Origin of the sequence: Streptomyces sp. CB02980 (assembly GCF_014451325.2) — a bacterium.
Taxonomy (GTDB): Bacteria; Actinomycetota; Actinomycetes; order Streptomycetales; family Streptomycetaceae; genus Streptomyces.
The window spans coordinates 230,043-286,436 of the sequence record NZ_JACSCH020000013.1 but is presented as its reverse complement, the minus strand read 5'-3'; the positions used below and the strand labels follow the sequence as shown (position 1 = coordinate 286,436).

Here is a 56,394-nt window from a genome sequence, read left to right as displayed (position 1 = left end):
CTTAGAGTAGCGCAGGCGGTTGTCGCCGTAACCCCCTCGGAACGGCGGCCTGGAATACTGACCTGGTGATCGAGACCTCAGCCGCCGACGCCCCGAAGCTGACGGGCCGCGGCGCGGCGCGCCGCTCCGCCCTCTTCGAGGAGCTCGTAGCCCTCCTGGTCGGCGAGGGTTTCGCCCGGCTGACGCTCGACGATCTCGCCGCACGCCTCAGGTGCTCGAAGCGGACCCTGTACGGCCTGGCCGGCAGCAAGGAGCAGCTGGTCCGGGCGGCGGTCGTGCACTTCTTCCGGCGTGCCACGGCCCGGGTCGAGGCGGTCCTGGCAGCCGCGACCGACCCCGCCGAGCGGCTGGCCGCCTATCTGCGGGCGGTTTCGGCCGAGCTGGCGCCGGTCTCCCCGCAGTTCTTCGACGACGTGGCGGCGTTCGAACCGGCGGCGGAGGTGTACGAGCGCAACACGCGCGCGGCGGCCGGCCGGGTCCAGCAGCTCATCGAGGAGGGCGTCCGGGCCGGCGTCTTCCGCGAGGTCCACGTGACCTTCGCCGCGGACGTCATCTCCTCGGTGATGGTCCGCATCCAGCGCCGCCAGGTGGCCGCGGCGACCGGCCTCGCCGACGCCGAGGCGTACGAACAGCTGGCCGAGCTGCTCCTCAGCGGCCTCCGCAGGACCTGAGCCCGCGTTCAGGTCCTGAACGCCTGGGGGGCTTATTTCAGGATGTGAGTTAAACCTCAAGAGAAGAGCGCGCCAAGGGCCCCGACAGCGGTATGTTGCGGTCAGGACTACTTCACCTGGGGGCCCAAGTGACCATGCGGAACGGCCGCACCGTGCGTGACCTACGACGCGAGAACCGCACCGCCGTCCTTCAGCGCCTCTACTTCGACGGGCCGCTGAGCCGCTTCTCGCTCGGCCCGGCGACCGGTCTCAGCTCGGGCTCCATCAGCAACGTGGTCGCGGAGCTGGTCGCGGAGGGCCTCGTCGAGGAGGCGGGCAGCGTCGACTCGGCCGGCGGGCGCCCCCGTACGCTGCTCCGGATCTCCCCCGGCAGCGGCTGCATGATCGGCGTCGACGTCGGCGAGACCCGGATCAGGATCGAGCTGTTCGATCTCACCCTCACCGAACTCGCGCGCACCGAACGCCCGTTGGCCGTCGACAGCCCGAATCCCCACGACCGGTACGAGGTCGGGGTCGTCGTCGGGCATCTCCGGGAGGGCATCGCGGAGGTGCTGCGGACCGCGGACGTGCCCGCGGAGCGGCTCCTCGGAGTGGGCGTCGGCGTGCCCGGCATCGTCGCCCGCACCGCCGAGGACGGCGCGGTCGTGCACGGCCAGACCATCGGCTGGGACGCGGTCCCCCTGGAGCGGCTGCTGCGGGAGAGTGTGGAGCTGCCGGCCTCGGTGCCGTACTGGATCGACAACGGCGCCAAGACCCTGGGCCAGGCCGAGATGTGGTTCGGCGCCGGCCGGGGGGCGCGCAGCGCGGTGGTCGTCCTCTTCGGCTCGGGCGTCGGCGCGTGTGTGGTCACGGACCCGATGGGGCCGGGCCGGGCGATCGAGTGGGGACATCTGAAGGTACGCGTGCGGGGGCGCCGCTGCCGCTGCGGAGCCCAGGGCTGCCTGGAGGCGTACGCCGGGGCCGAAGCCCTCCTGGAGCGGTGGCGGGAGGCCGGTGGAGTGCCGCCGGCGGGCGCGGACGAGGAGACGGCGCTGACGGCGATGCTGGCGGCGGCGTACCCGGCGGAACCGGGGACGGATCCCGACGCCACGGAGCCCGACGCCACGGAGCCCGACGCCACGGCGCTCGCCGTCCTGGCGGAGACGGCCGAGTACCTGGGCGCCGGATTCGCCGACCTCATCAACCTCTTCCAGCCCGAGCGCATCCTGGTCGGCGGCTGGGCCGGCCTCCAGCTCGGCACCCGCTTCCTGGAGACCGTGTCCGGCTACGCGCGGGAGTACGCGCTCGCCTACCCGGCGGCCAGGGTCGTCATCGACATGGGCACCCTCGGCCCCGACGCGGTCACCGTCGGCGCGGCGATCCTGCCGCTCGCGGACTTCTTCGGCCGGGGCGGGCGGCGGGCCGAGGCGGAGACGGCCGAGGAGCAGCCAGCCTGGGCGTCGACCGTACGGGAACGGGAGGCGCACTGAGCGCGCCTCCCGTCGACGACCTTGTCGAGCCGGCCCGGATGCCCGGTCGCCGGGCCGCGGCGCTCCCTGACCCGGCCTGATCGGCAAGACACCCCCTAGGCCACGGAGCCTATGCGTCCCGTCGGCTCGCGGGGGCCGTCGTGGTGGATCGGGGTGTGGGCGCCCGTGAGGGAGAGGCCCGTGCCGCCCCGGCGGTTGGCGACGATCTCCGCGCCGATCGACAGGGCCGTCTCCTCGGGCGTACGGGCGCCGAGGTCGAGGCCGATCGGGGAGCGCAGGCGGGCGAGTTCGAGTTCGGTGACGCCGACCTCGCGGAGGCGCTTGTTGCGGTCCTCGTGGGTGCGGCGGGAGCCCATCGCGCCGACGTAGGCGACGGGAAGCTTGAGGGCGGCCTGGAGCAGCGGTACGTCGAACTTGGCGTCGTGGGTCAGGACGCAGAGCACCGTACGGCCGTCCACCTCCGTGGACTCCAGGTAGCGGTGGGGCCATTCGACGACGATCTCGTCGGCCTCGGGGAAGCGGGCCGGCGTCGCGAAGACGGGCCGCGCGTCGCACACGGTGACGTGGTAGCCGAGGAACTTGCCGACCCGGACCAGGGCGGCCGCGAAGTCGATGGCACCGAAGACGATCATGCGGGGGGCCGGGACCGAGGACTCGACCAGGAGGGTCAGCGGCTGTCCGCAGCGGCTGCCGTCCTCGCCGATCTCCACCGTGCCGGTGCGGCCCGCGTCGAGCATCGCGCGGGCCTCGCCCGCCGCCGTGCGGTCCAGTTCCGGGTGGCCGCCGAGCTTCCCCTCGTACGAGCCGTCGGGGCGGACCAGGACCGCCCGGCCCATCAGGTCCTCGGGGCCGGAGACGATCCGGGCCAGGGCCGCCGCCTCCCCCGTGGTGGCGGCGGCCAGCGCGGCGGGGTAGACCCCGCCGCGGACCGGGGTGACGAGGATGTCGATGATGCCGCCGCAGGTCAGACCGACCGCGAAGGCGTCCTCGTCGCTGTAGCCGAAGCGCTCGACGACGGTCTTCCCGTCTTCGAGGGCCTGCTGGCACAGGTCGTAGACCGCACCCTCCACACACCCGCCGGAGACCGAGCCGATCGCCGTGCCGTCGCTGTCGACGGCGAGCGCGGCGCCCGGCTGCCGGGGCGCGCTCCCGCCGACCGCCACGACCGTGGCGACGGCGAACTCGCGTCCCTGCTCGACCCACCGGTGCAGCTCTTCGGCGATGTCCAGCATCTCGAACTCCTCGATATGTGTGTGGAGGGCGACGGTACGGGCGTCAGCTGACGCCCAGCCAGCTCTCGATCGGATGGATCGCGAAGAACACGATGAAGATCGCGGTCAGGCCCCACATGAAGGCGCCCACTTCGCGTGCCTTGCCCTGCGCCGTCTTGATGACGGTGTAGGAGATGACGCCGGCCGCGACACCCGTGGTGATGGTGTACGTGAACGGCATCAGGACCACGGTGAGGAACACCGGGATCGCGACGGAGCGGTCGCTCCAGTCGACGTGCTTGGCGTTCTGCATCATCATCGCGCCGATGACGACCAGGGCCGCGGAGGCCACCTCGGCCGGCACGATCGCGGTGATCGGGGTGAAGAAGAGGCAGGCCGCGAAGAACGCGCCGGTGACGACGGAGGACAGACCCGTGCGGGCACCCTCGCCGACGCCGGTGGCCGACTCGACGAAGACCGTCTGGCCGGAGCCGCCGACGCCGCCGCCGATGACACCGCCGGCACCGTCGATGAACAGCGCCTTGGAGAGGCCGGGCATCCGGCCCTGGGAGTCGGCGAGCTTGGCCTCGGAGCCGACGCCGATGATCGTGGCCATGGCGTCGAAGAAGCCGGCGAGCACCAGGGTGAAGATGATCATGGTGACCGTGATGTAGCCGACGTCGCCCCAGCCGCTGAAGGACACCTCGCCGATGAGCGAGAAGTCCGGCGTGGAGACCGCGCTGCCGTTGAGCTCCGGCGGGCCGGAGAACCAGGCCTTGGCCGGCAGGTCGCCGACGGCGTTGACGATGGCGGCGATGATCGTGCCCGCCACGATGCCGATCAGGATGGCGCCGGGCACGTTGCGGGCCTGGAGCGCGAAGATCAGCAGCAGCGTGAAGGCGAAGATGAGGACCGGCCAGCCGGCCAGCTCACCGGCCGGGCCGAGGACGACCGGGCCACCGCCGGGAGAGGGGTTCTCGTGGACGAATCCCGCCTTGACGAAGCCGATCAGTGCGATGAAGAGACCGATGCCGATGGTGATCGCGTGCTTGATCGCCAGCGGGATCGCGTTCATGATCATCTCACGGAGGCCGGTGACCACCAGGAGACAGATCACCACACCGTAGGCCACACACATGGCCATGGCCTGCGGCCAGGTCATGACGGCGATGACCTGCGAGGACAGCACGCCGGAGACGCTGAGACCGGCTGCGAGGGCGAGCGGGACCTTGCCCCAGAAGCCCATCAGCAGGGTGGTCGCGGCGGCGGCGAGCGCGGTCGCGGTGATGAGGGCGGGCTGGCTGAGGACGTTGCCGTCCACATCCTTGCCGCCGAGGATCAGGGGGTTGAGCAGGAGAATGTACGCCATCGCCATGAAGGTGGTGACGCCGCCGCGGATCTCCGTCGCGACGGTGGATCCTCTCTCCGAGATGTGAAAGTACCGGTCGAGCCAAGAGCGGCCGGCGGGGACGTTCGAGCCGGAGCCCGCGTCCTCCGAAGCGGTCTTGGGCTCCACAGACGACTGGGTCATGGGGCCTACTCCCAAGGTTCAAAGGGGCACCCGCGTCAGACTTCGAAGGACTTCTGATCTGCTGAAGTTGCGGGATTTGGGATGCTGCGTGGGCTGCACGACCCGGGGGACGGCCCGAGACGAACGGAGTGAATCGGTACTGCGGGGTACTGCCGATGTTGCTGGTACTGCGGATGTTGCTGGTACTGCGGTTACCACGGGGTGCTGCTGGTACTGCGGGTACTGCTGGGGGTTACTCCGGGCGGTACGGGCTGGGGAAGTGTGACGTTCCCTGGGAGGCACGTACCGCCCGGAGAGTCCTAGAGGGTGCCGGTGAGCGCCTCGGGGCGGACCGGCGTCTTGTTGAGCTCCAGGCCCGTCGCGGCCCGGATCGCCGCGAGGACGGCCGGGGTGGACGACAGGGTCGGTGCCTCACCGATGCCCCGCACGCCGTACGGCGCGTTGGGGTCGGCCAGCTCGAGGTAGTCGACCGGGATGGTCGGCGTGTCGAGGATGGTCGGGATCAGGTAGTCCGTGAAGGAGGGGTTGCGCACCTTCGCGGTCTTCGGGTCGACGATGATCTCCTCCATCACCGCGACGCCCAGGCCCTGGGTGGTGCCACCCTGGATCTGGCCGACGACGGAGAGCGGGTTGACCGCCTTGCCGACGTCCTGGGCGCAGGCCAGTTCGATGACCTTGACCAGGCCGAGCTCGGTGTCGACCTCCACCACCGCGCGGTGCGCGGCGAAGGCGTACTGGACGTGACCGTCGCCCTGGCCGGTGACGAGGTCGAAGGCCTGGGTGGGGCGGTGCCGCCACTCCTCCTCGACCTCCACCGACTGGTCGCCGAGGACGTCCGCGATGGAGGCGAGCGCCTCGCCGCCGTCGGTGACGACCTTGCCGCCCTCCAGGAGGAGCTCGGCGTTGGCCCAGGCCGGGTGGTACGAGCCGAACTTGCGCCGGCCGATCTCCAGGACCTTCTCGCGGACGATCTCGCAGGAGTTCTTGATGGCACCGCCGGTCATGTACGTCTGACGGCCCGCGGAGGTCGAACCGGCCGAGCCCACCTGGGTGTCGGCAGGGTGGATGGTGACCTGCTGGACGCCGAGCTCGGTGCGGGCGATCTGCGCGTGGATGGTGACACCGCCCTGGCCGACCTCCGCCATCGCGGTGTGGACCGTGGCGACGGCCTCGCCGTTGATGACCTCCATCCGGATCTTGGCGGTCGAGTAGTCGTCGAAGCCCTCGGAGAAGCCGACGTTCTTGATGCCGACGGCGTAGCCGACGCCCCGCACGACGCTCTCGCCGTGCGTGGTGTTGGACAGGCCGCCCGGCAGCGCGCGGACGTCCGCGCCCTCGCCGGCGGTCTCCCACTGGCGCTCCGGCGGCATGGGGCGGGCCTTGACGATGCGGAGCAGCTCGGCGACCGGGGCCGGCGAGTCCACGACCTGGCCGGTCGGCATGATCGTGCCCTGCTCCATGGCATTGAGCTGGCGCAGTTCCACCGGGTCCATGCCCAGCTTCGCCGCGAGCTTGTCCATCTGGGCCTCGTACGCGAAGCAGGCCTGGACCGCGCCGAAGCCGCGCATCGCGCCGCAGGGCGGGTTGTTGGTGTAGAGGCCGATCGCCTCGATCTCGACGTCCTCGACGATGTACGGGCCGACCGAGAGGGACGAGGCGTTGCCGACGACCGATGCCGTGGACGAGGCGTAGGCGCCGCCGTCGAGCACGATCTTGCACTTCATGTGCGTGAGCTTGCCGTCCTTGGTGGCGCCGTGCTCGTACCAGAGCTTCGCCGGGTGCCGGTGGACGTGCCCGAAGAAGGACTCGTACCGGTTGTAGACCATCTTGACCGGCTTGCCGGTGCGCAGCGCGAGGATGGACGCGAGGATCTGCATGGAGATGTCCTCGCGGCCGCCGAACGCGCCGCCGACGCCGGCCATCGTCATGCGGACCTTCTCCTCGGGCAGGCCGAGGCAGGGGGCGATCTGCTTGAGGTCCGAGTGCAGCCACTGGGTGGCGACGTACAGGTCGACGCCGCCGTCCTCGGCCGGCACGGCGAGGCCGGACTCCGGGCCGAGGAAGGCCTGGTCCTGCATGCCGAAGGTGTACTCGCCGGTGACGATGACGTCGGCCCGCTTGGCGGCCTCGGCCGCGTTGCCGCGGATGATCGGCTGGCGGTGCACGATGTTCGGGTGCGGGACGTGACCGGAGTGGTGGTCGTCGCGGCCCTCGTGGACCAGGATCGCGTCCGGAGCGGTGGCCGAGGCCTCGTCCGTGATGACCGGGAGCTCCCGGTACTCGATCTTGATCTTCGCGGCGGCGCGGCGGGCGGTCTCCGGGTGGTCGGCGGCCACGAGGGCGACCGGCTCACCGTGGTGACGGACCTTGCCGTAGGCGAGGACCGGGGTGTCCTGGAACTCCATGCCGTAGTTCTTCGCGGCGGGCAGGTCCTCGTGGGTCAGGACGGCGTAGACGCCGTCCAGCGTGAGGGCCTCGGAGGTGTCGATGGACAGGATCTCGGCGTGCGCGACGGTGGAGCGCAGGATCTGGCCCCACAGCATGTCCTCGTGCCACATGTCCGAGGAGTACGCGAACTCGCCGGTGACCTTGAGGGTGCCGTCCGGGCGGAGCGTGGACTCGCCGATGCCGCCCTTGACGTGGTTCTGCGTGACGTCGGTGGGCGTGCCCACCGGAACGGTGCGTGTGTTCTGAGCCATCGTCAGACCGCCTCTCCCTGACGCTCCTGGCGAGCGGCCGCGAGGCGGACCGCGTCGAGGATCTTCTCGTAACCGGTGCAGCGGCAGAGGTTGCCGGACAGCGCCTCGCGGATGTCCGCGTCCGTCGGGGACGGGTTGCGCTCCAGCATCTCGTCGGCCGCGACCAGCAGGCCGGGGGTGCAGAAACCGCACTGGACGGCGCCGGCGTCGATGAACGCCTGCTGGATCGGGGACAGTTCGACACCCTCGCCGGTCTGCGAGTCCTGACCGGGCTTGGCTTCCCACTTCTTGGCGGCGTCGAGCGAGGTGCCGCAGGCGCCGGAGGCGCAACCGGCGTGCTCGGAACGCTCCTTGGCGAACTCGGCGAGGCCTTCGACGGTGACGACCTCGCGGCCCTCGACCTGACCGGCCGCGACGAGACAGGAACAGACCGGCACTCCGTCGAGGCGGACCGTGCAGGAACCGCACTCGCCCTGCTCGCAGGCGTTCTTGGAGCCGGGCAGGCCCATCCGCTCACGCAGGACGTAGAGGAGGGACTCGCCCTCCCAGACGTCGTCGGCTTCCTGCGGACGTCCGTTGACCGTGAAATTGACGCGCATGGTTATGCAGCTCCCTCAAGCGTGCGGCCGGTGCCGCGGTACTGCTCCCAGGTCCAGCCGAGCTGGCGGCGGGCCATGATGCCGACGGCGTGGCGGCGGTACTTGGCGGTGCCTCGGACATCGTCGATCGGGTTGGCGGCGCCCGAGCAGAGGTCGGCGAACTGCTTCGCGATCGACGGGGTGATGATCTTGCCGTTGTCCCAGAAGCCGCCCTCCTCCAGAGCCGCGTTCAGGAAGGCCTCGGCCTCCTTGGCGCGGATCGGGGTCGGCGCCGCGGAACCGATGCCGGTGCGCACGGTCCGGGTCTCCGGGTGCAGGGCCAGGCCGAAGGCGCAGACGGCGATGACCATCGCGTTGCGGGTGCCGACCTTGGAGTACTGCTGGGGGCCGTCCGCCTTCTTGATGTGGACGGTCTTGATGAGCTCGTCGGGCTGCAGCGCGTTGCGCTTCACGCCCGTGTAGAACTCGTCGATCGGGATGAACCGGCTGCCGCGCACCGACTCGACCTCGACCTCGGCGCCCGCGGCGAGCAGGGCCGGGTGGGCGTCTCCGGCGGGCGAGGCGGTGCCGAGGTTGCCCCCGACGCCGCCGCGGTTGCGGATCTGCGGGGAGGCGACCGTGTGCGAGGCGAGCGCCAGGCCCGGCAGCTCGGCCCGCAGGTTCTCCATGATCTGGGTGTACGGAACGGCGGCGCCGAGGCGGACGTTCTCCTCGCCGACCTCCCACTCACGCAGCAGCTCGATGCGGTTCAGGTCCAGGAGGTACTCGGGCCGCCGGTGGTCGAAATTGATCTCGACCATGACGTCCGTACCACCCGAAAGGGGCACGGCCGTGGGGTGCTCTGCCTTGGCGGCGAGCGCCTCCTCCCAGCTGGCGGGGCGAAGGAAGTCCATGGTGGCTCTCTTCTAGTGATTCTGGTGATCGGGGGTCGTGCGCAGGGTTCCGGGGGGACGGCCGGTCCTCGACTTCACGTTCATGTGCTGTTAACGCGGTGTGTGGCCTAGTACACAAGCCGACGATCGCCCGGGTGCAGTCACCGAAAACATGAAGGAGTTGGCTGGGTCCCGTCGTCGTCTTGTAGATTCGAACGAAAGGCGGGGAACAGTTACCTCGCCGTTTTCCCCTGGAAACGGTGGCCCCACGCCACCGTCGACAACGCGACAACCCCACCACCCACTGACGAAGGAACGGCGGCGACACGATGCGGCTGCGCGCACTGCTGGAGAACGACGCGCTCGGGCTGCGCCTGCTCGGCGGCGAGGACGAGCTGGACCGCACCGTCCGCGGCGTGATGACGACGGACCTCAAGGACCCCAGCCGGTACCTGTCCGGCGGCGAGCTGGTGCTGACCGGCCTCGCCTGGCTGCGGGAGCCGGCCGACGCCGAGCCCTTCGCCCGGCTCCTGGCCTCGGCCGGGGTCGCCGCCCTGGCGGCGGGCGAGGCGGAGCTCGGCGACATCCCCGACGATCTCGTAGAGGCGTGTTCACGCCATCGGCTGCCGCTTTTCGCGGTGAACGAGACCGTTGCGTTCGCGACGATCACCGAACACGTTGTTCGACAGGTCTCCGGCGAGCGGGCGGGTGACCTGGCTGCCGTCGTCGACCGGCACCGGCGGCTCATGACCTCGGGACCGGCGGGCGGCGGACCCGAGGTGGTCCTCGATCTGCTCGGCTCCGACCTGGACCTGCGGGCCTGGGTCCTCTCCCCCACCGGCCGCCAGATCGCGGGTGCGGGCGAGCCCCTCCCGGCCTCGCTCGCCGCCACCCTCGCCGGTGAGCACCTGGCCGCCACCCGGACCGGACGGCGCGGCCCGCACCGGCTGAGCACGGGCGGAACGGCGTACTCCCTCTTCCCGATCCGCAACACCGGCCGGGGCGCCGCCCCCGCCTCCCGCGATGTGCGCGAGACGGTCCTCTCGGACTGGCTGCTCGCCGTCGAGGCGGACGCCGGGGACTGGCCGGCCGCCCGTCTCGACCTGCTGCAGGGCGTCACGCAGCTGATCGCCGTCGAGCGGGACCGGCGCGACGCGGCCCGTACGGTGCGGCGCCGGCTCGCCCAGGAGGTCCTGGAGCTGGTGCAGACGGGCGCCGCGCCCGCCGAGATCGCGGCCAGGCTGCGGGTGGCCGCCCCGGTGCTGCTGCCGGGTCTCGGCACGGCCCCGCACTGGCAGGTGGTCGTCGCCAGGGTCGAGTGGGAGCAGGAGGCCGGTCAGAGCCCCGCCGTGGACGCCGGCCCGGTCGCCCAGGCGCTCCTGGAGGAGATCCTCGTCGACCCGGCGACCGTGGGGGCCGAGTCCGCCGACCGGATCGCCGTGGCGCACAGCGGCGACGAGGCCATCGCGCTGGTCCCGCTGGCCGCGGGTCCGCTGCCGGACAGCGAGGACGAGAGCCCGGCCACCGCGCTGGGCCTGCACGCGGACGCGCTGCTCGCGGCCGTACGCGCTCCGCTGTCGGCCGGCCTGGCCGACGACGGGCGGCTCACCCTCGGAGTCAGCGCCGCCGTGCACTCGGCGGAGGGCCTGCGCGGGGCCCTGGAGGAGGCCCGGCACGCCCGCCGGGTCGCCGCGGCCCGTCCGGGCCGGGTCTGCGCCGCGGGCCACCACGAGCTGGCCTCGCACGTGCTGCTGCTGCCGTTCGTCCCGGACGACGTCCGGCGCGCGTTCACGGCCCGGCTGCTCGACCCGCTGCGCGACTACGACCGCCGGCACCGCGCGGAGCTGATCCCCACGCTGGAGGCCTTCCTCGACTGCGACGGCTCCTGGACCCGCTGTGCGACCCGGCTCCACCTGCACGTGAACACGCTGCGGTACCGGGTGGGCCGGATCGAGCAGCTCACGGGCCGTGATCTGTCCCGTCTCGAGGACAAGCTCGACTTCTTCCTCGCCCTTCGGATGAGCTGATCGGATGAGCCGCGGGGTCCCACGCGGATTCACCCCTTCGGGCGAGTCCGACGGAGTGACGTCCGGGCCGGTGGGAGCCCGTAGGCCGGGACGGCCGACGGGCCCCGCCGGGGCCTGATCACGGGCCCGGCGGCCCTCCGACGCCGTTTCGGCCACGGTCCGGACAGCGGTACACCGATCCGCCGGACTCTTGTGAATTCTTTCACCTGACCCCTTGGCCAGGTACTGCCCTTCGTGCTGAGATGCGGGTCTCACTCAACAGCTCAATGGCGCGCTCGGGGAGGGCAATGTGGCGGATACCGCCATGTCTGGTTCCGAATCAGGGGGCGGCGGAGATCCGTCCCTCGCCTACGGCAAGGAGACTCCCGTGGAGACCGCCATATGGCGGCTCCGCTCCCGGGGTTGCTGGACGGACGCGGCCGCGCTGCTCGCGCCCCACGCGACCGAACCGGCCGCCGCACTCGAACGGGCCGCGCTGCTGATCGAGCGCTGCCTCTACACGGAACAGGGCTGGGCCGACGCGGAGGAGGCGCTCCGGGCGGCCGAGGCGGTGGCCGGCACCGACGAGGAACGCGGGGCCGCCGCCTGCGAACGCGGCTATCTGGCCTACGCGTCGACACTTCTGGGGGTACGCGACCGGGCCGACGAGGCACGGATGGCACTGGGCCGGGCGGCCGCCCTGATCGCCCCGTCCGCCGAGGGCCGGCCGCTGCTCGACCTGCGGCGCGGGCTCATCGCACAGAACCTCGGGGACTCCCCGCAGGCGGCCCGCGCCGCGTACCGCAGGGCGCATGCCGGGGCCACCGCGCAGGGCGACTCGCTGCTGCTGTCCTCCACTTGGCGGCACCTCGCCGGACTCGCCCTGCGAGAGGGCGAGTTGGCGGAGGCGCGGCACGGCTTCGCCGAATCGCTGCGCATCCGGGAGGAGTTGGGCTACCTGGTCGGTACGGCCCCGGCCCTCACCGCCCTCGCCACCGCGGAGACGGAACCGGAGGCGGGGCGGCTGCGCGCCGAGGCCCGCCGCCTCTTCCGTCTCCTGGGTGGCGTGCCGACCTGGCTCGCGAGCCAGCTGACACCACAGCCCGCCACCTGAAGTCCCGCCGACCGAAAGGCTGGTGACGATCTCTCAGGAGTGATCCCTCAGGAGCGATCCCTCAGGACGTCGTGCGCTTCGGCGCGAGACACACCAGGCTCTCGTCGGTTCCGATGAGCAGGGAGCCGGCGCCGGTGACGGCGACCGCTCGGACCGGGGGGCCCGGGCGGAACGAGAGCGTCGGACCGCCCTCCGGGCGGTGGAGTTCGACGAGGCCGTCGCCCCAGGCGACGGCGATCAGCGGGCCGTGCGGGGTCTCCGTCGCATGCAGGGAGACCACCGGCGAGGGCCGTTCGGCGAGGGGTTCGGGGCGCGGATCACGGCCCGGGGTCCAGAGCCGGACGGTCCCGTCGACGCCGCCGGAGCAGACGAACGGGGTCTCGGAGTCCACCGCCGCGACCGCCGCGACCCGGCCGCTGTGCGAGGCGGCCTGGTGCAGGCCCCGCAGACCGAAGGCGTGCACCGAGCCGAGCCGGTCCCCCACCACGACCGAACCCGCGATCGCCGCGAGGGCCGTTCCCGGGTGACGGGCCAGGGTCGCCGAGACGGCCTCCGTGAGGCGCTCCAGATACGGGGCCCGCGGCGTCGTCCCCCGTACGGTGTGCAGCCGGCCCCGGTCGTCCAGGAGCAGCACGGTGCCGTCGGGCGCGGGCGCGAGCGCGGTGACCCGGCCGGGCACGGTGTGGGCCAGACGGCCCGCCGGGCTCGCGTCGGCCTCGTGGAGCAGCCGTACGGTGCCCGTGCGGTCACCGACGAGCAACGTCCCCTCCAACGGCCCGCCCGCCGCGCCGAGGACGGTGACGGGACCCGGCCAGGGCGGGGTGAGATCACCGCGGTGCCGGGCCCAGCGGAGCCGCCAGGGCGAGCCCTCCGCGAGCTCGGCGAGCGCCGGACGCAGCCGGGGGTCGGCACCGTCGCCGAGAGCGGAGAGCAGAACCAACGCCCGTTCGGCGGAGGCCTGTTCGCGGCAGAGGGACTGGCCGGCCCGCATCCAGGCGGCCCGTAGCCCGCCGTGGTCCTCGGCGGCGTTCTCGCCGGGGCGGTCGGGCACCTCGGGGCCGTCGAGCGTGCCCGGGAGTCCGGCGGCGGCCGCCCCCGTGACGTACGCCGTGGTGACGAGCAGCGGGTCGGCCGTACAGACGGCCACCGGGTCGGAGAGGTCAGGCAGCGGCCGGGCCTGCTCGGGGGCGCCGCGGCCGGGGGCGTCGGCGTCGCCGTCGAGGTCCACGACGGCGACCCGCCGGTCGGTGCGCAGGGCGGCGGGGGCCGGGGTGCCGCTGCGGGCCTCGACCACGAGCCGGACCCGGCCGACGCCCGCGAGCTCGGCGATCAGATCGGTGAGCGCGGCGGGTTCGGCGGCGGCGTGCAGATCGGTGAGGAGGAGGACGGCGCGGCCGGCGGGCCGGGCCTCGCTGGTGGCGAGGGCGTGCACGAGGTCGCCGGGCGACCGCGCCACCACGCCGAGACGGTCGGCGATCGTCCAGGTCGCGCCGAGGGCGCTCTGTCCGGCCAGCGGGACGAGTACCCGGGCCGTGCGGCGGCGCGGCCGGCCGGCCCGCGGGCCGTGCTTGGCGAACCAGCCGAGCAGAGCCGTCTTGCCGCTGCCGGGGGCGCCGGTGACGAGACAGAGCCGCGGCGCCTCGGGATCGGTGAGCCAGCCGAGCAGGGCGGTGGCCTCGGTCTCCGTACCGGTGACGGGTCGGCCTCCGTCCGCCGGGGACGGGGTCGCGGACGGCATGGGGCACCTCACGGGCGACGCGGTACGGGCGGCTGTCGCCCTTGACCTTAATGGGCGCGGGCCCCGGCGAGGGCCCCGTCGCGGGGACGGTCTTCGGGGAGCTTCCGCGGGTTCTTCGGGGCGGTCAGGCGTCGGGGTCGCCGCCCCCCGCGACGACCTTGAGCCGGCCGAGCTGGACCTGGGCGGCGCCTTCGGCCTGCTCCGGTCCGAACCGGTAGGTGCTCACGTAGGACACCACGGTGCCGACGCGCATGTAGACACCGACGTAGTCGTCCCGCTCGAAGGCGAACGTCTCGTCGGCCCCGGTCTCGGCCTTCACCGGTGTGAAGATGCCGGCCTCGCCCTTCGACGACTTCCTCGCCTTCTCCACCGCCTTCAGCACGGCGGTCGCCTCCGCCTCCGAACCGAAGGTGTAGAGAGTGAAGGTGGCCCCCTCGTCCGAGGAGGAGCCGGCCAGGACCAGGTCCTTGATGCTCGCGGCCTTCACTCCGGCGCAGTCCACGTCCTCCAGCTTGTCGGCACAGAACTTCGCGGCCTCGGCCTCCGGGACCAGCTCGGGGTCGCCGCCGGTGAACGTGCCGTTGCTGAAGTCGGACGACACCGGGAGGGCGTTGATGAGCCCGGTCGCGTCCAGCGTGGTCGGCTGGACCTTCTCCTTGCCGCCCACGGCCCCCGTGACCGGGTCGGTTCCCTCGCCGTCCCCGCATCCCGTGAGTGCGACGACCATGGCCGCCGCGACGGCGATCCCCCGTACGCCCGTCCTCATCCTGATTCCCCCTGTGGCCTTGCCGGTTGACATGATCATCAACCTTAGCGGGCCGCGGACGGTCAGGCGTTCGAGCCGGTGAAGTGTTCGCGGACGAGGGATTCGACGACCGTGAGGTCATGGGCGATCAGGGCGTCGAGCAGGGCGGTGTGCTCGGCGGCGTCGGCGACGAGCACACCGTGGCGGACGACGGGCGCGCTGATCAGGGGCCACTGGGAGCGGCGGTGGAGGTCGTCGGCGACGGCGAGCAGCTGCTCGTTCCCCGCGAGGGAGAGGACGGCCCGGTGGAAGGCCCGGTCGGCCTCGGCGTAGTGGGCGCGGTCGCCCCGGGCCGCGGCGGTCGAGGTCGCCTCGGCGAGCGGGCGGAGCTCGGCCCAGCGGGCGGCGGGGACCGTGCGGGCGAGCCGCAGCATGACGGGGACCTCGATGAGCGCGCGGACCTCGGCGAGTTCGGCGAGCTCGCGGGGGGTCCGCTCGGTGACGCGGAAGCCGCGGTTCGGCACGACCTCGACGGCGCCCTCGACGGCGAGGCGTTGCATGGCCTCGCGGACCGGGGTGGCCGAGACGCCGAACCGCTCGCCGAGGGCGGGAGCGGAGTACACCTCGCCGGGGACGAGCTCGCCACCGACGAGGGCGGTGCGGAGCGCGTCGAGGATCTGGCCGCGGACGGAGTGCCGTACGACACGGGTGGCGGGGACGGAAGCACGCGCGGGAACGCGAGCCGGGGCGACGCCGGGTGCGGGGGCGATGCCGGGGATGCCCGGCTCGCAGTGGGTGTGCTCACCCCGGGCGGACTCGCCACGGGCAGCTTCGGCACGGGCGGCCTCACCCCGGGCGGCCTCACCCCGGGCGGACTCGGAACGCGTGGACTCGGCACGCGCGGACTCGGCACGCGCGGACTCGGCGCCGCCGGGCCGCCCCGTGTCGAGGGCCCGCTCGGTGCCCTCCGGGGGCCGGCCGGTGCCACGAGCCTGCTCCGGCACCCGTACGGCCTCCTCCGGGTCCCGGGCGGCGTCGCCGAAGGGCGGGGACGGCCTCTCCGTCGCCCGCTCGCGCGCTGCGCCCTGCTCCACCCGGGTCCTCCTGCGGCCTCGTGCCGGGCCCGGCTCGCGTCGCGCGGGTCCTCTGTGCACCATAGGCGAACGGACCGACATCAAGGGTGTGAGGGCTGCCTCGCTGGTCGGGGGGCTCTTGGCCGGTGGTGAGAGGCGACCCCGAATCGGGTAAGGTAAGGCTAACCTGCCAACGCTCGCGATTCGGTGGTCCGCATGACCGTCCCCGCCCTGTTGCCCGCCTCTCCGACCTCGCCCGTCGCGGCCGCCTACGCCCGGCTCGCCGAGGTCTTCCCCCATCTCCGGATAGAGGAACACGTCCGCGGCGAGCGGCTGCCGCGCGGCGCGGGCTGGGTCGGCGCGGAAGAGCTCGCGGCCGGCGGCCCCGACCTCGACGCCTTCCTCGCCTGGGACAACGCGCAGGTGCTGCGCGACTACGGCACCCAGGCCCGCCCCGACGTCGTCGCCAGCTTCGGACTGCACCGATACGCCTGGCCCGCCTGTCTGCTCGTCACCGTCCCCTGGTTCCTGGACCGCAGGGTGCCCCGGCTCCCCGCACGGAACGTGTCGTTCCAGCGGGCGCTCGGGCGGATGGCCGTCCTGGTGGAGGAGTTCGCCTGCCTGCCCGGCGACCCGGCGGCGTCGCTCCCCGGCGCCCGGGTGGTCCCCGACGAGGACGCGCTGCGGGCCGAGGTGCGCGCCTCGCTCGCCGAGCACTTCGAGGCGATCCTCGACGGCTTCGGCTCCCGGATGCGGCGCGGTCGCCGGGCCCTGTGGGGGATGGCCACGGACGAGATCGTCGAGGGCCTCTGGTACGTCGGCGCCCTGTTCGGCGAGGAGCAACGGTCGATGGCCGAGCTCGACCTCCTGATGCCGGGCACCGTCAAGCCGTACAAGCCCTACGCGGGTGCGGCGGGCTTCCGCGAACTGCCCGGCACCGAGGGGCCGGACGGCGCCCCGCGCGCCACGCGCGACCGGGCGACCTGCTGCTTCTTCTACACGCTGCGCCCCGAGGACACCTGCCTCACCTGTCCCCGTACGTGCGACGCCGAGCGGGTCCGTCGCCTCACGGCGACCGCCTGAGGCTCCCGAGTGATTACGCCACCCGGACGGGTGGCGTAAATCGAACTCAACCCTCCCTCCCTGCATGGGTGTTCGACCAGATCGCACCTATTCGTATGTCCTGGCGCCCCGATGGCGTGCTCTTGCCCGGAAACCCCTTGAGCGCCCCACGGGGTCGGCCAGTATGGGCCGCCAAACGCCCTACTGCGATGCAAGGGACACCGCATGAGACTGACCGACATATCGCTGGACTGGCTGCTTCCGGGCGGCGTCATGGTGGCCGGAGTCCTGACGGCGGTGGCGGTGCTCGCGCGCGGGAAGCGCGCCGGTGACCAGGCCGCGGCCGAGGACTCCTGGGAACGCAGCGAGGAGCGCCGCAGACGCAAGGAAGCCGTGTACGGCACCGCTTCCTACGTCCTCCTCTTCTGCTGTGCCGCGGTCGCCGCGGCCCTGTCCTTCCACGGACTCGTCGGCTTCGGCCGGCAGAACCTCAACCTCACCGGGGGCTGGGAGTACCTCGTCCCGTTCGGCCTCGACGGCGCCGCCATGTTCTGCTCGGTGCTCGCGGTCCGCGAGGCCAGCCACGGCGACGCGGCCCTCGGCTCGCGGCTGCTCGTCTGGCTGTTCGCGGGCGCGGCGGCCTGGTTCAACTGGGTGCACGCACCGCGCGGCCTGGGCCACGACGGGGCGCCGCAGTTCTTCGCGGGCATGTCCCTCTCGGCGGCGGTCCTCTTCGACCGGGCGCTCAAGCAGACCCGCAGGGCCGCGCTGCGCGAGCAGGGCCTGGTGCCCCGCCCGCTGCCGCAGATCCGGATCGTGCGGTGGATGAGGGCACCCCGGGAGACGTTCGCCGCCTGGTCGCTGATGCTTCTGGAGGGCGTACGGACCCTGGACGAGGCCGTCGACGAGGTACGCGAGGACCGGCGGGAGAAGGAGCAGAACCGGATCCGCCGGCGCGACCAGGTCAAGCTCGACCGGGCACGGCTGAAGGCGATCAACCGCCAGCACCGCGCCTTCGGGCTCGGCCGGGGCGGCGGCCGTCAGGTGGAGATGGCGGCGCTCAACGCCACCTCGGGCTCAGGTACGGGCCCGGGTTCGGGGTCCGGCGCCGGCTCGGGTTCCGGTTCCGCGTCGGCGCCCGTGCAGGCCGCCGTCGCGGAACCGGCCATAGCGGATCCGGGACAACTGCCGCTTCGACCCCGGCCCTCCCTCCAAGCCGTCGGAGGACGTGACCCCCACACGGGCGACTCCCGGACGGTGGACCTCACCGCGGAGGACGACACCCAGACGCTGCCCCGTCTCGACTCCCTGGAGCGCAAGCTCAAGGACCTGGAGCAGCAGTTCGGCTGAGCACCACTCCGTCCACCGCACACCGGCGGGGCCGCCTCTCAGGCGGCCCCGCCGTTCAGTTCGAACCACACCACCTTGCCCACCCCGTGGTTCTCGACTCCCCAGGAGTCGGCCAGGGCCTCGACGAGGATCAGCCCCCTGCCGTGCGTACCGTCGCCGGCGGGCGGTACGTGCGGTGGCGCGAGACCGGGGACGAAGTCGCGGACCTCGACCCTCAGCTGCTCGGGCACGACCGTCGCCGTCACGACGGCCCCGTGCTCGGTGTGGATCAGGGCATTGGTCACCAGCTCGCTGGTGAGCAGTTCCGCCACGTCGGAGGCGCCCGGTCGGCCCCATTTCCGCAGCAGTTCACGCAGGGCGTGTCGCACCTCCGGCACCGCGGTGAGATCCGCGCATCCCACCTTTCTGAGCAGTTGAGTCGGCTGTCGTGCCTCCCCGGCCATATCCCCCACCCACAGATCGCGTCGAACAGGCTCACGGGGATGCATGCCCCACCAAATCGCCCGCATTCCCTCAGGGGCGGGGCACGTTGCGCAGGTTGGAGCGGGCCATCTGGACCATTCGGCCCACTCCCCCGTCCAGGACGATCTTGCTGGCGGAGAGGGCGAAGCCGGTCACCATGTCGGCACTGATCTTCGGCGGGATGGAGAGCGCGTTGGGGTCGGTGACGACGTCCACCAGGGCCGGGCCCTTGTGCTTGAAGGCGTCCTTGAGGGCGCTCGTCAGATGCCTGGGCTTCTCGACCCGTACGCCGTAGGCCCCGGCGGCGCGGGCGATGGCCGCGAAGTCCGGGTTCTTGTTCGTCGTTCCGTACGAGGGAAGTCCGGAGACCAGCATCTCCAGCTCGACCATGCCGAGCGAGGAGTTGTTGAAGACGATCACCTTCACCGGCAGGTCGTACTGCACGAGGGTGAGGAAGTCGCCCATCAGCATGGAGAATCCGCCGTCGCCGGAGAGCGAGACGACCTGCCGGTTCCGGTCGGTGAACTGAGCACCGATGGCCTGCGGCAGCGCGTTCGCCATCGAGCCGTGGCTGAACGAACCGATGATCCTGCGCCGCCCGTTGGGGCTGAGGTAACGGGCCGCCCAGACGTTGCACATCCCGGTGTCCACCGTGAACACGGCGTCGTCGTCGGCGAGTTCGTCGATCAGGGAGGCCACGTACTCGGGGTGGATCGGGACGTGTTTCTCGACCTTGCGGGTATAGGCCTTGACCACGCCTTCGAGCGCGTCGGCGTGCTTCTTGAGCATCTTGTCGAGGAAGCGCCGGTCGGTCTTCGCCCGGACCCGGGGGATCACACACCGCAGGGTCTCCCGGACGTCACCCCAGACGGCGAGGTCGAGCCGGGAGCGGCGGCCGAGGTGCTCGGGTCGGACGTCCACCTGCACGATCCTGACGTCGTCGGGCAGGAAGGCGCTGTACGGGAAGTCGGTGCCGAGCAGGATCAGCAGATCGCACTCGTGGGTGGCCTCGTACGCGGCGCCGTAGCCGAGCAGTCCGCTCATGCCGACGTCGTACGGATTGTCGTACTGGATCCATTCCTTGCCCCGCAGGGCGTGGCCGACGGGTGACTTGATCCGCTCGGCGAACTGCATCACCTCGGGGTGCGCCCCGGCCGTCCCGCTGCCGCAGAAGAGCGTCACCCGGTCCGCCGCGTCGATCATCCGGACCAGGGCGTCGAGCTCGGCGTCCCCCGGGCGGACGGTCGGCCGGGAGGTGACGAGCGCGGTCTCCACCGCCTTCTCCGGGGCCGGCTGGGAGGCGATGTCACCGGGCAGCGCGACCACGCTGACGCCGCCGCGGCCGACGGCGTGCTGGATCGCGGTGTGGAGCAGCCGGGGCATCTGCTTCGGGTTGGAGATGAGTTCGCTGTAGTGGCTGCACTCGCGGAACAGCTGGTCGGGGTGGGTCTCCTGGAAGTAGCCCAGGCCGATCTCGCTCGACGGGATGTGCGAGGCGAGGGCCAGGACCGGGGCCATCGAGCGGTGGGCGTCGTACAGGCCGTTGATGAGGTGCAGGTTCCCCGGGCCGCAGGAGCCGGCGCAGGCGGCGAGGCCACCGGTGATCTGGGCCTCGGCGCCGGCGGCGAAGGCCGCGGTCTCCTCGTGCCGCACCTGGATCCAGTCGAGCGAGGGGGTACGGCGGATCGCGTCGACGACCGGGTTCAGGCTGTCACCGACGACGCCGTACAGGCGCCGGACTCCCGCGCGGACGAGGATGTCGACGAACTGCTCCGCCACGTTCTGTTTGGCCATGGCTCCATCAACACACGGCCCGGCTGGTCGCGCCCGGTGGATTACGCCTCCCAGACACCCACCCCCGTACGGTCGTCGGCGTAACCGGTCACCCTCAGCTGGGTGTCGGCGAGGAACGCGGCCAGGCCGGGTGCCTCGGCGTCGGCCCAGCGGGCGGCGAGCTCGCGGGCGAGGGCGGGTTCGCCGCGCATCGGCTCCGCCAGGCCGGGTGAGGCGAGGAGCAGGGTGTCGCCGGGGCGGGCGACGGACGCGCGGAAGCGGAACGGCTCGGCGGGCGGCGGTACGGGCTCCTCGACGAGCGGTCCCGGCGCGGTCGTGATGCCGAGGTCCATGGTGAGCCGGTCGCCCTCCTCGGTCTCGGAGGCGGCGTCCTGCGGGGGCGGCGAGCCGAAGCCCACGACGGGGGCGCCGGTGACGGCGGCCGGCTCGGGCAGCAGCGGTTCGATGTCCTGCCAGGCGCCGTCGCGGAGCCGGAAGAGACCGCCGCCGCCGATGCCGAAGAAGACCCGGGTGCGGCAGTCGGGGTCGGCGGGGACGAGCAGACAGCGGAGGGTCGCGGTGTACTCGTCGGGGGCGAGGCCGCGCTCGGCGGCGCGGGTGCGGAGCTTGCCGTACGTACGGTCGGTGAGCCGGTGCAGTCCCGACTTGAGGTCGCCGCGGCGGCCGGACCTGATGTCCTCGGAGAGCCGGGCGTGGCTGCGGCAGACGGCCTCGGCGATCCACTGGCAGGCGTCGGCGGCGGCGAGATGGGCGTCCTCGGCGGCGCGGGCTCCCGCGGCGACGGCGACGAGGACGAGCGCGGTCTCGTCGTGGCCGAAGCGGGCGGTGAGCAGGGCGTCGCGGCGGGGCTCGCCCCGGTAGCGCGCGGAGTCACCGCGTACGGAGGCGGCCCGCACGGTGCAGGTGCCGTACCGGGCGCCGTCGAGCACGGTGTCGGACACCAGCTCGCCGAGCTCCCCGGGCCGGGCGACGGGCAGCGCGGTCGGCTCGGGCTCGTAGGTGGGCGGCCGGCTCCCGACGTATCCGGTACGGGGCCGGGGCACGGAGACCTCGACGGTGAGGCCGGAGCGGGAGTCGGGACCGCCGGTCGGGACCTCGTCCTCGGACCCGGACCCGGAACCGGACCCCGACTCGGCCCCGGACGCGGACGCGGACGCGGGCTCGTTCTCCTCGTGACTGCCGGTGCCCTCGGGCACCTGCACCTGGACGGTGGGCGTCTCGACGGGCGGGGCGGGCGGAGGCGGCGGCGGAGGCGCGGGAAAGGTCTGCGGGCCCTCCTGCCGGGCCTCCCAGGGCGCCCGCCCGGGCACGAGGGGTACGTCGGTGCCGGGCGGCGGAGGCGGCGCGGCGGCCACCGGCGGCGAAGGCGGGGCGGGTGGTGCGGGCGCCTTCTGCGGCGGCACCGGGATCGGGACGGCCGCCGTGGCCCACGGGTCCGGTGTCGGGCCCGGAGTCGCACCCGGCGGGCCCGTGGTGGCCCGGGTCGCCGTGGTGAAGTGGTCGTCGAGGGTGTCACCCGACGCCGTCGGTGCCGTGTCCGGCGCCGACTCGTCGTAGAGCTTGTCCCACCAGTTGTCGTCCCCCTGCTGAGTCATGCCCTTATTGTCCACCGCACGGGGCGCCCGAAAACGGGACATCAGGAAAACCGTTGCTGCAAATGGGTGGTCCGCCGGGCGGCCCCACCCCCCACGGGAAGGACGCCCGGCGGACCGGCGTGATCAGCGCACGTCGTAGGCGCGGACCACGGTCTGGGTGACGGAGTTGCCCTTGGCGTCCGTCAGTTCGGTCTTCAGGGTGACCTGCTTACCGGTCGCGCCCGTGTGGTTCACGGTCGCGGTCCAGTGGCCGCCCTGCTGAGAGACCTGCGCTTCGGTCCAGGTCGTGCCCCCGTCGTAGGAGTACGAGAGCTTGGCCGAGGTGAGCGCCGCGGGGGTGTAGCCCGCGTGACCCGTCACGGTGAGGCCGATGTGCTGGCCGTCGGTCGCGGCGAGGGTCTTGAGTCCGTCCTCCGGAAGGTCGTACCGGGGGAAGAGAATCGGGATGCCCTGAGAATAGACGCTCTCGTCAAGCTTGGAGGTGAATTTCCATACCGAATTGACGGAGTTCGAGCGGGCCCACACCTTGCTCCCGATCTTCATGACGTTCTGTTCGAGGGTGTACGTCCCCTCGTCGGCGGGCACCGGGAAGGCGCCGAACGGCCAGCCGCTCTCGCCGAGCACCTCGCCGTCACGGCTGAGGCGGAGGCCACCGATGTCACCGAAGGAACCGGCCTCGCCGTGGTGGGTGTTGTCGCCCCAGATCGCGGCGGAGAAGCCGATGTAGTCGCCCTGGCGCTCGGCGACGAGGGCCGGCTTGCCGGTGCTGTCGCGCGGGGCGGTGGGGGCGACGACCCCGTCGTACCAGCGCTCGGTGCGCCGCTCGCCGGCCTTGTACGTGTGCGGGGCGCCGATCATGTACTCGCCGAACGGGAAGCTGGAGGACAGCATCCGGTCCCAGCTCGTGTCACCGGCGGTGTAGTACTCGGTGCGGGTGCCCGGCGCGGAGACCGGCGCGAGGTCGCCGAAGGAGACGGAGACGCCGTTGGGCCGGGAGGCGCCGCTGAAGTCGATGAAGTCGTTGGCGAGGCCCATGGCGCGGTAGGTGGACTCGGTGCGGCCGAGCTGCGCGTCACGGACGCGGTAGTTCTTGTCGCCGCGGATCGACCCCTTCTCGGGGAAGGCGAGGTTGTAGAGGTACGGGCTCTTGGCCGTGGCCTTCCAGGAGAGGCCGACCTCACCGGCGGCGAGCTTGCCGAGCAGGGCCGCGCCCTCGGCGGATTCCACGGCGAGGACCGGGAAGCCGGCGCCGGCGAAGCCGCCCGTGGGGTACCAGCGGCCGGGGCCGGTGCGGTACGCGAGGACGGCCACCGCGCCCGCGGCCTTGGCGTTACGGGCCACCGTCAGCGCCGAGTCGGAAGTGTCGGGGAAGCGGACCAGGGCGATACGGCCCTGGACGCCGGCGGCCTTGAGCTCGTCGGGAGTGCCGGTGCCGGCGTCCACGAGACCGGCGGAGCCGGAGCCGTCGAGGTTGTCGGAGCCGGTGGAGGCGGTGACCGGGTGCAGGGTCAGGCCGTCGGCGGTCCTGAGCGAGGAGATCAGCGGGGCAGCGGTGCGCCAGTAGCTGCCGAACTCGAAGTCGCCCTCGGTGGTGGCGCCTTCGACGGAGGCGTAGTAGCCGCGGATGGTGCGCCCGCCGGCGGCGGTGCCGGCGTGCGTCCAGATGTCGTCCCACGACCGGGCGAACGCGAGGGTGGTGCCGCGGGCCTCGGAGGCCTTGTCGGTCGCGACCGACAGCTTGTGGGCCTTGCGGGCGTCGAGGACGACGGTGGTGTCCTTCTTGACCTCCAGCTGCGGGCGGCCGAGGTAGCTGAGCGAGTCGTTCAGCGTGGCGCCCTCACCCGCGTCGGGGGTGGTGACGAAGGAGGAGAGGAAGTAGCTGCCGGGGCGCACGCGGTAGACCTGGTCGGTGGCGCCGTCGTTGAAGCGGCGCTCACCACTGGCCACGTCGGTGCCGATGACGTCGACGGAGGAGGCTCCGGCGGCGGGCTTGCCCTGACGGTCGATCAACTTGACGCGCAGGGTGACCGTTTCGGGCTCGACGTAGAGGGAGAACGGGGTGGAGACGTGGATGCCGCCCTTGCCGGTGGCGATCACGCGGCCGGTGACGTCGCCGTACTGGGCGCGGTCGAGGCGGGCCGTGGGGTCGAGCTCCAGCGGGACCTGGACGGTGGCGCCGGCGGGGACGGTGACGGTGCGCCTGTCGAGGCGGGCGACCGAACTCCGCACCCGGGAGCCGTCGTTGCCGGTGACCTTCTCGACGGCCAGGTTCAGGGTGACCGGGGCGCCGGAGGTGTTGGTGTACGGGACGGAGACCGTGGTGCGGTCGGTCCTGTCCTGCGGCCAGTGGTAGGTACCGCCCTGGACGGCGGGCGAGCCGAGGACCGTCTGGTCGATCGCGGCCTTGACGTCGAGGCGGCCGCCGCCGACCTCGCGGACGTCGCCGGGGACGGTGCTCTCGGCGGAGGCGACGAGCGCGGCCTTGACCTGCTGGGCGGTCCAGTCGGGGTGGCGCTGCTTGACGATGGCGGCGGCGCCCGCGACGTGCGGGGTGGCCATCGACGTACCGGACATGGACTGGTAGGCGTAGACGCCCCGGCCGCCGGCCGCGGCGGCGGAGATGTCGACGCCGGGCGCCGCGATCTCGGGCTTGAGGGTGTGGTTGACGATCGTCGGGCCGCGGCTGGAGAAGTACGCGGTGGAGTCGTCGCGATCGGTGGCTCCGACGGTGAGCACGCTGGGCGCGCAGCCGGGCGAGGAGACCGTGTTGAGGGTGGGGCCCGAGTTGCCGGCGGCGATGACGAACAACGTGCCCTTGTTCTGGGCGAGTTCCTCGGCCGCAAGGCTCATCGGGTCGGTGCAGTCGGTGGGTACGGGGCTGCCGAGGCTCATCGAGACGACGTCGGCGCCCTGGGCGACGGCCCATTCCATGCCCGCGATGATCCAGGAGGCGGCGCCGGAGCCGGAGTCGTTGAGGACCTTGCCGTTGAGGAGGGCCGCGCCGGGCGCGACGCCCTTCTTCTTGCCGTCGCTCGCAGCGCCGGAGCCGCCGACGGTGGAGATGGTGTGGGTGCCGTGGCCCTGGCGGTCGTCGGTGCTGTCGGAGTCGGTGAAGTTCTCCGAGGCGGCGATCCGGCCCTTGAGGTCGGGGTGCTCGGCGTCGGCGCCGGTGTCGAGGACGGCGACCTTGGTGCCGGTGCCGTCGTAGCCGGCGGCCCAGGCCTCGGGGGCGTGGACCTGCTTCGTCGAGCGCTCCAGGGTGGCCTGGACCTTGCGGTCGAGCCAGAGCTTCGTGATTCCGGAGGCGGAGCGGGCCGTGGGGGTGTTCACCTCGGCCCAGAACGTGGCGGCCTGCTTCTTCTCCGCCTTGAGCGCGACGCCGTCGACGGTCCTGAGGACCTGGCCGCGCTTGGCGCCGCGCGGGGCGGCGGGGACGGAGCGGGCGAGGTCGGAGCCGTAGACCGCGATGAGGGGCAGCGTCGTGCTGGCGGCGTCGTCGTAGCCCTGCCGGACGAGGCCGGTGACGTTGAAGAGCTCCTGGTCGACGCGGCCCGCGGCGAGCGCGTCGGTGGCGCCCTCGGGGTAGACGTACAGGTCCTGGCCGGAGCGGCGGGTCTGGACCAGGGGGACGGTTCCGTCCTCGCGCGGCAGGGCGGTGGCGGAGGGGTTGCCGTCGGCGTCGCGGCTGACCACGACGCGGTCCCCGGTGACCAGGGTCACCGTGACGGGACGGTCCCCGGCGCGGGCCGCGGCCTCGCTCCCTACCAGCGGTCGCTTGCCGGCCGTGTCGTCCTGCGGCTCGTTCGCCACGGACGGCGCGACCGCGGTGACGGCCAGGACGACGGCGGTCGCCGCCCCCAGGGCCGTTCGCGAAATCGGGCGCATCGCTCTCCCCATCTGATTCCGGAAAAAGGGCACAAGACGCCCGTCTCCGGAGGCTGTTGGTGCTGCGGTGGCGCCACATTGGCAGAGGTGAGGGCGGTACAGGGATGATGGGCGAGGCGGGAATACGCCGTGGCCGCTTCCCGCCAGGTCACCAACGGAACGAATGCCTCCGGTGAATGTCCTGGGAAGATCCGGGGCGCGCCGCCGGAGGTAGGGCGAGGGGTGGGGCATCCATGCTGGGAGCGATAGGACTCGATGAGCGCCAGGAGTCCGCGTACCGGGCGCTGGTCGCGCTGGGCGCGGCCGAGGTGACCGACCTGGCGCACCGGCTCGCGCTGCCCGAACGGGACACCGAGCGGGCGCTGCGCCGCCTGGAGTCGCAGGGCCTCGCCGCGCAGTCCTCGGCCAGGACCGGACGGTGGGTGGCGGCGCCGCCGGGGGTGGCCCTGGGCGCCCTCCTCACCCAGCAGCGCCACGAGCTGGAGCAGGCGGAGCTGGCGGCGGCGCTGCTGGCCGAGGAGTACCGGGCGGAGGCGGCGGAGGTGGCCGTGCACGACCTGGTGGAGGTGGTGACCGGCGCGAGCGCCGTCACCCACCGCTTCCTCCAGCTCCAGCTGGGCGCGCAGGAGGAGGTCTGCGCCCTGGTGACGGGCAAGCCGATCGCGGTCTCCGGCATGGAGAACGACGCCGAGGAGCAGGCGGCCGGGCGGGGGGTGCGCTACCGGGTGGTGCTGGAGCGCGAGGTGCTCACCCTCCCGACCGGGCTGCTGGAACTCTCGGCGGCGCTCGGCCGCGAGGAGCGCGTCCGGGTCGCGGACCGGGTCCCCACCAAGCTGGTGGTCGCCGACCGGTCCCTGGCGATGGTGCCGCTGACCGGGCGGGGCGCGGAGCCGGCCGCGATCGTCGTGCACGCGAGCGGGCTCCTGGAATCGCTGATGGGCCTGTTCGAGTCGGTGTGGCGGGACGCGCTGCCGCTGAGACTCGGGGCGGGCGCGCAGATCACCGAGGAGGAGGCACCCGGTCCGGACGTCATGGACCTGGAGATCCTGTCGCTGCTGCTCGCCGGGATGACGGACGCGAGCGTGGCCAAGCAGCTGGACCTGGGGCTCCGGACGGTACAGCGCCGGGTGAAGGGCCTGATGGAGCTGACCGGGGTGACGACCCGGCTGCAGCTGGGCTGGCACGCGTACGAGAAGGGCTGGGTGGCGCGCGGCTGAGCGGCCGCGGCGGCGCACACGCGCCGTATCCCGCGTATCCCGCGCAGGCGCCGTACCCCGCGCAGGCGCCGTACCCCGCGCCCGCGCCGAACCGGGTACACGTGCCGAACCGGGTGCACGCGCCGTACCCCGCGCAGGCGCCTGCACGTGCCGTATCCCGCACACGCGCCGTATCCCGCCCGCGCCGAACCGGGTGCCGGAGTCCCTCGCCGTACCCGGATGCCCGCCGCGACCTGCGCGGACGCCGGTTGTGGGGGACCCTGGGCGCGTGGGTGTGTGGCAGCTCCTGATGGTCGCGACGGTGATGCTGCTCGGCGTGTTCGGGGTGCTGGCCCCCGGTGTGCCGGGGACGTGGCTGGTGTGGGCCGCGATGCTCTGGTGGTCCCTGCACGAGCGGACCGACCTCGCCTGGATCCTGCTCGCCTCCACGACCGGTCTGCTGCTGCTCACCCAGGTGGTCGTCTGGCAGCTGCCGCCCCGTCGCTTCCGGGGCGTGGGCATCACCCGGCGGATGGTGACGTACGCCGGCGCGGGCGCCCTCCTGGGCTTCGTCCTGGTGCCGGTGCTCGGCGCGATCCCCGGCTTCGTCGGCGGGATCTACCTCTCGGAACGCCTCCGGCTGGGCGGCCACGGCCAGGCCAGGGCGGCGACCCGGACGGTGATGCGGGCGGCCGGTACGAGCGTCCTCGTGGAGCTGTTCTCCTGCCTGCTCATCGTGGGGGCGTGGGCGGGCGCGGTGCTCTGGGGCTGAGTCCTAGGACGGAAGAGGGAGGCGGAGTGGGCCCGGCTGCCGATCCGCCCGGGGCGCGGTCGCACGATGCTGGTCCCATGAGGGATTTCGAGGGCTTCAGCGCGGCGGAACGCGCCTATCTCACGGGCGGCCGGCAGCTCGCCCGGATGGCCACGGTCGACCCGTCCGGTCAGCCGCAGGTCAATCCGGTGGGCTTCTTCCCGCAGGAGGACGGCACCGTCCTGGTGGGCGGCCTCGCGATGGGCCGTACGAAGAAGTGGCGCAATCTGCGGGCGAACCCGAAGGTGGCGCTGGTCGTGGACGATCTCGCGAGCGTCCGCCCCTGGCGGGTGCGGGGCGTCGAGATCCGGGGCGAGGCGGAGCTCCTGGTCGGCCCGCACGCACTGGGCCCGCACTTCAGCGAGGAGGTGATCCGGATCCGTCCGCGCCGGATCCACAGCTGGGGTCTCGAGGAGCCCCCGGGAGCGGATTCCTGAGGTAGCGGGCGGCGTACGAGCGCCAGGGCCGCCACTCCTCCGTGGCCGGGACACCCGCCGGGGGTACGTCGGGGTCGCCGAGGGCCCGCATCCGGATGAGGCCGGCCGCCTCGGCGGTCACTCCGGGGACGGCGCGCAGCGCGGCCTCGGCCTCGTCGCGGTCGGCGCCGGGGTCGAGGCGTACGGCTCCGTCGGCGAGCGCGCGGGCCAGCGGGCCCGCGACGGGGTGGCCGGTCAGCGCCCGGGGCTCCGGGAAGACATGGGTGAGGCTGCCGCAGCCGGTGGCCAGCGGGGTGCCGTGCGCCTCGACGACCCGGGCGGACTCCGCCGCGCCCAGCAGCGTCCGCAGCGCGAACTCCTCCGGATCGGCCGTCCCCGGGGACCGTACGCCTGGCCGGGCGGCCACCTCGGCGGCGAGCCCGGGCGCCGCGCCGAGACGCTCGGCGACCGCGTAGGGGTCGGCGTCCAGGTCGAAGAGGCGGCGCAGCCGGTGCACGGCGGTGGTCAGGTCGCGCAGCTCGGTGAGATGGATCCGGGCCTCCAGCCAGCGCCCCGCTGAGCGCTCGTCGACGGAGACGATCCCGGTGCCGTACGGGAGGCGGAGGGTGCGCCGGTAGGTGCGGGCACCGGGGGCGCCGACGACCTCCTCCACGCGGGGCACGGCCTCGGCCGCGAGCAGGTCGAAGACCTCGCCGGCCGCGTACGGCCCCCGGTGGGCGAGCCGCAGCGGCACCCCGGCGGCGAGCGCGGTACGGGCGGCGGTGCCGCTGCCCGCCTCGGCGCGCAGCGCGCTGGGGGTGCGGGCGTAGACGGCGCGGATCGTCTCGTTGAACTGGCGGACGCTGGCGAAGCCGGCCGCGAAGGCGATCTCGGTCACCGGCAGCCCGGTGGTCTGGAGGAGCAGCCGTGCGGTGTGCGCCCGCTGGGCGCGGGCGAGCGCGACGGGTCCGGCGCCGAGCTCGGCGGTGAGCTGGCGCTGCACCTGCCGGGTGCTGTAGCCGAGGCGTCCGGCCAGGCCGGGCACGCCTTCGCGGTCGACGACGCCGTCGCCGATCATCCGCATCGCGCGCCCGACGACATCGGCCCGTACGTCCCAGGCGGCGGAGCCGGGCACGGCGTCCGGACGGCAGCGGCGGCAGGCCCGGAAGCCGTGGCCCTGGGCGGCGGCGGCCGTCGGGAAGAACGCGACGTTCTGCCGTTTGGGGGTGACGGCGGGGCAGCTGGGACGGCAGTAGATGCCGGTGGTGCGGACGGCGAAGAAGAACTCTCCGTCGAACCGCGCGTCCCTGCTGCTGACCGCCTCGTAGCGGGTGTCGTCGTCCTTCACGTCTCCCAGTGTGCGGCGGCCGACGACCCCGGGCTCGCGGTTTTCGGACACGGCGTTGCGGGAGCGGGGAGGGGCGCCCGGCCGGCGCCCCTCCCCCGTCGCATCCGTACGCGCACCCGCTACCGGACGTGCCCGCGCTTCATCTCCATGGCGTGGCGGCCCTCGGCGCCCTTGCGCTTCCAGTCCTTGAGGATCTCGTTGCGCACGCGGGCGTCGGTCTTGGCCACGATCCGCTGGTTCTCCCGGATCAGCTTGCGATAGCTCTCCAGGCGGCGCACCGGCAGCGAGCCGTCCTCGATCGCGGCGGCCACGGCGCAGCCGGGCTCCGACTCGTGTGCGCAGTCGTGGAAGCGGCAGTCCGCGGCCAGCTCCTCGATCTCCGAGAAGACCTGGCCGACGCCGGCCTCCGCGTCCCAGAGGCCGACTCCGCGCAGTCCGGGGGTGTCGATGAGGACTCCCCCGGTCGGGAGGACGAAGAGGTTGCGGGTGGTGGTGGTGTGCCGGCCCTTGCCGTCGATGTCCCGGGCGGCCTGGACGTCCATGACGTCCTCGCCGACGAGGGCGTTGGCGAGGGTCGACTTCCCGGCGCCGGAGACGCCGAGCAGCACGGTCGTACCGCCCGCGACCACCGCGGACAGCACGTCGAGCCCCTCCCCGGTGGTCGAGCTCAGGGCCACGACCTGGACGCCGGGGGCGACCGTCTCGACGTCGTCGACGAGGTAGGAAAGACCGACGGGGTCGGGCACGAGGTCCGCCTTGCTGAGGACGACGGTCGGCTGGGCGCCGGACTCCCAGGCCAGGGCGAGGAAGCGCTCGATGCGGCCGAGGTCGAGCTCTACGGCGAGCGAGACGGTGATGACGGCGTGGTCGACGTTGGCGGCGAGGATCTGCCCCTCGGACCGCTTGGACGAGGTGGACCGCGCGAAGGCCGTACGACGCGGCAGGCACGCCCGTACGTAGCGGGGGTCGCCGGCGCCCTCGGGGTCGACGGCGGCCCAGTCGCCGGTGCAGATGACCCGGAGCGGGTCGTGCGGGGTCACGAACGCCGTGTCGGCGCGCACGATCCCCTCGGCGGTGGCGACGTCGCACTGACCGCGGTCGACCCGGATCACCCGGCCGGGGACGAGTCCCTGGGCGGCGTACGGAGCGAATACCCCGGCCCAGCCGGAGTCCCAGCCGTGGGCGTCGAGCGAGGAGGAGTGGGACGAAGAAGAGGTGACGCGGGAAAGCGGGAAAGACAAGGGGGACCCTTCACAGGGGTGGCCCCGGCGCTGTGTGTCAGAACGGTGAGGTCAGCCGGTGGCCACGGAGGTGGTGTGGATGAACTTCTGCGTGAGGGCAAGGCCCGTCGTGATGACAGCCATCGGTCACACCTCCTGTGCGTCTTCGCGCGTGTCTCGTCACGATCGCGCTGTCGCGATCTTGTACGGGAGACACCGTAACCGGACCGGACCGGCACGCGCCACAGGTTTTATTCAGGCCATGGCGGGCGCCTTTCAGGCCATTGCGAGCAGGGTCGGCAGGACGGCCGCAGCCGGTTCGGACGGCGCGTCCGATTCGTACAAGACCGGCCGGGAGCCCCGTGCCTACCGTGCTCCCATGAACACAGCACCCCGCCTCGACCTCATCGGCGTCGTCGTCTCCGACATGGCCGCCTCGCTCGCCTTCTACCGCCGCCTCGGCCTGGAGATCCCGGACGGGGCCGAGTCCGCCCCGCACGTGGAGGCCGCGCTGCCCGGCGGACTGCGGATCGCCTGGGACACGGAGGACGTCGTGCGGTCCTTCGACCCGGGCTGGCAGCGGCCCGAGGGCGGCAACCGGATCGAGCTCGCTTTCCGGTGCGCCGCGCCGGAGGCCGTGGACGCGGCGTACGAGGAGCTGGTGGCAGCCGGATACCGGGGGCATCTGAAGCCCTGGGACGCGGTCTGGGGGCAGCGCTACGCCGTGGTCCTCGACCCGGACGGTTCGGGCGTCTCGCTGTTCGCCGACTCCACCGAATCCACCGACTCCACGACGGACTCCACGGACGCCACGTAGGCACCGAGCGTCATCCCGGCCAGCGCCCTGGTCTCGCGTGCGAGATGGGCCTGGTCGACGCAGCCCGCGCGGACGGCCGCCTCGGCGTACGGCACACCGGCCAGGACCAGGGCGAGGGCCCGCTGGAGCCGGAGCACGCGCGCGAGGGTCTTGGGGCCGTAGCCGAAGGCGTCCAGGGACCGCCGGTGCAGCTGCCGGGCGCCGATCCCGACCGCGTCGGCCGTCTCGGCGACCGCGCGGCCGGCCGCGAGGCGCGCCACGACGGCCCGGAGCAGCGGATCGGGAGCGGGGGCCCCGGCGGCCCGGAGCCGGACGAGTTCGTCCAGGGCGGCGGCCGGGTCGGGGGCCCCGGTGATCCGCTCGCCGAGCCGCCGTGCCTCGGTCTCGCCCCACAGCGCGCCGAGGGCGACGCGCCGGTCGCGGAGCTCATGGGCCGGGACGCCGAAGAAGCCGGGCGCGTCACCGGGGGCGAAGCGGATTCCCGCGTACCGTGCGGCGAACTCCCCCGGTACGTACGCGCGTGTGTCGGGTCCGGCGACGAGGAGGTGTCCGTCGGCCCAGATCAGGTCCATGCAGCCGTCGGGCAGGACGGGCCGGACGGCGTCCGTGGCGGGGCCGGCGGTCCGGGTCCACAGAACGGCTCCGTCGAGCAGGGCGGGGCGCTCCTCGTACACACCTCAAAAATAGGCCCCGCCGGTCGGTCAGTCCTTCTCCCAGCCGGAGTGGAGGCGGGCCTTCACGTCGTCCGGGGGCAGGAACCGGGACCAGCGCTCGGGGAACTCGGAGGGCATGTCCGGGTCGTCCTCGTCGACGTCCTCCGCCTCCGCACGCACGCGTGCGACCAGTTCCGCCGCCTGGATGGCGCGGGCCCGCTCGTTGGCCTCGCGGGCCGCCGCGGTGGCGACGGAGGGCCAGACGCGGTCGATGGCCGCGTTGACGGCGGCGCCGACCAGGACGGCGAAGGCCGAGATGCCGATCCAGAGGAGGACGGCGATGGGGGCGGCGAGGGAGCCGTAGATCGTCGGTCCCTCGACCTGGCTGGTGAGGTAGATGCGCAGCAGGAAGCTGCCGAGGACCCACATGCCGAGGGCGACGAGGGCGCCCGGGATGTCCTCGATCCAAGGCGATCTGACGGGCACGGACACGTGGTAGAGCGTGGTGAGGAAGGCGATGGAGAGCAGGATGACGGCCGGCCAGTAGAGGACGGCGACGACCTCGGTGCCCCAGGGGACGAGTTCGACGACCCGGTCGGGGCCTACGACCGCGAGGGGCAGCACGACCGCTCCGATGATCAGGGCCACGATGTAGAGCAGGAAGGCCAGGAGCCGGGTCTTCACGATGCCGCGGTGGCCGTCGAGCCCGTACATGACGGTGATGGTGTCGATGAAGACGTTCACCGCGCGTGATCCGGACCAGAGGGCGATCGCGAAGCCGAGGGAGACCAGCTCGGGGCGTTTGCCCTGGGTCACGTCGTCCAGGAGCGGTTTCGCGATGTCGTGGACCCCGCGGTCGGAGAGGACCGTTCCGGCGGCGCGGAGGATGTTCTCCTCGATGCTCGCGACGGTGTCCGTGTTGGTCCAGTCGTCGGCGTAGCCGAGGAGGGCGATCAGGCCGAGGAGCAGCGGCGGCAGCGACAGCAGGGTGAAGAACGCCGCCTCGGCGGCGAGGCCGAGGATCCGGTACTCGATGCACGAGTTGACGGTGTCCTTGAGGAGCAGCCAGACCATCTTCCGCTTCGAGACGTTGCGGTAGAGGACGCGCGCGCGGTGGAGCCTGCTCCAGGGCCGCCGCTCGGGCCGTTCGGGTGTTTCGCTTGCTGCCTGCACCTGCTTACCGTATCGGCATGGCAGCGAGCACCCACACCGTGACCAACCAGGCTCCGCCCCTGGTCGGGTACGACGTCTTCATGACCGATCCCGTCCTGACGGAGGCCGTCGAACGACACCTCGCGCCGGAGCTCCTGGCGGAGGTCCGCGAGGACCTCGTCGTGCTCGGCCAGGCGGCCGGTTCGGCCCAGGTCCGGGAGTGGGGCGAGCGGGCGAACACCGACCCGCCGCGGCTGCGGACCCACGACCGGTACGGCCACCGGATCGACGAGGTGGACTTCGATCCGGCCTGGCACCGGCTCCTCGGCAAGTCGGTGGGGGCCGGGCTGACGGACGCGTGGGGCAGGCCGGGCGGTCACGTGCGCCGGGCCGCCGGGTTCCTGGTGATGTCACAGGCGGAGGCGGGGCACGGCTGCCCGCTGTCGATGACGCACGCCGCCGTGCCCGCGCTGCGCGCCGAACCGGAGCTCGCCGAGGTGTGGGAGCCGGCGGCGACCTCGCACGTGTACGAGCGGGAGCTCCGCCCGGTCGCGGAGAAGCCGGGTGTCCTGCTCGGGATGGCGATGACGGAGAAGCAGGGCGGCAGTGACGTCCGGGCGAACACGACGGAGGCGCGCCCGCTGACGGCCGACGGGGAGTACGTCCTGACGGGGCACAAGTGGTTCTGTTCGGCGCCGATGTCGGACGCCTTCCTGGTCCTCGCGCAGGCGCCGGCGGGGCTCACCTGCTTCCTGGTGCCGCGGGTGCTCGCGGACGGCTCGCGCAACGCGTTCGCGATCCAGCGCCTGAAGGACAAGCTGGGCAACCGTTCGAACGCCTCCGCCGAGGTGGAGTTCGACGGGACGACCTGGGCGCGCCGGGTCGGCGAGGAGGGACGCGGGCTCCGCACGATCATGGGCATGGTGGCGGCGACCCGGCTCGACTGCGTCCTCGGTTCGGCGGCGCTGATGCGGCAGGCGGTGGCGCAGGCCGTGCACCACTGCGCGTACCGCGAGGCCTTCGGCGGGCCGCTGATCGAGAAGCCGCTGATGCGGAACGTACTCGCGGATCTGGCCCTGGAGTCGGAGGCGGCGACGGTGCTCGGGATGCGTCTGGCGGCGGCCTACGACGCGGACACACCGCAGGAGCGGGCCCTGCTCCGCATCGCCCTTCCGGCGGCGAAGTACTGGGTCACGAAGCGGTGCACGCCGATGGTGGCGGAGGCGCTGGAGTGCCTGGGCGGCAACGGGTACGTCGAGGAGTCCGGGATGCCCCGGCTGCTGCGGGAGTCGCCGCTCAACTCGGTCTGGGAGGGCTCGGGGAACGTCCAGGCGCTCGACGTGGTCCGGGCGCTGCGGACGGAGCCCGCCGCGCTGGACGCGTTCCTGCGGGAGGTCGGGGCGGCGCGGGGCGCGGACCACCGGCTCGACCGGGCGATCCGGGGGCTGCTCGTCGAACTGGCGGACCTCGACGGGATCGAGGCGCGGGCGCGGCGGCTCGCGGAACGGCTCGCGCTGGTCCTCCAGGGGGCGCTCCTGGTGCGGTGGGCACCGCCGGAGGTCGCGGACGCGTTCTGTGCGGCGCGGCTGGGCGGGGACGGGGGCGCGGCGTTCGGGACGCTGCCGCACACGCTGGACCTGGGCGCGCTCGTGGAGCGGGCACGGGTGGAGGTCCGAGGCGACTGACGTACGCCCGGGGGAAGTTCGCCGCCGTACGCCCGGGGGAAGTTCGCCGCGCGTGCCAGGGGTGGACCGCAAGGGTCGGCACGCGCGGAAAAGCGGGGGTGGTGCTGCGCCGACACGGCACCACCCGCCGCTCGCACCAGCTTCACCCAGGGGGCGGGTCGGCGACCAGAGTTGCAAAGGGTTGCAGGATTACCCGAACCGGGCCTCGCCGGACGCTTCCGAACGGCACGATGGGCACCGACACTCCGGACATCTGCCCCGTGCAGAACCGATACAGCACCCCGGGTGGCTGGGAGAGACCGATGAATAACACGCAGCTCGACATGAAGCGCCTCGCCGCCATGGACGCCGCCCAGGCCACCCGGCTGCTCCACCGGGTCCGCGAGGAGACGCTCGCCGGCCGTACGCCGCCGATCGCGCCCCGTGCGGTGATCGACGCGTCCTGGCAGCGGATGGCCCGGCTGGGGCTCGACCCGGACCGGGGTACGAGCAGCGTGCTGCTCCAGCGCGACGAGCTGGAGCAGCGGCGCAGAACCACGCTCCTCTCCGAGGTCATGCAGACGCTCAGCGGCGGCCTCGCCGGCATCGCCGACACCTCCCTCCAGATCATGGTGGTCACCGACGAGCACGGCCGGGTGCTGTGGCGGCAGGGGAACGTGTCGGTGATGCGGCAGGCGAACGGCATCTGTCTGGAGGAGGGCGCCGCCTGGACCGAGCACACCACCGGGACGAACGCGGTCGGTACGGCCCTCGCCATGGGCCGGGCGGTCCAGGTCCACTCCGCCGAGCACTACGTCCAGGCGCTCCACAACTGGACCTGCGCCGCCGCGCCCGTGCACGACCCCCGCGACCGGCGGCTGCTCGGCATCGTGGACGTGAGCGGTCCCGCGTCCAGCTTCCATCCGGCGATGCTCGCCCTGGTCGGTTCGGTGGCCCAGCTCGCCGAGGCGGAGATGCGGGAGCGGCACCGCAGCTCGGTCGAGCGGCTGCGGGCGGTGGCCGCGCCGATCCTGTGCCGGGTGGGCGGCCGGGCCGTCGCGGTGGACACCCACGGCTGGACGGCGGCGGTGACGGGGCTCGCACCGGTGGACCGGATCGCGCTGCCGAAGTCCTTCCGGTCCGGCCGGATGTGGCTGCCCTCGCTCGGCGTGTGCGCGGTGGAGCCGCTGCCGGGCGGCTGGCTGCTGCGGGTCGAGGAGGAGACGCCGGTGGAGGAGCCGGGCGCGGCGGCGGCGAGCCGGGTGGTCCTCGACCTGAGCAGGCCGCGCCGCTGGACGGTGTCGGTCTCGGGCGCGGCGGGCAGCTGGCAGCAGGAGCTGAGCCCCCGGCACGCGGAGCTCCTCTACGTCCTGGCGATGCACCGGGACGGCCGGACGGCGGCGGAGCTGGCGGACGACGTGTTCGGGGACCGTACGCGGACGGTGACCGTACGGGCGGAGATGTCCCGGGTACGCCGGAACCTGGCCGGGGTCCTGGCGCACCGCCCGTACCGCTTCAGCGAGGAGGTCGCGGTGGAGGTCCTCCGCCCGGAACGCCCGGCGGACCTGCTGCCCCACTCCCTGGCACCGGCGGTACGGGGCCCCCGCGCGGGCACGAACGGGTAGCCGCGCAGGGCGCGTGGAAGGTACAGGGGCGCATGGGGCGCGCAGGACGGGTGGGACGTGCAGGGGCGCGTGGGGCGCGCAGGGGCGCATGGGGCCTGCAGAGCGCCTGGGACGTGCAGGGCGCCCAGGTCGCACACGGCGCCGTTGCGGCCACGACCGTCCAGCATGCGGACACCCCGGACCGGGGGCCCGGTCGCCCGGCCCCCCGGTCGCCTCGCCGAACCGGGTCGTGATGCGATGAACCCATGCGCATCACTCTCACCACCTGGTCCCTCGAGCAGACCTCGCCGTCCGATCTGCTCCCCTCCCCCGTCCCGGAGGGTGACGACATCACGATCGCGCGGGCCGCGGTCCCGTCGCCGGAGTACAGCCGCTTCCTCTATACGGCGGTCGGCGGCGACATCCGCTGGAACGACCGGCTGTCACTGACGTACAAGCAGTGGCAGGAGATCGTCGACAAGCCGGGCAGCGAGATCTGGGTGGCGTACGACAAGGGGACGCCGGCCGGGTACGTGGAGCTGGACCCGCAGGACGACGGCGTCGTGGAGATCATCTACTTCGGCCTGATCCCGGCCTTCCGGGGGCGCCGGATCGGCGGTCACCTGCTGTCGTACGGAGTGGCGCGGGCCTGGGACCTGGCCGAGCGCTGGCCCGGGCGGGAGGCGACGAAGCGCGTCTGGCTGCACACCTGCTCGCTCGACGGCCCGCACGCCATGGCCAACTACGAGCGCCGCGGCTTCCGCCTCTTCGACACCAAGGTGGAGGAGGTCGACGAGACCGAGACCCCGGGCCCGTGGCCGGGCGCCCACGCCTGACGTCGCCGGACGCGCTCCTTGGTGCGCGCCTCGCCCGGTGCCTCGCACCGAAGACCCTGAAGGGGCCCTGATCAGGGCCCCTTTTGCGTGACCCACACCACACCATCTCATCAAGCGAGACGACTACGTCCATATTCTGGACGATGCTGGACTGGGTCCAAAGTCCCGTGACACGCTTCCGTCATGTCTGGAACTGGAATTGCCTTGGTGAGTCGGCGGCACGTCGACCTAGGCCGCATGTCCAGCGCCATCTGTCCGGCGCGCTGAGAGAACCAGCACCGCCGCGATCACTTTTCAGCACGACTCTGCCCGACCCTGCTGCGCACTGACGCGCCACCCTCCGACCTGAGCGCCAGTGTGCAGGTCAGAGCCGCCCTCTCGCAGTCCCGAAGGACAAGACGCCATGGCCGCCACCCCGGAAAACCCCACTCCCGCCGCCGCACGCCGCAAGACCGGGCGCCACCGTGGCGAGGGTCAGTGGGCCGTGGGGCACTTCACCCCCCTGAACGGCAATGAGCAGTTCAAGAAGGACGACGACGGTCTCAACGTTCGGACACGTATTGAGACGGTCTACTCGAAGCGCGGATTCGACTCCATCGACCCCAACGACCTGCGCGGACGCATGCGCTGGTGGGGCCTCTACACCCAGCGCAAGCAGGGTCTGGACGGCACCAAGACGGGTGTCCTGGAGCCGGAGGAGCTGGACGACGAGTACTTCATGCTCCGCGTCCGCATCGACGGCGGCCGGCTGACCACCGAGCAGCTCCGGGTCATCGGCGAGATCTCCGAGGAGTTCGCCCGCGGCACCGCCGACATCACGGACCGGCAGAACGTCCAGTACCACTGGATCCGCATCGAGGACGTCCCCGAGATCTGGAACCGCCTGGAGGCGGTCGGTCTGTCCACCACCGAGGCCTGCGGCGACACCCCGCGTGTCATCCTCGGCTCCCCGGTGGCCGGCATCGCGGCCGACGAGATCATCGACGGCACGCCCGCGATCGACGAGATCTACCGTCGGATCGTCGGCAACAAGGACTTCTCCAACCTGCCCCGCAAGTTCAAGTCCGCGATCTCCGGCTCGCCGCTGCTCGACGTGGCGCACGAGATCAACGACATCGCCTTCGTCGGCGTGAACCACCCGGAGCACGGCCCCGGCTTCGACGTCTGGGTCGGCGGCGGCCTCTCCACCAACCCCAAGCTGGGCGTCCGCCTCGGCACCTGGGTCTCCCTCGACGAGGTCCCGGACGTCTACGAGGGCGTCATCTCGATCTTCCGCGACTACGGCTACCGCCGGCTGCGCAACCGCGCCCGGCTGAAGTTCCTCGTCGCCGACTGGGGCCCGGAGAAGTTCCGCCAGGTCCTGGAGGACGAGTACCTCCAGCGCAAGCTGACCGACGGCCCCGCCCCCGAGCAGCCCGCCGGCCGCTGGCGCGACCACGTCGGTGTGCACCGCCAGCAGGACGGCAACTTCTACGTGGGCTTCGCGCCCCGCGTCGGACGGGTCGACGGCGCCACCCTGACGAAGATCGCCGCGGTCGCCGAGGCGCACGGCTCCGGCCGGGTCCGGACCACCGCCGAGCAGAAGATGCTCGTCCTCGACATCGAGGAGGCGCAGGTCGACTCGATCGTCGCCGCCCTGGAGGCCCTCGACCTGCGGGTCACGCCCTCGCCGTTCCGGCGCGGCACGATGGCCTGCACCGGCATCGAGTTCTGCAAGCTCGCGATCGTCGAGACCAAGGCCCGCGGCGCCTCGCTCATCGACGAACTGGAGCGCCGCGTCCCGGAGTTCGACGAGCCGCTGACGATCAACATCAACGGCTGCCCGAACGCCTGCGCCCGCATCCAGGTCGCGGACATCGGCCTCAAGGGCCAGCTGGTCCTGGACGACGACGGCAACCGCGTCGAGGGCTACCAGGTGCACCTGGGCGGCGCGCTCGGCCTGGAGGCCGGCTTCGGCCGCAAGGTCCGCGGCCTCAAGGTCACCGCGGCCGAGCTCCCCGACTACGTGGAGCGGGTCCTCAAGCGCTTCCAGGCGGAGCGCGAGACCGGCGAGCGCTTCGCGACCTGGACGGCCCGCGCCTCGGAGGAATCCCTCTCATGAGCGAGCGTGCCGCACCGTTCCACTGCCCCTACTGCGGCGACGAGGACCTGCGTCCCAACGAGCAGGGTCACGGCGCCTGGGAATGCGCCGCGTGCAGCCGAGCCTTCCAGTTGAAGTTCCTGGGGCTGCTCGCCCCCGGTACTTCAGGCAACACCCCTGGAGGGAAAGAGATATGACGCTCACTCAGGACACCCCCACGGCCGACCTCAAGGCACTCGCCGAGCAGGCCGGCCGTGATCTGGAGGACGCCTCCGCGCTGGAGATCCTCCGCTGGGCCGTGGACACCTTCGGTGAGGGCTTCTGCGTCACCTCCTCCATGGAGGACGCGGTCGTCGCGCATCTCGCCTCGCGGGTCCGGCCCGGCGTGGACGTCGTCTTCCTCGACACCGGCTACCACTTCGAGGAGACCATCGGCACCCGTGACGCCGTGGACGCCGTCATGGACGTCCACGTCATCACCCTGACCCCGCGTCAGACCGTGGCCGAGCAGGACGCGGAGTACGGTCCGAGGCTCCACGACCGCGACCCCGACCTGTGCTGCGCGCTGCGCAAGGTCAAGCCCCTCGAAGAGGGCCTGACCCGGTACAGCGCGTGGGCGACCGGTCTGCGCCGCGACGAGTCCCCGACCCGGGCGAACACCCCGGTCGTCGGCTGGGACGAGAAGCGCCGCAAGGTCAAGGTCTCCCCCATCGCCCGCTGGACGCAGGACGACGTCGACGCGTACGTCACGGAGCACGGCGTCCTCACCAACCCGCTCCTGATGGACGGTTACGCCTCCGTCGGCTGCGCCCCCTGCACCCGCCGTGTCCTGGAGGGCGAGGACGCCCGCGCCGGACGCTGGGCGGGCCGCGGCAAGACCGAATGCGGGCTGCACGGATGACGGACACTCAGGAAGTTCAGGAGAAGCACGTGACGGGTGCCACCATCTGGCTCACCGGCCTGCCGAGCGCCGGCAAGACCACCATCGCGTACGAGCTGGCCGGCCGGCTCCGCGAGGAGGGCCACCGGGTCGAGGTGCTCGACGGCGACGAGATCCGCGAGTTCCTCTCCGCGGGCCTCGGCTTCAGCCGCGAGGACCGGCACACCAACGTGCAGCGGATCGGGTTCGTCGCGGAACTGCTCGCCTCCAACGGCGTGAAGGCCCTCGTCCCCGTCATCGCCCCGTACGAGGACAGCCGCGAGGCGGTCCGCAAGCGCCACGCGTCCGAAGGCACCCCCTACGTCGAGGTGCACGTCGCCACTCCGGTGGACGTCTGCTCCGTACGCGACGTGAAGGGTCTCTACGCCAAGCAGGCCGCGGGCGAGATCAGCGGTCTCACCGGTGTCGACGACCCGTACGACGAGCCGCGCAACCCGGATCTGCGGATCGAGTCCCACACCCAGACCGTGCAGGAGTCCGCGGCGCAGCTCCACGCGCTGCTCACCGAGAGGGGTCTGCTGTGACCACCGTCGCCCACGTTCACGACAGCACCGACAACCCGTTCGCGCTGTCGCACCTCGACTCCCTGGAGTCCGAGGCCGTCCACATCTTCCGTGAGGTGGCGGGCGAGTTCGAGCGGCCGGTGATCCTCTTCTCCGGCGGCAAGGACTCCATCGTCATGCTGCACCTGGCGCTGAAGGCCTTCGCCCCCGCGGCGATCCCCTTCACGCTGCTGCACGTCGACACCGGGCACAACTTCCCCGAGGTCCTGGAGTACCGCGACCGCACCGTCGCCAAGCACGGCCTGCGGCTGCACGTCGCCTCCGTGCAGGAGTACATCGACGCCGGCAAGCTGCGCGAGCGCCCCGACGGCACCCGCAACCCGCTGCAGACCGTCCCGCTCACCGAGGCGATCCAGCAGCACCGCTTCGACGCCGTCTTCGGCGGCGGCCGCCGCGACGAGGAGAAGGCCCGCGCGAAGGAGCGGGTGTTCTCGCTGCGCGACGAGTTCTCGCAGTGGGACCCGCGCCGCCAGCGCCCCGAGCTGTGGCAGCTCTACAACGGCCGGCACGCCCCCGGCGAGCACGTCCGCGTCTTCCCGCTGTCCAACTGGACCGAGCTGGACGTCTGGCAGTACATCCAGCGCGAGAAGATCGAGCTCCCGGAGATCTACTTCGCCCATGAGCGCGAGGTGTTCGCCCGCAGCGGCATGTGGCTGACGGCCGGCGACTGGGGCGGCCCGAAGGAGTCCGAGACCACGCAGACGCGGCTGATCCGCTACCGCACCGTCGGCGACATGTCCTGCACCGGCGCCGTCGACTCCGACGCCACCACACTGGACGCCGTCATCGCCGAGATCGCCGCCTCCCGGCTCACCGAGCGGGGCGCGACCCGCGCCGACGACAAGATGTCCGAGGCCGCGATGGAAGACCGCAAGCGCGAAGGGTACTTCTAATGAGCACGTCCACCGAGCAGCTGACCGAGCAGCTGGCGGCCACCACCCTGCTGCGCTTCGCCACCGCCGGCTCCGTCGACGACGGCAAGTCCACCCTGGTGGGCCGGCTCCTCCACGACTCCAAGTCGGTCCTGGTCGACCAGCTGGAGGCCGTGGAGCACGCCTCGCGCTCCCGCGGCCAGGAGGCCCCCGACCTGGCGCTCCTCACCGACGGTCTGCGTGCCGAGCGCGAGCAGGGCATCACCATCGACGTGGCCTACCGCTACTTCGCGACGCCCCGCCGCCGCTTCATCCTCGCCGACACCCCCGGGCACGTGCAGTACACCCGGAACATGGTGACCGGCGCCTCCACCGCCGAGCTCGCCGTGGTCCTCGTCGACGCCCGTAACGGTGTGGTCGAGCAGACCCGCCGGCACGCGGCCGTCGCCGCGCTGCTCCGCGTCCCGCACGTGGTCCTGGCCGTGAACAAGATGGACCTGGTCGAGTACCGGGAGCCCGTCTTCGCCGCGATCGCCGAGGAGTTCACGACGTACGCCTCCGAGCTCGGCGTCCCGGAGATCACCGCGATCCCCATCTCCGCGCTGGCCGGCGACAACGTCGTGGAGCCGTCCGCGAACATGGACTGGTACGGCGGCCCGACGGTCCTGGAGCACCTGGAGACCGTCCCGGTCAGCCACGACCTGACGGCCTGCCACGCGCGCTTCCCCGTGCAGTACGTGATCCGCCCGCAGACCGCCGAGCACCCCGACTACCGGGGTTACGCCGGTCAGATCGCGGCCGGTGCCTTCCGGGTCGGCGAGGAGATCACCGTCCTGCCGTCGGGGAAGACCTCCACGATCACCGGGATCGACGCGCTGGGCGAGGCCGTGGACATCGCCTGGGCCCCGCAGTCGGTCACCATCCGGCTCGCCGACGACATCGACATCTCGCGCGGCGACCTGTTCGCCCCGAGCGGTGACGCCCCGGCGACCACGCAGGACATCGAGGCGACCGTCTGCCACGTGGCGGACCACGCGCTCGCCGTCGGCCAGCGGGTGCTGCTGAAGCACACCACCCGCACGGTCAAGGCGATCGTCAAGGAGATCCCCTCGCGGCTGACCCTGGACGACCTCTCGCAGCACCCGAACCCGGGTCAGCTGGTCGCCAACGACATCGGCCGGGTCGTGGTGCGCACCGCCGAGCCGCTCGCGCTCGACGCGTACGCCGACTCGCGCCGCACCGGTTCGTTCCTGCTGATCGACCCGGCGGACGGCACCACGCTCGCGGCGGGCATGGCGGGCGAGTCCTTCGCCACCGCCAAGGCCGTCGCGGTCGTCGAGGACGAGGAAGGATGGGACTTCTGATGAGCCAGAACGTCTACGCGACCTTCGCGAAGGAAGGCGGCCGGGTGGGCTCCGGCGCCCTCGGTGCGGGCATGGGAGGCGTCGCGCGATGTGCGTGCTGACCTCGACGCGCCGCATGCGCGGTGCGACCCCGCTCCACCCGCTCCACCCCGAACGACATAGACGCAGACTTCGAAAACGCTGAATCGAGGGGAAAACCTCCCGTGCCTGCCACCACCCGTACCACCCTGCGCCGCGGCCTCGCCGCCGCTGCCGCCCTGCCGCTGCTGATCGGCGCGCTCGCCTCCTGCGGCTACGGCTCCGACGCCAAGAACGACGAGAAGAAGGTGGCCGCCGAGGGCAAGAAGCTCTCCGCCGACACCGTACGGCTCGGGTACTTCCCCAACCTCACCCACGCGACCGCGCTGATCGGCGTCAAGGACGGCCTGATCCAGAAGGAGCTGGGCGGCACCACGCTGAAGCCGCAGACCTTCAACGCCGGCCCGTCCGAGATCGAGGCGCTCAACGGCGGCTCCCTCGACATCGGCTTCATCGGCCCCTCGCCGTCCATCAACGCGTACGTCAAGTCCAAGGGCACGAACCTGCGGATCATCTCCGGCTCTGCCTCCGGCGGCGTCAAGCTGGTCGTGAACCCGGACAAGATCAAGACCCTGGACGACCTCAAGGGCAAGCGGATCGCCACCCCTCAGAAGGGGAACACGCAGGACGTCGCGCTCCTCAACTGGATCGCGGAGAAGGGCTGGAAGGTCGACCCGGAGTCCGGCAAGGGTGACGTCTCCGTCGTCCGCACGGACAACAAGGTGACCCCGGACGCCTTCAAGTCCGGCTCCATCGACGGCGCCTGGGTGCCCGAGCCGACCGCCTCCAAGCTGGTCTCCCAGGGCGGCAAGGTCCTCCTCGACGAGACCGCCCTGTGGCCCGACAAGAAGTTCGTGATCACGAACATCATCGTGTCGCAGAAGTTCCTCACGGAGCACCCGGACGTGGTCGAGGCCGTGCTGACGGGCACGGTGAAGACCAACGAGTGGATCAACGCCAACCCGGACAAGGCGAAGGCGGCCGCCAACGCGGCGCTGAAGTCCCTCGGCGGCAAGGCGCTGGACGCCAAGGTCATCGACCCGGCGTGGCCGAGCATCGCGATCACCAACGACCCGCTGGCCGCGACGCTGAAGACCCAGTCCGAGTGGGCGGTCAAGGCCCAGCTGATCAAGCAGCCCGAGCTGTCCGGCATCTACGACCTGAAGCTCCTCAACAAGGTGCTGAAGGCCGCAGGCGAGCCCGAGGTCTCCGACGCCGGTCTCGGCGTCAAGTAACCGCGCCGAGCCGACGAAACAGACCGCGAATCCGTAACCCCAGGAGGTGACGACCATGGCCACGACGTTCGCCAAGGCTGCCGAGGGCACCGTAGCGGAGCAGACGCACGCCGCCCGGATCGAGCACGTCTCGAAGTCCTTCTCCGGCCCGGCCGGTACCCAGCTCGTCCTGGACGACGTCAGTCTCGACGTCGCGCCCGGCGAGTTCGTCACCATCCTGGGGGCCTCGGGGTGCGGCAAGTCCACCCTGCTGAACCTGGTCGCGGGACTCGACCGGCCGACCCAGGGGTCCATCGCGACCCCGGGCGGCCGGCCGGCCCTGATGTTCCAGGAGCACGCCCTCTTCCCGTGGCTGACCGCGGGCAAGAACATCGAACTGGCCCTGCGGCTGCGCGGGGTGTCCAAGGCCGAGCGCAGGCCGGAGGCCGAGCGGCTGCTCGAACTGGTCCGGCTCGGCGGCGCGTACGGGAAGCGGGTGCACGAGCTGTCCGGCGGCATGCGGCAGCGCGTGGCCCTCGCCCGGGCGCTGGCCCAGGACAGCCAGCTGCTGCTGATGGACGAGCCGTTCGCGGCCCTGGACGCCATCACCCGTGACGTGCTGCACGGCGAGCTCACCCGTATCTGGGAGGAGACCAACCTCTCGGTCCTCTTCGTCACCCACAACGTGCGCGAGGCCGTACGCCTCGCGCAGCGGGTGGTCCTCCTCTCCTCGCGCCCCGGCCGGGTCGCGAAGGAATGGACCGTGGGCATCGAGCAGCCGCGCCGCATCGAGGACGCGGACGTGGCCGAGCTGTCCCTTGAGATCACTGAACACCTGCGTGGGGAGATCCGCCGCCATGGCCAGCACTGACACCGCCGCGACGGTCAAGAAGGACGACCTCGCCGGTCTGGAGGCCGGACTCGACGCCCTGGACGCGGTCGAGATCCGCCGCACCCCGGTCCGGGAGGTCCTCCTCAAGAAGGTCCTCCCGCCCACCCTCGCCGTCCTCCTGGTCCTCGCCGTCTGGCAGATCCTCGTCTCCGCGAAGATCACCGAGGAGACCAAGCTGCCCGCGCCGTCCGCGGTGTGGGACGGCCTGACCGACATGTGGCTGCAGGGCACGCTGCTCGAGGTCATCTGGACCAGCGTGTCCCGGGGCCTGGCCGGCTTCCTGCTGGCCCTCGCCATCGGCACCCCGCTGGGCCTGCTCGTCGCCCGGGTGAAGTTCGTGCGCGCCGCGATCGGCCCGATCCTGTCGGGTCTGCAGTCGCTGCCCTCGGTGGCGTGGGTGCCGCCGGCCGTGCTCTGGTTCGGCCTGAACGACGCGATGATGTTCACGGTGATCCTGCTGGGCGCCGTCCCGTCCATCGCCAACGGTCTGGTCTCCGGCGTCGACCAGGTCCCGCCGCTGTTCCTGCGGGCCGGCCGCACCATGGGCGCCACCGGCCTGCGGGGCACCTGGCACGTGACCCTTCCGGCGGCGCTGCCCGGCTACCTGGCCGGTCTGAAGCAGGGCTGGGCCTTCTCCTGGCGCTCGCTGATGGCCGCCGAGATCATCGCCTCCTCCCCGGATCTGGGCCTGGGCCTGGGCCAGTTGCTGGAGAACGGCCGCAACAACATCGACCTGCCCGGCGTGTTCCTGGCGATCCTGCTGATCCTGGTCGTCGGCATCGCGATCGACCTGCTGATCTTCAGCCCGCTGGAGCGCTGGGTGCTCCGCAGCCGCGGCCTGCTGGTGAAGTGAGCCGATCCGCCATGAACCGACCGGTCCTTCTCGTCATCGCCCACGGCAGCCGCGATCCGCGGCACGCGGCGACCGTCCAGGCGCTGGTGCGCCGGGCCGGTGCGCTGCGGCCGGGGCTGCGGGTGGAGACGGCGTTCCTGGACTTCAACCTGCCGTCGGTGCCGGGGGTGCTCGACCGGCTCGCCGCCGACGGCGTACGGGACGTGGTGGCGCTGCCGCTGCTGCTGACCCGGGCCTTCCACGCGAAGGCCGACATCCCCGCCGTACTCCGCCAGGCGCCGCCGTCCCTGCGGATGCGCCAGGCGGAGGTCCTGGGACCCTCGCCGCTGCTCGTCGCGGCGGTGGAGCGGCGGCTGTACGAGGCCGGGCTCACGCCCGGCGACAAGAGCGCGACCGGGGTCGTCCTGGCCTCGGCGGGCTCCACCGACCCGGAGGCGATCGCGGTGATCGCAGAAACGGCGCGGGAGCTGCGGCGCACCGGTTGGTGCTCCGTGCGGCCCGCGTTCGCCTCCGCTGTGGTTGCCGGGGGCGTCCCCCGCACGGAGGACGCCGTCCGGGCCCTGCGGGCCGAGCCGGGCGTCCGCCGGGTGGCCGTCGCCCCGTACGTCATCGCCCCCGGCCGGCTCCCGGACCGCATCGCGGCGGGCGCGGCGGAGGCGGACGTCCTGGCGGATGTCCTGGGCCCCTCCCCGGAATTGGCCCGGCTGCTCCTCGAGCGCTACGACGCCGCCCACGCGGCCCGCGTCGCCGTGGCCCACTCGGCTTGAGAACTCCCCGGGAACCAGTCCGACAATTCGGCCGGTCGACGGATGCGAGCAACTTCATGCCCGCACCGTGCATCCATCGGCCCCTCTCGTGCGTCTTCTGTGCGCCGGGTCATTGCGGGCCCGGATGACATCGGTTCCTACCAAGGGCAGAAGACTTTGATCACTTCGACACTCGGCGTACGCAGAGCCGTGACCGTCACGATCACGGCCTCGGCCGTACTGGCCGGCGGCCTCTTCACGGGCCAGGCGTACGCCGCGCCGCCCGCCCCGTCGATCACCGCCAAGGGCGGCTTCGTCATGAACAACGGGACGGGCACCACGCTGTTCGGGAAGGCCGCCGACACCCGTCGGTCGACCGGTTCGACCACGAAGATCATGACCGCGAAGGTGGTCCTGGCCCAGCGCGGCCTGAACCTCGACGCCAAGGTCACCGTCCAGAAGGCGTACAGCGACTACATCGTCTCCAAGAACGCCTCGTCCGCCCGGCTCATCGTCGGCGACAAGGTGACGGTCCGACAGCTCCTCTACGGCCTGATGCTGCCGTCGGGTTGCGACGCGGCCTACGCGCTGGCCGACAAGTTCGGCACCGGCACCACGCGGGCCGCCCGGATCAAGTCGTTCATCGGGAAGATGAACACCGAGGCCAGGAACCTCGGTATGCGCAACACCCACTTCGACTCGTTCGACGGAATAAGCAATGGGAGCAACTACTCCACTCCGCGCGATCTGACGAAGCTCGCGAGCAGTGCGATGAAGAACTCCACGTTCCGCGCCGTGGTCAAGACGAAGTCCACGAAGCAGAAGGTGACCACGAAGACCGGCGGTTACCGGTACATGTCGTGGAGCAACACGAACAAGCTCCTGAGCACCTACAGCGGCGCCATCGGTGTGAAGACCGGTTCGGGTCCGCAGGCCAAGTACTGCCTCGTCTTCGCGGCCACCCGCGGCAGCAAGACGGTCATCGGCGCGGTGCTCGCCTCCCCGAGCGAGGCGAACCGGGCGACCGACGTCAAGAAGCTGCTGGACTACGGCTTCGCCAGGTAAGAGCGCGATCGGCGGCGACCGGCCCACGACGGCGCCGGTCCCGCCCGGGGCCTGTCTTCCGCTCGCCGGGAGGCAGGCCCCCCGCCATGTTCCGCCGGACTCTCCCCTAGCTGAAGTCGAGGCCGCCCGTGCGGGTCCGCTTCAGTTCGAAGAGGTCCGGGTGGTTGGCGAGGACCCGGAAGCTGTCGAAGAGTTCGGCCGCGTGCTCGCCGCGCGGGACGGCACGCAGCACCGGGCCGAACCACACGGTGCCGTCGACGTGGATCGTGGGGGTGCCGATGTACGCGTCGGCGTCGGGGTCCTTGCCGGCGTCGTGGCTGCGGCGGACGGCCTCGTCGTACGCCGGGTCGTGGGCGGCCCCGGCGAGTTCGGCGGGCAGGCCGAGCTCGGCAAGCGACTCGGCGGCGACCGCGTCGAAGTCCTGCCGCTTCTGTTCGTGGATGCGGGTTCCGTACGCGGTGTAGAGCGGACGCAGGATCTCCTCGCCGTGCCGCTCGGCGGCCGCCGCGGCGACTCTGACCGGTCCGGTCGAGGCGTCGACGAGTTCGCGGTACCAGTCGGGCAGGGTGTTGCCCTCGTTGTGCAGGTACAGGCTCATGACCTTGAAGCGGAGGTCGATGTCCCGCTCGCGCTCGACCTCCAGGATCCACCGGGAGGTGATCCAGGCGAAGGGGCAGACGGGGTCGAAGTAGAAGTCGACGGCGGGGCGGGGGGCGGTCTCGGTGGTCGTCATACCGAGGAATCTAGCCAGCCAATGGCCTGCCCCAGTGGTCCAATCACACACACGGGGACTGGGCCACTTCGCGATCAGCCCTCCGTGGTCATCTCGATGAGCTTGACCACGGTGTTCCAGTTCCGGGCGGTGGCGACGAGTCCCTTCACGACGGCCGGGCGGGAGACCACGTCGCCGAGCCTGGACCTCCCCAGGCCGTCGGGGACATAGAGGTAGAGCACGCGGTCGCCGAGGGCGAAGTCCTCGGGGAGATAGGCCTCGCGGTCGATCGAGGCGAAGCGCTCGGGGTCCACCGGCCCGGAGTAGTAGATGGCGTGGAGCTGCTTGCCCTCGAGCTCGGCGGCCGGAAAGGGGCAGTCCTCGGCCACCGCCGCCAGATAGTCGCCGCCGCGGACGAGGCAGTCGACGCGGAAGCCGAACCGCTCCTCGATCGCGTCTTCGAGTGCGGTGGTGAGCTCGTCCTCCCCGGCGCCGGAGTCGGTGGTGAAGACGGCGTTCCCGCTCTGGAGGTAGGTGCGGACGTTCGTGTGCCCGAGACCTTCGATGAGGGGCCGGAGCTCCGCCATGGGGACCTTGCGGTGTCCGCTCACGTTGATGCCGCGGAGCAGGGCCGCGTACGTCTTCTTCGTCATGGGTCAAATCTAGGCGGACCACCGCGCCTCGTGGGGGGCGGCGCGGTGGCCGGTTCGAACACTGTCCGATCAGGGGGATCCGCGAGAAGACCCTTCACCCATCTGTGATTTATTCAACAAACTTTCGTAATGCCGAACCCCTGGTGAACGCATCATTTGCGCTGATAGCGGGCGAGCACCCGATTGCCGTCCGTCACCAGGCGTCTGCGCAGCTCGGCGCCGTCGATGGCGCCGCTGTAGTACTCCTGGAACGCGGGCGTCGCCACCTTGTCCTTCCACTCCGGGTAGCCGCGCACCGACTGCGCCGGCGCGGGCCGCAGCCGTTCGGCCACCGCGGCCCCCGTCGCCCAGCCGTCCCGGGCGGTGTGGAGCGAGGGGTCGGCGAGCGCGGTCGTGCCGGTGGGCAGCATCCAGTCGCCGCGTGCGAGCCGCACCATGTTCTCCGGGCGCAGGAAGAAGTCGAGGAACGCGGCCGCCTCCTTCTTGTACGGACTGTCCTCGGCGATCGACAGGGTCTGCGGGGAGACGCCCTGGGTGAGCCCCGCGTCTCCGGCGGGGGCGGGCAGGACCGTCCACTCGAAGCCCTTCGGGGCCTGTTGGGCGATCTGCTGCCGGTAGGCGAAACCCAGCGGGACCATGGCGTACTTGCCGGCGAAGAAGCCGGGGAGGGTGTCGGAGCCGCCGCTGCCGAGTGTGGTGCGCGGGGCGGTGCGGTCGGTGACGACCTGGTCGTGGATCGTGCCGGGGACGACGGCGTCGGCCTCGGTGGAGCGGATGGTCACCCGGCCGTCGGCCTCCCGGTGGAACAGCTGCCCGCCCGCCGAGAGCCCCAGGTTGAGGCTGACGGAGACGGGCTCCTTGAGCGGCCAGGCGACGGCGTACCGGCCGGAGCCCATGGTGCGGGTGAGGTCCTGGGTGACCTGCCGGAACTCGGTCCAGGTCCAGGGTTTCTCCGGGGTGGGGAGGCGGACGCCGGAGGAATCGAGGATCTTCCGGTTGGCGATGATCACGCGCGGTTCCTGGAGGAACGGCACCCCGTAGATCCCCTCGCCGAAGGTGGTGGTCTCCCAGCTGCGGGCGGGGATGTCGGCGCGGAGCCGTTCGGGCAGCAGGGGGCGGAGGTCGGCGAGGTCGCCGCCGTAGGCGAAGTCGGCGAGGTCGTCGGAGGCGTCGTGGATGATGTCGGGCGCCTCGCCGCCCTCGAAGGAGGTGAGGAGCTGGTCGTGGACGGAGTCCCAGCTGCCCTGGACGTAGTCGATCTGGACGTCGGGGTGGGTGGCGTTCCACTCCTTCACCAGCTGCCGGTTGGCGTCGACGGACTCCTTCTGCCAGGCGAGGGACTGGAAGCGGAGCCGTACGACCCCGTCCTCGGGGGCGTCGTTCCCCGCCGTGCAGCCGGTGACGAGCAGGGCGAGTGCGGCGGTGAGGGTGAGGATCCGTCGTCTCATGACTTCACCGCCCCGGCCAGCATCCCGCCGGTGATCCGTCGCTGGAGGAAGCCGAAGACGACGAGGGAGGGCAGCGTGGCGAGGAAGGCCGCGGCGGCCAGCGGGCCGAGGTCGGCGACGCCCTCGGCGCCGAGGAAGTGGGTGAGGACGACCGGCAGCGTCTGCTTCTCCGGGGTCTTGAGCAGGACGAGCGCGAAGAAGAACTCGTTCCACGCGGTGACGAAGGCGAAGAGGGCGGTGGCGACGATGCCGGGGACGAGCAGCGGGGCGGTGACCGAGACGAGGGTACGGAGCCGGCCCGCGCCGTCGACGGCGGCGGCCTCCTCCAGTTCGGCGGGGACGGCCCGGACGTACCCCATCAGCATCCAGAGGGCGAAGGGCAGCGACCAGACCACGTAGACCAGGACGAGGCCGAACACGCTGTTCACGAGGTGGAGGTTCTTGAGGATCAGGAAGAGCGGGATGATCACGAGCACGAACGGGAACGCCTGGCTGATCACCACCCAGCCGGTCGCGGCCGAGGCGAGCCTGCCCCGGTGGCGGGCCGTCACATAGGCCAGCGGGGTCGCGACGGCCACCGCGATCACTGCGGCGGCGACCGCGGCGGCCAGGCTGTTCCCGGCGGCCCTGAGCAGCGGCTGCTCGTCGAAGGCCTGCCGGAAGTTGGCGAGCGTGGGGTCCTTCGGGATCCAGGTGGGGTGCAGCGAGGCGAGCTCGGGGGCGGGCTTGAAGGCGGTGGAGACCAGCCAGAGGAAGGGGAAGGCGAGGAAGACCAGATACGCGAGGAGGGCCGCGTACTGGCCGATTCGCGCGGGTCTGCTCGTCCGGAGGGCGCTCACCGGTCCTGGTCCCCTTTCAGCCGTCGTACGAGGGAGAGGGCGATGAGCACCGAGACGGCGGCGATCATCACACAGCCCATCGCGGCGGCATAGCCGAACTGCCCGTAACGGAAGGCCTCTTCGTAGGCGAAGAGCATGGGGAGCCGGGTCCGGCCGCCCGGTCCGCCGTTGGTCAGCACATAGACCAGGGCGAAGGAGTTGACGTTCCAGATGAGGTTGAGGGCGGTGATGGAGAGGGCGACCGGTCTGAGCGCGGGCCAGGTGACGACGCGGAAGCGGCGCCAGGCTCCGGCGCCGTCGAGGGCGGCGGCCTCGTGGAGTTCGTGCGGGGTGTTCTGGAGTCCGGCGAGCAGGGCGACGGTGGTCTGCGGCATCCCGGCCCAGACGCCGACGAGGACGACGGCGGGGAGCGCGGTGGCGAGTCCGGAGAGCCAGTCGCGGCCCTCGCCGAGGCCCAGGTTCCGGATCGTCTCGTTGAGGATGCCGGCGTCGGGGTTGTAGACGAGCCGCCACATGATGCCGACGACGACCTCGGGCATCGCCCAGGGAATGATGGCGAGGGCCCGCGCCAGCCAGCGGAAGCGGAGCTTCTGGTTTAGCAGGAGGGCGAGGCCGAGGGCGAGCAGGAACTGGGGGACGGTGACCCCGACCGCCCAGACCACTCCGATGCGGAACGAGTCCCAGAACAGGGTGTCGTGCAGCAGGTCCTGGAAGTTGAGCGTGCCCACCCAGCCGGTGGCCCGGGTGCGGCCGGACTGGGCGTCCGTGAAGGCGAGCGCGATGCCGTAGAGCAGCGGGCCGACGCTGAGGACCAGGATCGGCAGCAGCGCCGGGAGCACCAGGAACCAGGCGCCGAAGTCGGGGCCGCGCGGGCGTGTCCCGTGGGCGGCGCGCGGTGCGCGCGTCCGGCCCGGCCGCTTCGTCGCGGTCAGCGAGCTCACCGATTCGACCCCCGTCCGCCTTTCCCCGGACTCCGGCCGGGCGACCCGTACCGCCGGGGGAACCCCGCCATGGTGCTGACGGCCCGGGGGGCGGTCAAGGCGATCTGCGCGGTGAGCTGCGCGGATGGGAGACTTTGGCTCAATCACACAGGTAGGGAGAGGTCGATGGACGAGGCGCGGGCGCGGGAGATCCTGGCCGCGGCGGGGTTGCCGGTCGCGGAGGCGCGGCTGCTGGCCCTCGGGGAGAACGCGGTCTTCGCCGTGGGCGATCTCGCCGTGAAGGTGGGCCGGGACGCCGAGCTGTTCGAGCGGGCGGAGCGGGAGCTGGCGCTGGCCGCCTGGCTGGCCGACGCGGAGGTCCCGGCGGTGCGGGCGGCCGAGGAGAAGCCGCGGCTGATCGAGGGGCACCCGCTCACCTTCTGGCACCGGCTGCCCGAGGCCGTACGGCCCGCGGAGCCCCGTGATCTGGCCCCGCTGCTCCGGCGGATCCACGCGCTGCCGGAGCCGGCGGCCTTCACGCTGCCGCGCCGTGAGCTGCTCGGCGGGGTCGAGCGGTGGCTGCGGCTCGCGGGCGACGCGATCGACCCGGCGGACGCGGCCTTCCTGCGGGAGCGGCGCGATGCCTTCGCCCCGGCGGCGGCCGCGCTGACGCCGCACCTGACGCCGGGCCCGATCCACGGCGACGCGCTTCCCCGGAACGTCCATGTCGGCCCCGACGGCCCGGTCCTGGTGGACCTGGAGACCTTCTCCTCGGATCTGCGCGAGCACGACCTCGTGGTGCTCGCCCTCTCCCGGGACCGGTACGGCCTGGACCCGGCCGCGTACGAGGCCTTCACCGAGGCGTACGGCTGGGACGTGCGGGAGTGGGAGGGGTGCGCGGTGCTGCGCGGGGCGCGGGAGACCGCGAGCTGTGCGTGGGTGGCGCAGCACGCGCCGACGAACCCGAAGGCTCTGGCCGAATTCGAGCGGCGGGTGGCCTCGCTGCGGGACGGCGACCCCGAGGTCCGCTGGTACCCGTTCTGACATCATGGGTTCCTGACCGAACCGGGTTCCGAGAACGGGGTGTTGGGATGCGCGTGGAACTGTCCGAGGTGACGCTCGACGTCGAGGTGAGCGGCGAGGGACCGGCCGTGCTGCTCGTGCACGGCTTCCCCGACAGCCACCGTCTGTGGCGCCATCAGATCCCGGCGCTCAACGCGGCCGGGTTCATGACGGTCGCCCCGACGCTGCGGGGCTTCGGCGCCTCGGACCGTCCGGAGGGCGGTCCGGAGGCGTACCACCCGGCCAAGCACGTCGGCGATCTGCTGGAGCTGCTGGCCCGGCTGGAGGTCGACCGGTTCCACCTGGTCGGCCACGACTGGGGCTCGGGACTGGCGCAGGGCATCGCGCAGGTCGTACCCGACCGGGTGGCAAGCGCGACCCTCATGTCGGTGGGCAACCTCGCGGCGATCCTCGCCGCGGGCTGGGGGCAGCGGCAGCGCCTGTGGCACCTGTCGATGTTCCAGCACGAGGGACTCGCCGAGGAGTGGCTCTCCCGCGAGGACTTCGCGCGTCTGCGCGAGATGCTCGACGACCACGCGGAGGCGGAGGCTGTCCTGGAGCCGTTGCGCGCTCCGGGCGGGCTGACCGCCGCCCTCCAGATCTACCGGTCGGGGTTGTCCATCGAGACCCAGCTGGCCGTGCCCCCGGTGCTTCCCCCGCTGTCCGTCCCGGCCATGGGCGTCTGGTCCACCGGCGACCGGTTCCTCGACGAGCGGCAGATGGTGGACACCGGCGAACACGTCGCCGGCCCCTGGCGCTACGAGCGCGTGGAGGACGCGGGCCACTGGTTCCCGCTGGATCAGCCGGACAGGGTGAACGACCTGCTGCTCTCCTTCCTCAAGGAGAACGCGTAAGGGGCGGCGGCGTACTACACAGCCGCCGCGACCGCCTCGCGCAGGGGCCACGTGGAGTCGACGACCGCCTCCGCGTCGCCCTTGCGGCGCAGGAAGTCCTGGAAGTTCTCGGCCCAGGCGCGGTACCAGCCGATCTGCCGCTCATGGAGCTCGGCCGGGTGCAGTTCGGCGACCTGGCGGTGCCGCTCGGCTATCGCGACGGCGACCCGGACGGCGGCGAGCGCGTCGGCGGCGGCCTGGTGGGCGGCTTCGAGCACCACCCCGTACTCCCCGCAGACCGCTTCCAGGTTCCGCTTGCCGCGCCGGTAGCGGTCGACGGCCCGGTCGATGGTGTACGGGTCGACGACGGGCCCGATGGGGACGCCGCCGAGCCGCTCGCTGAGCGAGGGCAGTCCGTGCCGGCGCAGCTCGGCGGAGAGCAGCGTCAGGTCGAAGGAGGCGTTGTACGCGACGACCGGGACGCCGTCCTCCCAGTACTCGGCGAGGGCCTTCGCGATCTCGTCGGCGACCTCGCGCACCGGCCGGCCCTCGGCGGCCGCCCGCTCGGTGCTGATGCCGTGGATCGCGGAGGCCTGTTCCGGGATGCGGATGCCCGGGTCGGCGAGCCAGTCCCGCCGTCGTGCGACGTGTCCCCCGCCGTCGACCTCGATGATCGAGGCCGTCACGATCCGGGCCTCCAGCGGTTCGGTGCCGGTCGTCTCCAGGTCGAAGCCGACCAGCGTCTCGCCGTGCCAAGCCATCGGGTCCTCCTTACGTGATCTCCCCCGTGGTGCTGACCACCCTCGCACGCACCACTGACAACGCCCCCGGCCTCCCCCGTCGAAGGGTCAGGAGACGGGCCGGGAGTCGAGCCAGACGGACTCGAATTCCTCCCGGTATGTCTCGAAAAGTCCGTGATCGCCGTCACGGATGCCCTGGCCGTGCCGCACCACGTTCCGCCCGCCGCCGCGCAGGACGAGGACCGGTGCCTCCATGCCCCGGGCCCGGCGCAGATAGGACTGCACGACGCCGACCCCGTCCGGTCCGTCGCCGTCCACCAGATAGGCGGTGAAGCGGGGCGTCTCGTCGAAGACGTGGATCTGGAAGGCGCCCGGGTCGCGGAGCTTGGAGCGGACCCGGCGCATGTGGAGGATGTTCATCTCCACCGAGCGGCTCAGCTCGCCCTTCTTGAGGCCCAGTTCGCGCTCACGGCGCTTCACCGCGCTGCTCGCGGGGTTGAGGAAGAGGAGCCGGGTCCGGCAGCCGGACTCGGCGAGCCGGACCATACGGCGCCCCGAGAAGTTCTGCACGAGCAGATTGAGACCTATGCCGGTGGCGTCGAGGCGACGGGCCCCGCCGAAGAGGTCCTCGGCCGGCAGCTGCCGCTGGAGCCGGACCCGGTCGGGGTGGACGGAGACCACGTCCGCGTACCGGTCCCCGACGAGGTCCTCGACCGCGTCCACGGGCAGCCGGTCGGCGGAGGGCACCCCGGCGCCGCTGCCGAGGATCTCCAGGATGCGGGCCGAGGCCCGTTCCGACTGGGCGAGGACGGTCAGCGAGAGCGCCCGGTTGCGGGAGACCACGTTGCGCGTGACCTCCAGCTCGTCGAGGGCGAGCTCGACCTCCCGCCGGTCGTCGAAGTAGGGCTCGAAGCACGGCCAGTGCTG

50 protein-coding genes (1 of these 50 cut by a window edge) are annotated in these 56,394 nt (G+C 72.2%); 27 read left to right on the top strand and 23 right to left on the bottom strand.

Annotated elements, in window-relative coordinates; translation table 11 throughout:
• Nucleotides 1–65: 65 nt before the first annotated feature.
• Both E0F75_RS26445 and E0F75_RS26440 read left to right on the top strand, forming a co-directional pair.
• A complete protein-coding gene (locus E0F75_RS26445) occupies nt 66–671 on the top strand; it encodes a TetR/AcrR family transcriptional regulator (protein ID WP_079041962.1) in 606 nt (201 codons plus the stop codon).
• Nucleotides 672–763: 92 nt separating this feature from the next.
• On the top strand, nt 764–2,140 hold the full coding sequence (locus tag E0F75_RS26440; protein WP_267499557.1) for an ROK family protein: 1,377 nt from the start codon (nt 764–766) through the stop codon (nt 2,138–2,140).
• Nucleotides 2,141–2,235: 95 nt separating this feature from the next.
• Here the strand turns inward: E0F75_RS26440 and E0F75_RS26435 are convergent, their stop codons facing one another.
• The 5 genes from E0F75_RS26435 to E0F75_RS26415 form a co-directional block, all read right to left on the bottom strand.
• Nucleotides 2,236–3,372: an XdhC family protein gene (locus E0F75_RS26435; RefSeq protein WP_229313292.1), complete on the bottom strand. Its 1,137-nt coding sequence runs from the start codon at nt 3,370–3,372 to the stop codon at nt 2,236–2,238.
• A 43-nt stretch (nt 3,373–3,415) separates the two neighbouring features.
• Entirely contained in the window at nt 3,416–4,882 is a 1,467-nt protein-coding gene (locus tag E0F75_RS26430) for an NCS2 family permease (RefSeq protein WP_229313291.1), read from the bottom strand.
• A 299-nt stretch (nt 4,883–5,181) separates the two neighbouring features.
• Nucleotides 5,182–7,581: a xanthine dehydrogenase family protein molybdopterin-binding subunit gene (locus tag E0F75_RS26425; RefSeq protein ID WP_229313289.1), complete on the bottom strand. Its 2,400-nt coding sequence runs from the start codon at nt 7,579–7,581 to the stop codon at nt 5,182–5,184.
• A gap of 2 nt (nt 7,582–7,583) precedes the next feature.
• The gene (locus tag E0F75_RS26420; RefSeq protein ID WP_055601528.1) at nt 7,584–8,180 is read right to left on the bottom strand and encodes a (2Fe-2S)-binding protein; all 597 of its coding nucleotides are present in this window, start codon (nt 8,178–8,180) and stop codon (nt 7,584–7,586) included.
• A 2-nt stretch (nt 8,181–8,182) separates the two neighbouring features.
• The gene (locus tag E0F75_RS26415; RefSeq protein ID WP_209497449.1) at nt 8,183–9,073 is read right to left on the bottom strand and encodes a xanthine dehydrogenase family protein subunit M; all 891 of its coding nucleotides are present in this window, start codon (nt 9,071–9,073) and stop codon (nt 8,183–8,185) included.
• A 308-nt stretch (nt 9,074–9,381) separates the two neighbouring features.
• Between E0F75_RS26415 and E0F75_RS26410 the strand changes: the two genes are divergently transcribed.
• Nucleotides 9,382–11,079, top strand: coding sequence for a PucR family transcriptional regulator ligand-binding domain-containing protein (locus E0F75_RS26410; RefSeq protein ID WP_229313287.1), 1,698 nt, complete (start codon nt 9,382–9,384; stop codon nt 11,077–11,079).
• Nucleotides 11,080–11,383: 304 nt separating this feature from the next.
• Nucleotides 11,384–12,172, top strand: coding sequence for a hypothetical protein (locus tag E0F75_RS26405; protein WP_229313285.1), 789 nt, complete (start codon nt 11,384–11,386; stop codon nt 12,170–12,172).
• Nucleotides 12,173–12,233: 61 nt separating this feature from the next.
• On the opposite strand, the gene E0F75_RS26400 is transcribed toward E0F75_RS26405, so the two are convergent.
• The 3 genes from E0F75_RS26400 to E0F75_RS26390 all read right to left on the bottom strand — a co-directional run bounded on the left by E0F75_RS26400 (nt 12,234) and on the right by E0F75_RS26390 (nt 15,749).
• The gene (locus tag E0F75_RS26400) at nt 12,234–13,910 is read right to left on the bottom strand and encodes a hypothetical protein (protein WP_229313283.1); all 1,677 of its coding nucleotides are present in this window, start codon (nt 13,908–13,910) and stop codon (nt 12,234–12,236) included.
• A gap of 124 nt (nt 13,911–14,034) precedes the next feature.
• A complete protein-coding gene (locus E0F75_RS26395; RefSeq protein ID WP_229313281.1) occupies nt 14,035–14,709 on the bottom strand; it encodes a hypothetical protein in 675 nt (224 codons plus the stop codon).
• Nucleotides 14,710–14,738: 29 nt separating this feature from the next.
• The gene (locus tag E0F75_RS26390; RefSeq protein ID WP_229313279.1) at nt 14,739–15,749 is read right to left on the bottom strand and encodes a GntR family transcriptional regulator; all 1,011 of its coding nucleotides are present in this window, start codon (nt 15,747–15,749) and stop codon (nt 14,739–14,741) included.
• A 195-nt stretch (nt 15,750–15,944) separates the two neighbouring features.
• Between E0F75_RS26390 and E0F75_RS26385 the strand changes: the two genes are divergently transcribed.
• Entirely contained in the window at nt 15,945–16,811 is an 867-nt protein-coding gene (locus E0F75_RS26385; protein WP_229313278.1) for a (2Fe-2S)-binding protein, read from the top strand.
• 204 nt (nt 16,812–17,015) lie between these two features.
• A complete protein-coding gene (locus E0F75_RS26380; protein ID WP_229313276.1) occupies nt 17,016–18,140 on the top strand; it encodes a DUF2637 domain-containing protein in 1,125 nt (374 codons plus the stop codon).
• Nucleotides 18,141–18,178: 38 nt separating this feature from the next.
• On the opposite strand, the gene E0F75_RS26375 is transcribed toward E0F75_RS26380, so the two are convergent.
• From E0F75_RS26375 to E0F75_RS26360, 4 genes are all read right to left on the bottom strand, one after another.
• Entirely contained in the window at nt 18,179–18,628 is a 450-nt protein-coding gene (locus E0F75_RS26375; protein WP_374115435.1) for an ATP-binding protein, read from the bottom strand.
• A gap of 25 nt (nt 18,629–18,653) precedes the next feature.
• Nucleotides 18,654–20,396, bottom strand: coding sequence for a pyruvate dehydrogenase (locus E0F75_RS26370; protein ID WP_229313272.1), 1,743 nt, complete (start codon nt 20,394–20,396; stop codon nt 18,654–18,656).
• 41 nt (nt 20,397–20,437) lie between these two features.
• On the bottom strand, nt 20,438–21,991 hold the full coding sequence (locus E0F75_RS26365) for a protein phosphatase 2C domain-containing protein (RefSeq protein ID WP_229313270.1): 1,554 nt from the start codon (nt 21,989–21,991) through the stop codon (nt 20,438–20,440).
• A 123-nt stretch (nt 21,992–22,114) separates the two neighbouring features.
• Nucleotides 22,115–25,876, bottom strand: coding sequence for a S8 family serine peptidase (locus tag E0F75_RS26360; protein WP_229313268.1), 3,762 nt, complete (start codon nt 25,874–25,876; stop codon nt 22,115–22,117).
• Between the two features lie 233 nt (nt 25,877–26,109).
• Here E0F75_RS26360 and E0F75_RS26355 point away from each other — a divergent pair, with 233 nt between their 5' ends.
• From E0F75_RS26355 to E0F75_RS26345, 3 genes are all read left to right on the top strand, one after another.
• Nucleotides 26,110–27,093, top strand: coding sequence for a LuxR family transcriptional regulator (locus E0F75_RS26355; RefSeq protein ID WP_229313266.1), 984 nt, complete (start codon nt 26,110–26,112; stop codon nt 27,091–27,093).
• A 268-nt stretch (nt 27,094–27,361) separates the two neighbouring features.
• The gene (locus E0F75_RS26350) at nt 27,362–27,844 is read left to right on the top strand and encodes a DUF456 domain-containing protein (RefSeq protein ID WP_229313264.1); all 483 of its coding nucleotides are present in this window, start codon (nt 27,362–27,364) and stop codon (nt 27,842–27,844) included.
• A gap of 77 nt (nt 27,845–27,921) precedes the next feature.
• The gene (locus tag E0F75_RS26345; RefSeq protein WP_229313263.1) at nt 27,922–28,320 is read left to right on the top strand and encodes a PPOX class F420-dependent oxidoreductase; all 399 of its coding nucleotides are present in this window, start codon (nt 27,922–27,924) and stop codon (nt 28,318–28,320) included.
• Here E0F75_RS26345 and E0F75_RS26340 read toward each other — a convergent pair.
• Complete coding sequence (locus tag E0F75_RS26340; protein ID WP_229313260.1) at nt 28,241–29,647, bottom strand: bifunctional transcriptional activator/DNA repair enzyme AdaA; 1,407 nt, start codon at nt 29,645–29,647, stop codon at nt 28,241–28,243. The genes E0F75_RS26345 and E0F75_RS26340 overlap by 80 nt on opposite strands.
• Nucleotides 29,648–29,766: 119 nt before the next feature.
• Entirely contained in the window at nt 29,767–30,888 is a 1,122-nt protein-coding gene (rsgA, locus tag E0F75_RS26335) for a ribosome small subunit-dependent GTPase A (protein WP_229313258.1), read from the bottom strand.
• Between the two features lie 358 nt (nt 30,889–31,246).
• Here rsgA and E0F75_RS26330 point away from each other — a divergent pair, with 358 nt between their 5' ends.
• A complete protein-coding gene (locus E0F75_RS26330; protein ID WP_229313256.1) occupies nt 31,247–31,684 on the top strand; it encodes a VOC family protein in 438 nt (145 codons plus the stop codon).
• Here E0F75_RS26330 and E0F75_RS26325 read toward each other — a convergent pair.
• On the bottom strand, nt 31,585–32,358 hold the full coding sequence (locus E0F75_RS26325; protein WP_229313254.1) for a helix-turn-helix domain-containing protein: 774 nt from the start codon (nt 32,356–32,358) through the stop codon (nt 31,585–31,587). The two genes, E0F75_RS26330 and E0F75_RS26325, sit on opposite strands and share 100 nt — an antisense overlap.
• 27 nt (nt 32,359–32,385) lie before the next feature.
• The gene (locus tag E0F75_RS26320) at nt 32,386–33,510 is read right to left on the bottom strand and encodes a YihY/virulence factor BrkB family protein (RefSeq protein WP_079042018.1); all 1,125 of its coding nucleotides are present in this window, start codon (nt 33,508–33,510) and stop codon (nt 32,386–32,388) included.
• Between the two features lie 17 nt (nt 33,511–33,527).
• Here E0F75_RS26320 and E0F75_RS26315 point away from each other — a divergent pair, with 17 nt between their 5' ends.
• From E0F75_RS26315 to E0F75_RS26250, 15 genes are all read left to right on the top strand, one after another.
• Nucleotides 33,528–35,174: an acyl-CoA dehydrogenase family protein gene (locus E0F75_RS26315; RefSeq protein ID WP_229313252.1), complete on the top strand. Its 1,647-nt coding sequence runs from the start codon at nt 33,528–33,530 to the stop codon at nt 35,172–35,174.
• A gap of 302 nt (nt 35,175–35,476) precedes the next feature.
• Entirely contained in the window at nt 35,477–36,778 is a 1,302-nt protein-coding gene (locus E0F75_RS26310; RefSeq protein ID WP_229313250.1) for a helix-turn-helix domain-containing protein, read from the top strand.
• Nucleotides 36,779–37,023: 245 nt separating this feature from the next.
• Entirely contained in the window at nt 37,024–37,593 is a 570-nt protein-coding gene (locus tag E0F75_RS26305) for a GNAT family N-acetyltransferase (RefSeq protein ID WP_229313247.1), read from the top strand.
• Between the two features lie 183 nt (nt 37,594–37,776).
• Nucleotides 37,777–37,860, top strand: a complete 84-nt coding sequence (locus tag E0F75_RS40755) for a putative leader peptide (RefSeq protein ID WP_310591794.1) — start codon at nt 37,777–37,779, stop codon at nt 37,858–37,860.
• Nucleotides 37,861–37,996: 136 nt separating this feature from the next.
• Entirely contained in the window at nt 37,997–39,694 is a 1,698-nt protein-coding gene (locus tag E0F75_RS26300) for a nitrite/sulfite reductase (protein ID WP_229313245.1), read from the top strand.
• A complete protein-coding gene (locus tag E0F75_RS26295) occupies nt 39,691–39,870 on the top strand; it encodes a hypothetical protein (protein WP_078944884.1) in 180 nt (59 codons plus the stop codon). Before E0F75_RS26300 ends, E0F75_RS26295 begins: the two co-directional genes overlap by 4 nt.
• Complete coding sequence (locus E0F75_RS26290) at nt 39,867–40,574, top strand: phosphoadenylyl-sulfate reductase (protein WP_229313243.1); 708 nt, start codon at nt 39,867–39,869, stop codon at nt 40,572–40,574. Before E0F75_RS26295 ends, E0F75_RS26290 begins: the two co-directional genes overlap by 4 nt.
• A 29-nt stretch (nt 40,575–40,603) precedes the next feature.
• Nucleotides 40,604–41,137 (top strand): adenylyl-sulfate kinase, encoded by a 534-nt coding sequence (gene cysC, locus E0F75_RS26285; RefSeq protein WP_063886607.1) that lies wholly within the window; start codon nt 40,604–40,606, stop codon nt 41,135–41,137.
• Entirely contained in the window at nt 41,134–42,069 is a 936-nt protein-coding gene (gene cysD / locus E0F75_RS26280; RefSeq protein ID WP_055600886.1) for a sulfate adenylyltransferase subunit CysD, read from the top strand. The genes cysC and cysD overlap by 4 nt, the downstream gene beginning before the upstream one ends.
• Entirely contained in the window at nt 42,069–43,412 is a 1,344-nt protein-coding gene (locus E0F75_RS26275) for a sulfate adenylyltransferase subunit 1 (protein WP_229313240.1), read from the top strand. The genes cysD and E0F75_RS26275 overlap by 1 nt, the downstream gene beginning before the upstream one ends.
• Before the next feature lie 203 nt (nt 43,413–43,615).
• Nucleotides 43,616–44,725, top strand: a complete 1,110-nt coding sequence (locus E0F75_RS26270; protein ID WP_229313239.1) for an ABC transporter substrate-binding protein — start codon at nt 43,616–43,618, stop codon at nt 44,723–44,725.
• A 55-nt stretch (nt 44,726–44,780) separates the two neighbouring features.
• The gene (locus E0F75_RS26265) at nt 44,781–45,575 is read left to right on the top strand and encodes an ABC transporter ATP-binding protein (RefSeq protein WP_229313237.1); all 795 of its coding nucleotides are present in this window, start codon (nt 44,781–44,783) and stop codon (nt 45,573–45,575) included.
• A complete protein-coding gene (locus E0F75_RS26260; RefSeq protein WP_229313235.1) occupies nt 45,562–46,449 on the top strand; it encodes an ABC transporter permease in 888 nt (295 codons plus the stop codon). Before E0F75_RS26265 ends, E0F75_RS26260 begins: the two co-directional genes overlap by 14 nt.
• A gap of 11 nt (nt 46,450–46,460) precedes the next feature.
• Entirely contained in the window at nt 46,461–47,216 is a 756-nt protein-coding gene (locus E0F75_RS26255; RefSeq protein ID WP_229313234.1) for a sirohydrochlorin chelatase, read from the top strand.
• 189 nt (nt 47,217–47,405) lie between these two features.
• A complete protein-coding gene (locus E0F75_RS26250; RefSeq protein ID WP_229313233.1) occupies nt 47,406–48,260 on the top strand; it encodes a D-alanyl-D-alanine carboxypeptidase family protein in 855 nt (284 codons plus the stop codon).
• A 106-nt stretch (nt 48,261–48,366) separates the two neighbouring features.
• Here E0F75_RS26250 and E0F75_RS26245 read toward each other — a convergent pair whose 3' ends face one another.
• The 5 genes from E0F75_RS26245 to E0F75_RS26225 all read right to left on the bottom strand — a co-directional run bounded on the left by E0F75_RS26245 (nt 48,367) and on the right by E0F75_RS26225 (nt 52,853).
• Complete coding sequence (locus E0F75_RS26245) at nt 48,367–48,993, bottom strand: DsbA family protein (RefSeq protein ID WP_229313231.1); 627 nt, start codon at nt 48,991–48,993, stop codon at nt 48,367–48,369.
• 74 nt (nt 48,994–49,067) lie between these two features.
• Nucleotides 49,068–49,625, bottom strand: coding sequence for a DUF1697 domain-containing protein (locus E0F75_RS26240; protein WP_229313229.1), 558 nt, complete (start codon nt 49,623–49,625; stop codon nt 49,068–49,070).
• A gap of 152 nt (nt 49,626–49,777) precedes the next feature.
• Nucleotides 49,778–51,073: an ABC transporter substrate-binding protein gene (locus E0F75_RS26235; protein WP_229313227.1), complete on the bottom strand. Its 1,296-nt coding sequence runs from the start codon at nt 51,071–51,073 to the stop codon at nt 49,778–49,780.
• Nucleotides 51,070–51,912 (bottom strand): carbohydrate ABC transporter permease, encoded by an 843-nt coding sequence (locus tag E0F75_RS26230; RefSeq protein ID WP_229313225.1) that lies wholly within the window; start codon nt 51,910–51,912, stop codon nt 51,070–51,072. The genes E0F75_RS26235 and E0F75_RS26230 overlap by 4 nt, the downstream gene beginning before the upstream one ends.
• Nucleotides 51,909–52,853, bottom strand: coding sequence for a carbohydrate ABC transporter permease (locus tag E0F75_RS26225; protein WP_229313223.1), 945 nt, complete (start codon nt 52,851–52,853; stop codon nt 51,909–51,911). The genes E0F75_RS26230 and E0F75_RS26225 overlap by 4 nt, the downstream gene beginning before the upstream one ends.
• A 165-nt stretch (nt 52,854–53,018) precedes the next feature.
• Here E0F75_RS26225 and E0F75_RS26220 point away from each other — a divergent pair, with 165 nt between their 5' ends.
• On the top strand, nt 53,019–53,876 hold the full coding sequence (locus E0F75_RS26220) for an aminoglycoside phosphotransferase family protein (protein ID WP_229313221.1): 858 nt from the start codon (nt 53,019–53,021) through the stop codon (nt 53,874–53,876).
• A 47-nt stretch (nt 53,877–53,923) separates the two neighbouring features.
• On the top strand, nt 53,924–54,748 hold the full coding sequence (locus E0F75_RS26215; RefSeq protein ID WP_229313219.1) for an alpha/beta fold hydrolase: 825 nt from the start codon (nt 53,924–53,926) through the stop codon (nt 54,746–54,748).
• A 14-nt stretch (nt 54,749–54,762) separates the two neighbouring features.
• Here E0F75_RS26215 and E0F75_RS26210 read toward each other — a convergent pair whose 3' ends face one another.
• Both E0F75_RS26210 and E0F75_RS26205 read right to left on the bottom strand, forming a co-directional pair.
• Complete coding sequence (locus E0F75_RS26210) at nt 54,763–55,488, bottom strand: 3'-5' exonuclease (RefSeq protein ID WP_229313217.1); 726 nt, start codon at nt 55,486–55,488, stop codon at nt 54,763–54,765.
• 87 nt (nt 55,489–55,575) lie between these two features.
• Nucleotides 55,576–56,394, bottom strand: the 3' portion of a protein-coding gene (locus E0F75_RS26205; protein WP_229313215.1) for an SAV2148 family HEPN domain-containing protein. It continues 465 nt past the right edge of the window; only the last 819 of its 1,284 coding nucleotides appear in the window; its start codon lies off the right edge, out of view; the stop codon is at nt 55,576–55,578.

What these genes read in the sequence shown, in the direction of transcription:
- E0F75_RS26440 (WP_267499557.1), top strand. Translation starts at nt 764, where the DNA reads ATGTTGCGGTCAGGACTACTTCACCTGGGGGCCCAAGTGACCATGCGG.
- E0F75_RS26435 (WP_229313292.1), bottom strand. Translation starts at nt 3,372, where the DNA reads ATGCTGGACATCGCCGAAGAGCTGCACCGGTGGGTCGAGCAGGGACGC.
- E0F75_RS26430 (WP_229313291.1), bottom strand. Translation starts at nt 4,882, where the DNA reads ATGACCCAGTCGTCTGTGGAGCCCAAGACCGCTTCGGAGGACGCGGGC.
- E0F75_RS26425 (WP_229313289.1), bottom strand. Translation starts at nt 7,581, where the DNA reads ATGGCTCAGAACACACGCACCGTTCCGGTGGGCACGCCCACCGACGTC.
- E0F75_RS26420 (WP_055601528.1), bottom strand. Translation starts at nt 8,180, where the DNA reads ATGCGCGTCAATTTCACGGTCAACGGACGTCCGCAGGAAGCCGACGAC.
- E0F75_RS26415 (WP_209497449.1), bottom strand. Translation starts at nt 9,073, where the DNA reads ATGGACTTCCTTCGCCCCGCCAGCTGGGAGGAGGCGCTCGCCGCCAAG.
- E0F75_RS26410 (WP_229313287.1), top strand. Translation starts at nt 9,382, where the DNA reads ATGCGGCTGCGCGCACTGCTGGAGAACGACGCGCTCGGGCTGCGCCTG.
- E0F75_RS26405 (WP_229313285.1), top strand. Translation starts at nt 11,384, where the DNA reads ATGTCTGGTTCCGAATCAGGGGGCGGCGGAGATCCGTCCCTCGCCTAC.
- E0F75_RS26400 (WP_229313283.1), bottom strand. Translation starts at nt 13,910, where the DNA reads ATGCCGTCCGCGACCCCGTCCCCGGCGGACGGAGGCCGACCCGTCACC.
- E0F75_RS26395 (WP_229313281.1), bottom strand. Translation starts at nt 14,709, where the DNA reads ATGTCAACCGGCAAGGCCACAGGGGGAATCAGGATGAGGACGGGCGTA.
- E0F75_RS26385 (WP_229313278.1), top strand. Translation starts at nt 15,945, where the DNA reads ATGACCGTCCCCGCCCTGTTGCCCGCCTCTCCGACCTCGCCCGTCGCG.
- E0F75_RS26380 (WP_229313276.1), top strand. Translation starts at nt 17,016, where the DNA reads ATGAGACTGACCGACATATCGCTGGACTGGCTGCTTCCGGGCGGCGTC.
- E0F75_RS26375 (WP_374115435.1), bottom strand. Translation starts at nt 18,628, where the DNA reads ATGCATCCCCGTGAGCCTGTTCGACGCGATCTGTGGGTGGGGGATATG.
- E0F75_RS26370 (WP_229313272.1), bottom strand. Translation starts at nt 20,396, where the DNA reads ATGGCCAAACAGAACGTGGCGGAGCAGTTCGTCGACATCCTCGTCCGC.
- E0F75_RS26365 (WP_229313270.1), bottom strand. Translation starts at nt 21,991, where the DNA reads ATGACTCAGCAGGGGGACGACAACTGGTGGGACAAGCTCTACGACGAG.
- E0F75_RS26360 (WP_229313268.1), bottom strand. Translation starts at nt 25,876, where the DNA reads ATGCGCCCGATTTCGCGAACGGCCCTGGGGGCGGCGACCGCCGTCGTC.
- E0F75_RS26355 (WP_229313266.1), top strand. Translation starts at nt 26,110, where the DNA reads ATGCTGGGAGCGATAGGACTCGATGAGCGCCAGGAGTCCGCGTACCGG.
- E0F75_RS26345 (WP_229313263.1), top strand. Translation starts at nt 27,922, where the DNA reads ATGAGGGATTTCGAGGGCTTCAGCGCGGCGGAACGCGCCTATCTCACG.
- E0F75_RS26330 (WP_229313256.1), top strand. Translation starts at nt 31,247, where the DNA reads ATGAACACAGCACCCCGCCTCGACCTCATCGGCGTCGTCGTCTCCGAC.
- E0F75_RS26315 (WP_229313252.1), top strand. Translation starts at nt 33,528, where the DNA reads ATGGCAGCGAGCACCCACACCGTGACCAACCAGGCTCCGCCCCTGGTC.
- E0F75_RS26310 (WP_229313250.1), top strand. Translation starts at nt 35,477, where the DNA reads ATGAATAACACGCAGCTCGACATGAAGCGCCTCGCCGCCATGGACGCC.
- E0F75_RS26305 (WP_229313247.1), top strand. Translation starts at nt 37,024, where the DNA reads ATGCGCATCACTCTCACCACCTGGTCCCTCGAGCAGACCTCGCCGTCC.
- E0F75_RS40755 (WP_310591794.1), top strand. Translation starts at nt 37,777, where the DNA reads ATGTCTGGAACTGGAATTGCCTTGGTGAGTCGGCGGCACGTCGACCTA.
- E0F75_RS26300 (WP_229313245.1), top strand. Translation starts at nt 37,997, where the DNA reads ATGGCCGCCACCCCGGAAAACCCCACTCCCGCCGCCGCACGCCGCAAG.
- E0F75_RS26295 (WP_078944884.1), top strand. Translation starts at nt 39,691, where the DNA reads ATGAGCGAGCGTGCCGCACCGTTCCACTGCCCCTACTGCGGCGACGAG.
- E0F75_RS26290 (WP_229313243.1), top strand. Translation starts at nt 39,867, where the DNA reads ATGACGCTCACTCAGGACACCCCCACGGCCGACCTCAAGGCACTCGCC.
- E0F75_RS26275 (WP_229313240.1), top strand. Translation starts at nt 42,069, where the DNA reads ATGAGCACGTCCACCGAGCAGCTGACCGAGCAGCTGGCGGCCACCACC.
- E0F75_RS26265 (WP_229313237.1), top strand. Translation starts at nt 44,781, where the DNA reads ATGGCCACGACGTTCGCCAAGGCTGCCGAGGGCACCGTAGCGGAGCAG.
- E0F75_RS26260 (WP_229313235.1), top strand. Translation starts at nt 45,562, where the DNA reads ATGGCCAGCACTGACACCGCCGCGACGGTCAAGAAGGACGACCTCGCC.
- E0F75_RS26255 (WP_229313234.1), top strand. Translation starts at nt 46,461, where the DNA reads ATGAACCGACCGGTCCTTCTCGTCATCGCCCACGGCAGCCGCGATCCG.
- E0F75_RS26245 (WP_229313231.1), bottom strand. Translation starts at nt 48,993, where the DNA reads ATGACGACCACCGAGACCGCCCCCCGCCCCGCCGTCGACTTCTACTTC.
- E0F75_RS26240 (WP_229313229.1), bottom strand. Translation starts at nt 49,625, where the DNA reads ATGACGAAGAAGACGTACGCGGCCCTGCTCCGCGGCATCAACGTGAGC.
- E0F75_RS26235 (WP_229313227.1), bottom strand. Translation starts at nt 51,073, where the DNA reads ATGAGACGACGGATCCTCACCCTCACCGCCGCACTCGCCCTGCTCGTC.
- E0F75_RS26220 (WP_229313221.1), top strand. Translation starts at nt 53,019, where the DNA reads ATGGACGAGGCGCGGGCGCGGGAGATCCTGGCCGCGGCGGGGTTGCCG.
- E0F75_RS26215 (WP_229313219.1), top strand. Translation starts at nt 53,924, where the DNA reads ATGCGCGTGGAACTGTCCGAGGTGACGCTCGACGTCGAGGTGAGCGGC.
- E0F75_RS26210 (WP_229313217.1), bottom strand. Translation starts at nt 55,488, where the DNA reads ATGGCTTGGCACGGCGAGACGCTGGTCGGCTTCGACCTGGAGACGACC.